The organism is Streptomyces sp. NPDC002776 (assembly GCF_053592195.1).
In genome coordinates this window covers 57,672-113,492 of sequence record NZ_JBSFVG010000015.1, presented here as the reverse complement: position 1 = coordinate 113,492, position 55,821 = coordinate 57,672, and the positions used below count along the sequence as shown (strand labels likewise).

Sequence of the window (55,821 nt, the reverse complement as noted above, 5' to 3'; positions counted from 1 at the left end):
TTCATGACGAATGGACGGCAGCGAATGCCCCAGGTTACCGGCGCGGCCACCCCCGGTATCAAATCGGTCCCGTGACCGGCGTTTGTTGACAACCGTTTCCAAATTTGTTGAAAATGACTGTCATGAACGTACGACGACAGCACATATCCCGGGTGGCCGTGGCGGCCGTCACCGCCCTCGGTCTCGGCACCCTCTCCGCCTGCTCCGGCAGCGCCGCCGCGGGCAACACGGAGAAGTTCGACGTCGTCGCGTCGTTCTACCCGATGGCCTACCTCGCCGAGCAGATCGGCGGGGACCACGTGAACGTCACCAGCCTCACCGAGCCCGGCCAGGAGCCGCACGACCTGGAGATCAGCGCCCAGCAGACCGCGCAGCTCCAGGAGACCGACGCGGCCCTCTACCTCAAGGGCCTCCAGCCCGCCGTCGACGAGGCCATAGCGCAGGCCGGCGTGAAGACCACGATCGACGCCGCCACGCTCACGAAGCTCGAGGACCACGGCAGCCTGGAGGACAGCCACGAGCACGCCGAGGAAGAGGGTCACGCCGAGGAGGAGGGCCACTCCGAGGAAGAGGCGCACTCCGAGGAGGAGGAGCACGCCCTCGACCCGCACATCTGGCTCGACCCCGTGAAGTACGCCGAGGTCGCCAAGGGCGTCGGCGCCGCCTTCGAGAAGGCCGACCCGGACCACGCGGCCGACTACAAGAAGAACACCGAGGCCCTGGTCGAGAAGCTGAACAGCCTCGACACCCGGTTCGAGGACGGCCTGAAGAACACCGGGACGAAGGTGTTCTTCACCAACCACGCCGCCTTCGGCTACCTCGCCGAGCGCTACGGCCTGACCCAGGAGGCCATCTCCGGCCTCGACCCGGAGAGCGAGCCCAGCCCGGCCCGGATCAAGGAACTCCAGGAGGAGGCCAAGGCCGACGGCGTCACCACGGTCTTCTACGAGACACTGGTATCGGACCGGACCGCGAAGACCCTCGCCAAGGACGCCGGCCTCAAGACGGACGTCCTCGACCCGCTCGAGGGCATCACCGACAAGTCCGAGGGCGAGGACTACATCCAGGTCATGGACGCCAACCTCAAGGCCCTGCAGGCCGCGTTGGGCGCCAAGTGACCGTTTCGGAGGACCGTATGAGCGAGCCCGTCATATCCCTGCGCGGCGTACGCGCCGACCTGGGTTCGCGGCCCGTCCTGCGCGGCATCGACCTCACCGTGTCCCGCGGTGAGGTCGTCGCGCTGCTCGGCGCCAACGGTTCGGGCAAGTCCACCGCCGTGCGCAGCGTCATCGGCCAGGTGCCGGTGAGCGCCGGCGAGATCGAGCTGTTCGGCACCCCGCGCCGCCGCTTCGGCGACTGGCACCGGCTCGGTTACGTCCCCCAGCGCACCACCGCCGCGGGCGGCGTCCCGGCCACGGTGACCGAGGTCGTCTCCGCCGGCCGGCTCTCCCGCGCCCGCTTCGGCCTGCTGCGCAAGGCGGACCGGGCGGCGGTGCGCCGGGCCCTGGAGCTGGTCGGCATGGCGGACCGCGCGAAGGACTCCGTGGACGCGCTCTCCGGCGGCCAGCACCAGCGGGTGCTGATCGCCCGGGCACTCGCCGCCGAACCCGAGCTGCTGATCATGGACGAGCCGATGGCGGGCGTCGACCTGGCCAGCCAGGAGGTGCTGGCGCGGACCCTGCGCGAGCAGGTCGCGGCCGGTACGACGGTCCTGCTCGTGCTGCACGAACTGGGCGCCCTGGAGCCGCTGATCGACCGCGCGGTGGTGCTGCGCGACGGCTGCGTCGTCCACGACGGCCCGCCCCCGAAGGCCGTCGGCCAGCACGCGCTGCCCGGCCACGACCATGTCCACCCGCACGCCCCCGCGGGCGCCGAGCCGATCCGCACGGGACTGCTGAGCTGATGGAAATCCTCGACTACGCCTTCATGCAGCGGGCCCTGCTCGCCGCCGTCCTGGTCGGCATCACGGCCCCCGCCGTCGGCATCTACCTGGTCCAGCGCCGCCAGGCCCTGATGGGCGACGGCATCGGCCACGTGGCGATGACCGGCGTCGGCCTGGGCTTCCTGCTCTCCTGGTCCCCGATCTGGATGGCGACCGTCGTCTCCGTCCTCGGCGCGGTCCTCATGGAGCTCATCCGCTGGTACGGCAAAACCCGCGGCGACCTCGCCCTCGCCATGCTCTTCTACGGCGGTATGGCCGGCGGCGTGATGTTCATCAACCTCGCGCCGACGGGCTCCAACGCCAACCTGACCTCGTACCTCTTCGGCTCCCTGTCCACGGTGAGCGAGTCGGACGTCACCGCGATCTGCGTACTGGCCGCCTTCGTGGTGCTGGTCACACTCGGTCTGCGCCGCCAGCTGTTCGCGGTGAGCCAGGACGAGGAGTTCGCCCGGGTCACCGGCCTGCCGGTGCGCGCCCTGAACCTGCTGACGGCGGTCACGGCGGCCGTGACGGTGACCGTCGCGATGCGCGTGGTCGGGCTGCTCCTGGTGTCGGCGCTGATGGTGGTCCCGGTGGCCGCCGCCCAGCAGCTCAGCCGCAGCTTCGCCGCCACCTTCGCCATCGCGGTGGCCATCGGCGTGACCGTCACGATCAGCGGCACGGTCACCTCGTACTACCAGGACGTGCCGCCCGGCGCGACGATCGTGCTGCTGACCATCGGGGCGTTCGTCCTGCTGACCGCGCTGGCCGCGCCGCTCGCCCGGCGCCGCGCGCGGGCCCTGGCCGCCGCGCAGGGCGCCGGGGACCCGGCCGAGTGCGTGATTCCGCCGGGCCGGGGTCCCGGCGGAAAGGTCGGCGTCTGACCGCGCCGACAGCACGGGCTGGCACAATGGCCCGGCAGGCAGACCTGAGGAGGCACCCCGTGACGACCGCTGGACCGCCCGTGAAGGGCCGATCCACCCGGCAGCGGGCCGCCGTGGCGGCGGCCCTCGACGAGGTCGACGAGTTCCGCAGCGCGCAGGAACTGCACGACATGCTCAAGCACAAGGGCGACTCGGTCGGTCTGACGACGGTCTACCGCACGCTCCAGTCGCTCGCCGACGCCGGCGAGGTCGACGTCCTGCGCACCTCCGACGGCGAGTCCGTCTACCGCCGCTGCTCCAGCGGCGAACACCACCACCACCTGGTCTGCCGGGTCTGCGGCAAGGCGGTCGAGGTCGAGGGCCCCGCGGTCGAGAAGTGGGCGGACGCAATCGCGGCCGAGCACGGCTATGTCAACGTGGCCCACACGGTGGAGATCTTCGGCACCTGCGCGGAGTGCGCCGCGCGCTGAGCGGCCCTCAGGCGCCGGAGTCCCCCCGGTCGACGCAGTAGTAGGAGCCGTCGCCCAGGCGGCCCACGCTGTCGTGTGACCAGCAGTGCAGCATCGGCGTCAGCGTCCACATCCGCAGGCCCATGAGGGCCACCAGGCAGACGACGGCGAACCGTCCCGCGTACGACCGCCGGCCGGCCAGCGCGAGCGCGCCGACGGACACCAGGGCGGCGAACACCAGCATGGAGACGACGAGCGGGGCCATGTTCTCCCGCAGCCCCGGGAAGCTCTCCATCTCGACGGTGCCGCCGAAGGAGAACAGCACGAGCAGCGCGGCGAACCCGAACACCAGGCCCGCCGCGCACCCCCGGACGAGCCTCACTCCTGGCGGCCCTCCATGGCCAGCAGTTCCTCGTTCGGGATGGCGCCGCCGAAGCGGCGGTCCCGGGAGGCGAACTCCACGCAGGCCCGCCACAGGTCGCGCCGGTCGAAGTCGGGCCACAGGACGTCCTGGAAGACCATCTCGGCGTAGGCGCTCTGCCAGAGCAGGTAGTTGGACGTGCGCTGCTCCCCGCTCGGCCGCAGGAACAGGTCCACGTCCGGCATGTCCGGGTAGTACAGGTACTTGGCGAAGGTCTTCTCGGTCACCTTGGACGGGTCGAGCCGCCCGGCCCGCACGTCCTGGGCCAGCGCCTGCGCCGCGTCCGCGATCTCGGCGCGCCCGCCGTAGTTCATGCAGAAGTACAGGGTCAGCTTGTCGTTGTCCTTGGTCTGCTCCTGGGAGATCTCCAGCTCCCTGGCGACCGACTTCCACAGCTTGGGCATCCGCCCGACCCACCGCACCCGCACCCCGAGCTCGTCCAGCTGGTCCCGGGTCTTGCGGATGAAGTCGCGGTTGAAGTTCATCAGGAAGCGCACCTCGTCGGGCGAGCGCTTCCAGTTCTCGGTGGAGAAGGCGTACAGCGAGATCGCCCCGACGCCCATCTCGATCGCGCCCTGCAGCACGTCCAGCACCCGCTCGGCGCCGACCTTGTGCCCCTCGGTGCGCGGCAGCCCGCGCTCCTTGGCCCAGCGCCCGTTCCCGTCCATGACGATCGCCACATGCTTCGGGACGAGCTCCCCGGGGAGCTTCGGCGCACGGGCCCCGGACGGATGCGGCTCCGGCGCCCTGTACTCCCGACGCTGCCGCCCCAGGATCCCGCGTACGACCATGTGCCCCTCGTCTCCCTTACTTTTCCACGTACCGGAGCGAACGCAGCCCGCGCTCCAGATGCCAGTGCAGATAGGCCGACACCAGCCCGCTGCCCTCCCGGACGTGCCGCGCCTCGCAGGCGTCGGCGGTGTCCCAGTCTCCCGTGAGCAGCGCACCGAGCAGTTCCAGGGTGGCCGGCGAGGGTACGACGCTACCGGGCACCCGGCAGTCGACGCATACCGAGCCTCCGGAGGCCACCGAGAAGAAACGGTTGGGTCCGGGCATCCCGCACTTCGCGCAGTCGCTGAAGCTCGGGGCGTAGCCGTTGACGGCGAGCGACCGCAGCAGGAAGGCGTCGAGCACGAGGTGCGGGGCGTGCTCACCGCGGGCGAGGGTCCGCAGCGCCCCGACGAGCAGCAGATACTGCTGCACGGCCGGCTCGCCCTCGTGGTCGGTGAACCGCTCGGCGGTCTCCAGCATGGCCGTCCCGGCGGTGTAGCGGGCGTAGTCGCTGACGATGCCGCCGCCGTACGGCGCGATGGTCTCGCTCTGCGTGCACAGCGGCAGCCCGCGCCCGATCAGCTCGCTCCCCCGGGCGAAGAACTGCACGTCCACATGGGAGAACGGCTCCAGCCGGGCCCCGAACTTCGACTTGGTCCGCCGCACCCCCCGAGCCACGGCCCGCACCCGCCCGTGCCCCCGCGTGAGCAAGGTAATGATTCGATCCGCCTCGCCCAGCTTCTGGGTACGCAGGACGACACCGTCATCGCGGAACAGACTCACCGCGCACCCCCACGGGCTCCCGGCCGGGGGTCCGGGGGTTGCCCCCCGGCAAGGCACAGCATGATCCGATCCGCTTCCCCCAGCTTCTGGGTACGCAGGACGACACCGTCATCGCGGAACAGACTCATGGCGCCATTCTCCCGTACGCCGCGGGTCAGCGGGGACGGTCGGGGTGGCTCACCGTGAGCGTGCTCGCGCGGAGGCGTTCGGCGGGGGTGGCGTGGCGCAGGGCGTCCGGCGCCACGTCCCATTCGCGGCCCCCGCCGTACGGTCTGAGCTGGACGTACGGGCCTTCGTGGCCCATGACGATGCCGATCCTCCCGGTGCAGATGTCCACGACGTGCGAACCGACGGCTGGCTTCACCGCTGTCATTCCTTCCCCGCTGCCCCGCTGTCCCTGCCGCCTCAGTCGGCGCTGCTGGCCTCCCACAGAGTGTCGAATCGTTCGATGCGCTCCGCCACATGGCCCGGCGTCATCTTCAGCGTGGTCTTGGTGGGCGCGGCCCGCACATCGGGCTCGATCTCGTAGCAGAGCTCACCGTCGAAGATGATGAAGTCGTTCACCGAGGTCACCGGCGCGTTGTCCAGCTCGGACTGGTCGACGATCCGTGCGTCGATGCCGTACCTGCGCTGCCGCTCGCACAGCTTGCGCAGCGCCTCCGTGATCTCGTCGGGGCCGTCGACGAGGAACAGCCGCCGTATCTCCACGCCCCGCTTCCTGATCGCGTCGCCCTGCGCGACCAGGTACCGCTTGCCGGGGCCGCTGGACCAGAAGTCCCGGTCGACGGAGGTGCTGGTGGCGTAGAGCGTCTTCTTGGTGCACGCGGTCAGGTCGATCAGCCACTCGTGGTTCTCGCCGGGGCAGTCCGCGGTGCCGTTGCTGAGGCTCTCCATCAGCAGCGCGAGACTGGCGATCTCCTCCTGCGCGAACCGCTTCACGATCTCCGAGCCGTGCTCGCCGACCTGGGTGTACTTGCGGGCCAGCCGCGTCACCCCGTCGGAGCGCAGGACCGAGCGGTCGACCTGGCTGAACAGTTCGGTCGCCGCGTTGATCTTGGCGAAGCTCTCGTCGACCGCCGACCGCATCTCCCGGTGATGGTCGGCGAGACTGTCCCGCATCCCCCGGATCCGGCGCGTCTGGGCCTCCTCCACGGCTTCCAGCCGCTCGCCGAAGTCGACCAGGTACTGCATGATCAGCACGGCGCTGCCGACCACCACGGGCATCGTCCACTGCCACTGCTCACTCGCGTCCGGGCTCAGGACGTTGGTCAGGAAGAACGTCCCGGTCGCCAGTAACACGGTGACCAGCGTCTTGCGGAACAGTTTCGACCGGCGTTCTTCCTCGGGCGGTGGTGCCGTCCTCACGTCCCCTGTCGTCGCTCCGTTCATGTCGCTCCCCCGTCGGGTGTGTCGATCGGGCCGCCCCTCAGCGCGTACTCAGCGCCTGGTGCAGCAACGGAATGGTCTGTACGGCCAGTTGGTCGCGGATCCGCTGGACGAGGCTCTGCCACTGGCGGGTGAACCCCGGCTCTCGTTCCAGCTCGTCCCAGAGATGGCCCAGCGCGCGGTCCACATGGGCGCGCGGCATCCACAGGTGCAGCAGATGATCGACGGCCGGCCGCAGCGCGAGCACGGCCGCGGGCCCGTCCGCCGCGCCGAGCCGGCTGCTGTCCAGCAGCCGCACGACGGTCGTCAGCAGCCAGTCGTGCAGCGCGAGGTCCTCGCACAGCCCGGCCGCCGCGCTCGCCGGGGTGTCCGCCGGCAGCCGCAGCTCCATCGTCCGCAGCCCGTCCTCGGCCAGCGTGAAACGGGTCAGCGCCGGGCCCTCGCCGTCCGGTGCCCGCCGTGCGGTCCACCGCAGGTGGGTACGGCGGGACTTGAAGGGCGCCTTGTGGTCGAGCAGGGGGTGGCGGGCCAGCTGGGCCAGCAGCCCCTCGGCGATCGCCCCGAGGTCCAGCTCGCCCCGCCCGGCGCCGCGCAGCACGCCCTCCGCGGTGGCCTGCTCGGGCAGCTTCCCGAACGGCTCGACGAGCCCGGGCCGGACCAGGTACTGCCCCCACGGCCGGCGCAGATCGGGACCGGTGGCCGGGGCGCTGAACCAGGCGGTCGCCTGGAGCACCCGGCCCTCGGTGAGCGCGGCGCGGGCGGCCACCGTGCCGACGGCCCGTACCCGGGCGCCGTTGGAGGTGGGCAGCCGGCAGTCCACGCCGGTCAGCACCTCGGGTGAGCGGACGTACAGATTGGGCCGCTCGGAGACCCGGACGGGTTCGTCGGCGCGCAGCCTGAGCAGCTGTGCCGCGGCCCGGCCGTCCAGTGCCTGGAAGGACGGCAGCAGACCGGTGCGCACCTCGCCGCAGACGAGGACCGGGCGTGCCGACGGTCCGGGGGCCGCCATCTCAGGCCCCTTCGGGGGCGGGCTCGGCGGGCTCCTCGTAGAAGACGTACGAGGCGCGCTGGGCGACCGCGGCGGGGACCTCGACCTGTTCGCCGCGCGAGCGCCGGTCGACCTGTTCCAGCGCCCGGGCGTCGACGTCTGTCTGGTCCAGGACCAGCCGGACGGCGTCCTCGACGGCGAGGAAGCGGTTGGGCATCAGGGTGCAGGTGCGGTAGGCGCTGAACGGGTCGGCGTCCGGGTTCAGCTGGAGCAGCGGCGGCAGCCGGTCCCAGTCGTGCGGGAAGCCGGCGCCGTCCCAGGGCTTCGGGGTCAGCACCGGTTCGCCGAGGTGGCGCAGGAGGCCGAGCCGGGCCAGTTGCCAGACGGCGGCCAGGAAGGGGCAGGACCACAGGCGCCGGCCGTCCTTGTCGGACCACAGCTCGACGTCCATGAAGACGGAGTGGTTGCGGGCGGCCGTCTCCTGGGGCGGCTGCCAGGCGGTGACCTCGGCGAGGGCGGCGCCCCGGCCGGGGCTGCGCTGGCCGTTGGCGAGCCAGCCGGTGCGGCTGACCGGCGGGCGGGACCCGGAGGAGCCGGGCGGCGGCGACTCGACGAGGCGGTGCATCACGGACTCGGCGAGGTCGACGCGGCCGGCGACCGCGCAGCCGGACTCGCGGGCCAGGTAGTCGATGGTGAGCCCGGCCTCCTCGGCCTCCTTGAGGATCAGCGGGAGGAGTTCGGCCGGGGTGGAGAACCGGCTGAAGTAGTCGTCGACGAGGAAGCAGGTGCTGATCCGCGGCCGGTTCGTCCCGGCCCGGCGGGCGGCGGAGGCGCGGGCGGCCTCCACCCAGATCCGCACCTCGGCGAAGTGCTCGCCGAGCCGCTTGGGCCCGGCCTCGAAGTCCTCCATGTAGAGGTGGCCGAGTTCGAGGGAGAGATGGGACAGCGGTACGGCCTGGGTGCGCGGCTCGGCGCTGGTCTCCCGGAAGACGACATCGCTCATGCCTGCTCCCAGTACTTGTCGTCGGTGAGCCGGCCGGCCAGGTCGCTCAGCGCCTGCCAGGTCTCCATGTTGGCGATCTGGCTGTCGAGCACGTCCTCGTCGGTGATCAGCTGCTCCCGCCACTGCAGCACCGGTTCCAGCGGTACGGCGCCCAGGACCTGGCTGTAGCCGATGCCGTGCGAGGAGGCGAGCTGCTTGAGGTCGCGGTCGCACTCGCGCATCCACGCCGACTGGGTCGCCGAGACCTGCGACCACAGCGCCGAGGAGGGATCGGGTACGGCGGCCCGCACGAACCGGATGGAGCCGCGCAGCGCGTCCTCGTCGTGGCCGCGGGCGACCCCGCCGGCGACGATGCCCCGCTTGCCGAAGACCAGTCCCGCGGCGGCCGCCACATGCTGCCGGGTCCACCGGTGGAAGACCAGCCAGCGCGCCTCGACGCCCCGCATCTCGGGCACCGAGGTGGCTTCCAGGGCCATGTCGACGGCGTAGGAGCGGCCCGCGCTGAGGTCGACGACGATCAGGTCGAACTCGGAGTTGAGCCGCAGCAGCAGATCCACGCAGCGCCGGAGGTTGTCGTCGTCGGTGGCGAACTCGCCGCCGCTGAGGTCGCCCGGCATCAGCACCAGCCGGCCCGAGCCGGGCGGCCGGTTGCGCAGCACCCGGTGCTCGGTGTCCGCCCAGACGTCGACCCGGACGGGTTCGCCGACCTCGCCCACCAGGTAGGAGTGCAGTCCGCGGTCCTCGGCGGCCTGGCGGGCGTCGGGCACGTCGAAGACGGCGGAGGCGGTGGGCGAGCCGAAGTCGAAGTCCAGGTAGCAGACGTCGTCCCCGGCCAGCGCCCGGTGGTAGGCGAGGTTGGCGCTGGTCACCGAGCGCCCGGTGCCCCCTTTGTCGGAGGCGGCGAAGATCAGCACCGGGTCACACTCCCTGGGCCGCGGCTTCGCGCGCCCGGCCGAGGGCGTCGAGCTGCCCGAGGACGTCGAGGGCCAGCGAGTAGGCGGTGCCGGGCTGTTCGTCGACGAGGAGCCGGGCGCGGCGCAGCTTGACCTCGATCTGGCGCAGCTGCATGCCGTGCCGGCCGTCGTCCTTGGGGGCGGGCTCCATCTGTTCGTTGCCGAGGAGATGGGCGGCCTCGGAGAGCAGCGCCTTGGCCAGCTCGATCAGTTCGAGGCTGCGGATCGGCGGCTGCTGGTACATCTGGTGGGCCTGCACCATCACTTCGGTGACGCGCTCGGTGATGCTCCAGGACACCGGGACGCGCCGCTTGAGGATGTCGGCCTCGGGGTAGGCGGCGTGGACGTTGTCCCAGAGCCCCGCGCCCTCGCCGTCGCGGATCCGGCGGCGCCACATGTGGTCGAAGATGGCCTCGGCGAGCCCGAGCAGCCGGTCGTGCGCGGTCAGGTTGCGGGAGAGCGTGCACAGTTGGACGGTCCGCTTCAGCAGCTGCGCCGAGAAGTCGCTCATGGACCAGGTCATCAGCGGTCCGAGCCGGTCGCTGCCTTGCAGGGGCAGGGCGACGCCGACGTTGTGCAGGGCGTGGACCATGGGGTCGTCCACCGTCATCCGGCTGGTGATGCGGCCGCGTTCGGCGAGGCGCTCCATGATGGTGACCGTGCGGTTGAGGTCCTCGTCGGTGGCCCGGCGGCGCATCAGGTCGTGCACGAGGATGGCGGCGACGGAGAGGGAGAAGTACTCGGACTCCAGCTTCTGTCCCGTCGTACGCCAGGGGATGTCCTCCAGGGGCCAGCGGTCGGCGTCGAAGCGGGCGATCCGGGACCAGTACTGCTGGGTGAGCTCCCAGCGCAGGCGGAGCGCCTCGGCGAGCCGTTGCTGCTCGGTGTTGAGCAGGCCGAGGGTGAGGGTGCGGTCGGAGAACAGGTCCTGGATGCCGTCGAGGGCGACGACGGTGAAGTACAGGTAGGGCACGGCGTTGGCGGTGCCCTCGGGCTGCGGTCCGATGGGTTCGCCGGTCTCGACCTCGGGGGCGTCCTTCACCAAAGTCCAGGCCCAGCCGCACTCGAAGAGCTGGCTCTCGTCCTTCAGGCCTTCCTGGACGTCGATACCGAGCTGGAGGCTCTCGACGATCGCGGCCCGCAGCGGGCGGAAGCGGTCCTGGAACTTCTTCAGCACCTGGCGCTGCGACATCCGCCCCTGGCCGAGGAGTTCGCACAGGGTCTGGCCCTGGGAGGAGTCGGTGTCGAAGACGTTGACGGTGAAGGAGCGCAGCAGGCTGACCATGGCGGCGGTGAGCCGGCTGCTGGTGGCGGAGCGCAGTTCGGCGATGGTCTCCTTGATGTCGGTGCGCCGGGTCTTGTTCTCGTAGACCTTGAGGAAGCCGAGGGTGGCCAGGCACAGGGTGATGGACATCGAGTAGGAGTCGACGACGCCGAGCCGGCGCTGTTCCTCGGTGAGTTCCTCGGACGGGTCGCGGGCGCCGAAGTAGTAGCCCCCGGCGAACGTGGGCCGCTTGTCCTCGCCGGTGTGGGTGCGCATGAATTCGGCGGCGGCCGTGACGAGGTTGGCGGGGATGTCCAGGCGCCCGCCGGCCTTCTTCAGCACCTGCTGGACGTCGTCCTGGGTGGTGTCCGGGTCGTCCAGCCGGAACGCGGGGATCTCGGTGGCCGGGTAGAAGAGGCAGAGCAGTCGCTCCGCGTCGGCGACGCTGCTCTCACCGCCGTACTCGCCCCAGTTCCACTCCCCCGCTTCGAACGAGTGGCGACCGAGCGCCTGCCAGATGTCCAGCAGATGCTGGCGTGGCTTGATCTGCATCCCATGCCCCTCACACAGGCCGCACTGCCAGGAATGGAGGAAAAACCCCTCCGCTGTTTTCAGTCACCCAGCGGCGGAATCCGGGAATCCGAATTCCTCCGGCCACAGGCGACGATCATTCCGGAATACCCGTCCCGCACCGCGGCCGAGGATTTCAAGCGGACGCTCGTGAAATCGTCGGAGAACCGCTCGAGGCTGGCGGACACCTCCGACTCCCCCACATCGCAGGCGGGGAAGAAATGCGCGCCCGCGTGATAGCCCTTGGAATGCTCCATGAAGGCCGCGGCAAAGGGCGCCCCGGGGGCCAGGGCGCGCAGGAAGCACTCGACGCCCCGGTCGAACTCCTCGTGGGAGGAGGTCATCGACTCGGCGACGAAGAACATCGTCCCCATCGACCACCGGCCCTCGTGCCGCACCAGGTCGAAGAGGTTGCCCTCGGCCACCCGGGCGACGTCCCGGAAGCGGGCCCGCGGGTCCATGTCCAGGGCGCCGTAGGCGTCGTTCTTGCACAGCACGCGCCAGAACTGGTCCCAGTTCCCGTCGTAGGAGTCCACCTGGGACCGGAGGTAGCGGACGTTGGCGGGCGAGCGCTCGAAGAGCGTGATCTCGTCGCACCAGGGCAGCATCGCGAGCGCGGGGTAGAGATTGGCGCCGGCGCCGACGTCGATTCCCGAAACAGGTCGGACACCACGGTTCGGAAAATGATCGCCGAAATGATCCCTGATGATGGAAAGGATCTCCGCGTCTTCCGCCTGCAAGTCGCGGTAGTTGTGATCCACATAGGCGATCGGGTCGAATGCCGCCCAGGACACATCCGCATTCAGCTGGGCATCCCCCGAGGAGCGCAAGGTCATTCATCAACGGTACCAACGGCGGGAGCACCACGGATCCCCCTTGCACCAATCTGACAGAACAACGACCCCGGGCGGGGCGCACGCGGGGCGCATGGGGGCGAATGGATTCCCGCGACCTGATCCGGCCTTGAACGGCCCGATCGTCCCCCGCAAGATGGTCGGAACTCTGCCGAACACACCCGAAAGGCAGACCCCTCGCGTCTCGCTCGTACCACCCGTACGGGTGTCAACGCGCAATTGACCCGGACCCGCAGGGGGGCGGCATGGCGGTTCTTCCAGAGGAACGTTTCCCTTCGCGCGGCGGCCGCACCGGCCATGCGCTCTTCCGCGACCGGGCGTTCATCGACCGGCCCCTGACGATGAGAGGCGTCACCGAGGCCGACCTGCCCGAACTCGTCCGCGTCGACCGCGAGGCGTTCCCCGCGGAGCCCTATCCCTACTTCATCCTGCGGCAGTTGTACGACGTCCACGGCGACCGTCTGCTGGTCCTGGACGACGGCGAGCGGCTGCACGGCTATGTCCTCTTCCCGACCACCTCCGACGGCCGCCGGGGCTGGATCATGAGCCTGGGCGTCACCCGGGACCAGCGCGGCCGGGGGCTCGGCCGGCGGCTGATGCTGGAGGTGCTGCGCCGGCTGCGCACCGAGGGCGTGCGCGAGGTCGGACTGACGGTCGAGCCGACCAACGCCGCCGCGATCATGCTGTACCGGTCGATCGGGTTCTCGTCGCAGGAGGGCGTGCGCGAGGACTACTTCGGGCCCGGCGAGGACCGGCTGGTGATGACGCTGCACCTGTGACCCGGAGGGGTCACCCCGAGCCCGGAGATGGGGGTAATCCCCCCGGAACACAGGGCGTTACCCGGATGTGACGTGCCGTCAAGATCCGCCAGGCTGCTGTGCATGCAGCAGATCACGAGAAGTGCAGCCCTGATCGCCGCGACCGCGGTCGTCCTCGGTCTCGCCGTACCGGCCGGCGCCTTCGACGGCGGCGGCGGCCGTGCCGAGGCCCTCGAGTGGAGCGCGTGCGAGGGGGACGGGCTCGATCCACGGCAGCAGTGCGCGACCGTCCCGGTACCGATGGACTACGCCGACCCCGGCGGCCGCACGATCGACATCGTCATCTCCCGTATCCCCAGCGAGAATCCCGCGGCCCGCCGGGGCGCCCTGCTGTTGATCCCCGGCGGCCCCGGCGGCGACAGCCTCGGCGACCCGTCGGGCAAGGGGCAGCGGCTCCCGCAGAAGGTGCGGGACGCCTACGACCTGATCGGATTCGCCCCGCGCGGGATGGCCCCCTCCACCACCGTCACCTGCGACGTGGAGTACGGCGACCTCGCCGCCTCCAGACTGCGGCCCTGGCCCGCCGTCGACGGCTCCGTCACCGAGAACATGACCACCGCCCGGCGGGTGTCCGCCGCCTGCGCCGAGAACGGCGGCGAGCTGATCCGGCACATCAACACCGCCAACCAGGCCCGCGACCTCGACCGCGTCCGGGCCGCGCTCGGCGAGCGGAAGGTGTCCGCGTGGGGCGTGTCGTACGGCACCTATGTCGGCGCCGTCTACGCCCAGCTGTTCCCGCACCGCACCGACCGGTTCGTGCTGGACAGCAACAACAACCCCGATCCCGACCGGGTGGTGCGGGCCTGGCTGGCCGCGTTCGAGCAGGGCGTGGAGGACGTCTTCCCCGCGTTCGCCAGGTGGGCGTCGCGGCCCGGCAACCCGGACCGGGTGGCCCGTACTCCCGAGGAGGTGCGCGTGCGGTTCCTGGCCCTGGCCGCCCGGCTCGACCGCGAGCCGCTCCCCCGGCCCGGCGCCAACCCGCCGGTGCTGGACGGCAATGAACTGCGCCAGGCCATGCTCTCGGCCATGTACGACCCGGACGACTTCCCCGGCCTCGCGCAGCTGATCCGGGCCGCGGAGAAGGGCGAGGTGCCGCCCGCGCCGCCGTCCCCACCCGAGGAGGTGCTGCAGAACTACCTCGGGGTGGGCGCCGGGAGCATCTGCAACGACTCCGCGTGGCCGACGGACGCCGCCGTGTACCAGAAGGGCGTCACCGAGAGCCGCGCGAAGTACCCGCTGACGGCGGGCATGCCGCGCAACGCCATGCTCTGCGCGGCCTGGCCGTTCCCGCAGAGGGAGCCGGCGGTGCGGATCACCGACCGGGGTCCGTCCAACTTCCTGCTCATACAGAACGAGCGCGACCCGGCCACCCCGCTCAGCGGCGCGAGGAAGCTGCGCGAGGCGCTCGGTGAGCGGGCGGTCATGGTGGTCAACGACGCCACCGGCCACGACGCCTACCTCGCCAACGGCACCGAGTGCGGCGACCGGCTGGTCTCCCGCTTCCTGGCCACCGGTGAGCGGCCCGCCCGGGACGTCCACTGCGACTGAGGCCCCGTCACCGCTCAGCCGAACCGCCGTACGTACCGCCGCTGCCACGGCGTCTCCACCGCCCGCGGGTCGTAGTGGCGGCGGACGTACGCGACCGCCTGCCCGGCCGGTACGCCGTCCAGCACCGCGACACAGGCCAGCGCCGTCCCCGTACGGCCGCGCCCGCCGCCGCAGGCGAGTTCCACCCGCTCGCCCGCGGCCCGCCGCCAGACCTCGGCCAGCACCGCACGGGCCGCCGCACGGTCGGCCGGGAGCCGGAAGTCGGGCCAGCACAGCCAGCGGGACTCCCAGGGGACCTCGGGCGGCCGCCGGCCCAGCAGGTAGACGCCGTACGACGGCGGCGGCGCGTCCGGGGCCGGGGGGCGGCGCAGCGCCCGGCCCCGGATCAGCCGCCCCGAGGGCAGCCGGAGCACTCCGGGGGCCCGCTCGTCCCACTGTTCCTCGCCGGTCATGGAGGTATTCCAACCCGGCCCCGGATCCCGGGCAACCGAATCCGCCCAGGTTCAGTCGTTCCTCGACAAGGGCAAGTGGGCGCTCCCCTTCCGGTGGGGCGTGATCGGTACCGTCGACCCCTCCTCGGTCGCGAAGGTCACCGTCTCCTACGGCGGCGCCACCAGCGAGGCGGCCCTGGACCACGGCTGGTTCGCGGCCTCCGGCGTCCTGAACGAGCAGGTCACGGTCGCGCCCCGGGTCAAGGGCTACGACGCCGACGGCACGCTGGTCCACGACTCCGGCCAGGACACGTCGTACGCCAAGACGCTGCCGTAGCGGCGCACGAGGGGGTGCCGCACAGGGGTCGGCACCCCCTCCCGGCGCCCACCGCCCCACCGGTCCGATTTATCCCGTTCTAGGCCATCCGCGCGGGATGCCTTGACCGTCCCCATCCCCCCTCCTATGGTCGCGGCTGACTGGCAGGACCCAGGACGCCGTATCTCCCCTCCCCCCCACCCCGTCCTCCTGGAGGAACCGTGCGCGACGTGACCCGCGGCGTGGCGGCGCCCGGTCGCCGGACCTTCCTGAAGCAGACCGGCGCGCTGGGCGCGGTCGCCTCCGCGTCCCTGTCGGCCTGTTCGATGGGGCCCGCGTCCACCATCGACACCGGCAGCGGGGCGGGCGGCGCGAACCGGACGCTGACCGCGGTCATCGGCTACGGCAACGACGGCAGCTGGGACCCCACCCAGACCGCGTCGGCGTTCTGCACGGCCGCCAACAACCACATCTACGAGGGTCTGCTGGACACCGACCCCATCTCCCGCGAGCCGTACGCGGCCCTCGCCACCCGGGCGCCGGCCGACCCCGACGCCACCACCTGGCGGTTCACCCTCCGCGAGGGCGCGACCTTCCACGACGGCGAGCCGGTCACCGCCGACGACGTGGTGTTCGTCTTCGACCGGATCCTCGACCCGAGGACCCAGACCCTCGCCAAGGGCTTCTTCGCGAGCTGGCTGAAGGACGTACGCAAGGTCGACGCGCGCAACGTGGAACTGGTGCTCAAGTTCCCGTTCCCGGAGGGGCTTTCGCGGCTCACCCTCGCCAAGATCATGCCGGAGCACGTCTACTCCCGGCCCGGCGGCTGGGACGACGCCATCCGGGGCAAGGCGATCGGTTCGGGCCCCTATCGGCAGACCGCGCACCACCCGAAGTCCCACACCACCTTCGAGGCGTTCGCCGCCTACAACGGCCCGCGCAGGCCCGCCTTCAAGAAGATGAACTGGCTGACCATCGTGGACGCCGCCCCCCGCGTGGCCCGCATCTCGGGCGCCGGCGCCGGCGCGCAGATCTCCGACAACATCCCCTACGCCAACATCGGGCAGCTCCAGAGCAGCGGGCTCACGGTCGGGGGCGGGGCCGGGATGAACAACCTGTTCCTGATGTTCAACACCCGGCACCGCCCCTTCGACGACGTCCGCGTCCGCCAGGCCCTGCACTACGCCATCGACACCGAGAAGCTGGTCGAGGTCGCCCTCAAGGGCCACGGCAAGCCGTCGAGCTCCTTCCTCAACGAGGCCAACCCCGCCTACCGGCGCGCCAGGACCGTCTACGACCACGACCCCGACCGGGCGAGGGCGCTGCTGAAGGAGGCCGGGGTCAGCGGGCTGGAGATCGACATCCTGGCGGTGAACGTCAGCTGGATCGTGGACTGCCTGCCGACCATCAAGTCCTCCTGGGACGCGATCGGCGTGCGGACGACCCTGTCCCCGCAGGAGACGACGGCCGTGTTCACCAAGCTGGACCAGAAGCAGGACTACCAGGTCGTCGCCGCCGCCTCGAACCCCAACCAGTTCGGCCTCGACCCCGACCTGATCATGCGTTACAACTACGGCCCCGACAACCTGTGGATGGGCTACACCCGCTGGGCCACCGACCCGGTCGCCCGGCAGCTCTTCAAGGACATGGACCGGGCCATCCAGGAGCCGGATCCGGAGCGGAAGAAGACGATGATCCAGGAGTACATCGACGTCGTCGCCGAGCAGGCCGTGCTCTACCCGGTCGTGCACAACGAGCTGATGACGGCCTGGAACGCGGGCCTCCTCGCCGGGATAAGGGCACAGCCGTACCCCGGTATCAACGTGCTCCAGGCGAAGTGGGCCTAACGGATGACCGCGGTCCTGCGGATCCTGCTCCGCCGTGTCCTGCTGCTCGTCCCGCTGATGCTCGGCATCGTGCTGTTCGTCTTCGTGGTGATGCGCTTCTCGGACGCCGACCCGGCGTCCGCCTTCTTCCAGGGGGCGAACCCCACCCCCGAGCAACTGCACCGGTTCCGCGAGGACAACGGCCTGCTGGACCCGCTGCCGGTGCGCTACCTCGCCTTCGTGGGCGCCCTGCTCCACGGCGACCTGGGCATCAGCGCGCTCACCCGCGGCGAGGTGATCGACCAAGTGCTGACCGCCCTGCCGCTCACCATGCAGCTCACCTTCCTCGGCCTCGGCATCGCCATGGTGCTGGCGCTGTTCGGCGGCGTCACCGCGGCCGTCTACCGGGACCGGCTGCCGGACCAGATCATCCGGGTCGTCTCGCTGACCGGCGTGGCCGCGCCCGGCTTCTGGCTGGCGCTGCTGATGATCCAGTACCTGGCGGTCGACCTCGGCTGGTTCCCGGCGGGCGGCTACATCAACCCGGCGGACTCCTTCACCGGCTGGCTGAAGACGATGACGCTGCCCGCGCTCGCCCTGTCCCTGCCGGTGGCGGCCCAGCTCACCCGGATCGTGCGGACCTCGGTGGTGGAGGAACTGGACAAGGACTACGTCCGTACGGCGATCGGCAGCGGGCTGCCGCCCCGGGTGGTGGTGGGCCGGAACGTGCTCAGGAACGCCCTCGTCAATCCGCTGACCGTGCTGGGACTGCGGGTCGGTTATCTGCTGGGCGGCGCGGTCGTCATCGAGACGATCTTCTCGCTGCCCGGCATGGGCAAGCTGATGATCGACGCGGTGAAGAACGGCGACCCCGCGGTCGTCCAGGGCGTGGTGCTGACCACGGCGTTCGGCTTCGTGATCGTCAACCTCGTGATCGACGTGCTCTACCTGCTGGTCAACCCGCGACTGAGGGATGCGACCGCATGATCATGACGCGCAGGAGCCTCACCGAGGCCCTCTCCCGCCCCGGCATCCGGCTGCGCGGCCGGCGGCGGCTGCCCCTGATGTCGAAGCTGGCGCTCTGCTTCCTGGTGCTGGTGGTCGTCGTCGCCGTGTTCGCGCCGCTGCTGGCCCCGCACGATCCGCTGGACCAGCAGCCGCCCGTCGACGGCACCGGGCATCCCTCCACCGCGTACTGGATGGGCCAGGACAGCCTGGGCCGGGACATCCTCAGCCGGCTGATGTACGGGGCCCGCTGGTCCCTGGCCATCGGCCTCGGCGCCACCGGGCTCGCCCTGGTGGCGGGCGCGCTGATCGGGGCGGTCGCGGCGACCTCCCGCAAGGCGGTCGACGAGACGCTGATGCGCTGCCTGGACGTGGTGATGGCGTTCCCCGGGATCGCCCTCGCGGCCGTCCTGGTGGCCGTGTTCGGCGGCGGGATCATCGTCCTGATCTGTGCCATCGCCTTCCTGTTCACCCCGCCGGTGGCCCGTGTGGTGCGCGCCAACGTCGTCGACCAGTACGGCGAGGACTACGTCACCGCGGAACGGGTGATCGGCGCTCGCACCCCCCACATCGTGTGGCGGCACGTGGCCGTCAACTGCGCGGCCCCCGTGCTGGTCTTCTGCACCGTGCAGGTCGCCGAGGCCATCGTGTTCGAGGCGTCGTTGTCCTTCATCGGCGCGGGGGTGCGGCCGCCCGACCCGTCCTGGGGCAGTGTCATCGCGGACGGCAAGAACATGGTGCTGACCGGGGGCTGGTGGGCGACGGTCTTCCCGGGCCTGGTGATCCTGTTCACCGTGCTCTCGCTGAACATCCTGTCCGAGGGCGTCTCGGACGCGTGGGCGGCACCGGCGGCCCGCGAGGTGGAGGTCCCCGAGGAGGCGGACCCGGTCGAGGCGCCCGAGCCGGGCGGCGGCACGGTGGTCGCCCTGCCCGGCCTGGCCGAGGCGGCCCGCCGGCTGCGGACGCGGGCCCGGCCGCTGCCCACGGGGGCCCAGCCGGTGCTGGCGGTGGAGAACCTCGCCATCGGCTTCGAGGGGCGCCACCGGGGCGTGGACATCGTCGACGGCATCAGCTTCGAGGTGCAGCCCGGCGAGGTGCTGGGCCTGGTCGGCGAGTCGGGCTGCGGCAAGTCGCTCACCGCGCTGACCGTCATGGGGCTCCAGCCCAGGGGCGCCCGGGTCAGCGGTCAGGTCCGCTTCCACCACCGGGACCTGCTGGCCGAGCCGATGCGGGCGCGGCGCAGACTGCTCGGCCACGAGATGGCGATGATCTACCAGGACGCCCTGTCCTCCCTGAACCCGGCGATGACCATCCGCGCCCAGCTCAAGCAGGTCGTACGGCGCGGTGGCCGGCGCAGCCCCGGGGAGCTGCTCACCCTGGTCGGCCTCGACCCGGAGCGCACCCTGCGCAGCTACCCGCACGAGCTCTCCGGCGGCCAGCGCCAGCGCGTGCTGATCGCCATGGCCCTGTCCCGGGACCCGAAACTGATCGTCGCCGACGAGCCGACGACCGCGCTGGACGTCACCGTGCAGGCGCAGATCATGGCGCTGCTGCTACGGCTGCGCGAGGAGCTGGGCTTCGCGCTGATCCTGGTCTCGCACGACCTGGCCCTGATCGCGGACGTCACCGACCGGGTGGTGGTGATGTACGGCGGACAGGTCGTCGAGACCGGGGTGACCGCGGACCTGGTGGAGGCACCGGCCCACCACTACACGCGCGGGCTGCTCGGCAGCGTGCTGTCGTTGGAGGGGGCCGCCGAGCGGATGACGCAGATCAAGGGCGTCGTCCCGTCCCCCGCGGACTTCCCCGCCGGTTGCCGCTTCACCGACCGCTGCCCCCGGGCGACGGAACACTGCCGCACCACCCCGCCCGACCTGCTGGGCACCCCCACCCACACGGCCGCCTGCCACCACCCGGCGGTCACCCTGGCGCCGACGGAGGCCGTGCAGTGAGCACACCCGACGGAAACCGTGACATGAGCGCGATCGTCGAACTCTCCGGCACCGACGTCGTCCACAAGGCCCGCAGCGGCGGGCTGTTCGCGCGGACCGAGGGCTACCCCGCTGACCGGCACCGACCCGACCATGGCCGCCCCCGGAAAGACGGTCGGCGTGACGGGCGCCCCGCCCACCCCGCGGACAACCCCACGACGACGGAGGCCGTGACATGAGCGCGATCGTCGAACTCTCCGGCACCGACGTCGTCCACAAGGCCCGCAGCGGCGGGCTGTTCGCGCGGGACCGGGTGTACGCGTTGACCGGTGCCGATCTCGCCGTGGCGCCCGGTGAGACCGTCGGGGTCGTGGGCGAGTCGGGGTGCGGGAAGTCGACGCTGGCGAAGGTGCTGGTGGGGGTGGAGCGGCCGACCGCCGGGACGGTGGCCTTCCGGGGGCGTGACCTGTGGAGCATGTCGGCGGACGAGCGGCGCCGGACCGTGGGCCGCAGCACCGGCATGATCTTCCAGGACCCTTCGACGGCCCTGAACCGGCGCCTGCCCATCCGGCGGATCCTGCGCGACCCGATGGACGTCCACGAGGAGGGCACCCGCCGCGAACGGGAGGAAAAGGTAACGGAGTTGATGGCCCTGGTGGGTCTGCCCCGGGCCCTCGCCGACGCTCTCCCCGGCCAGCTCTCCGGCGGTCAGCGGCAGCGCGTCGCCATCGCCCGCGCCCTGGCGCTCGACCCGGACCTGGTGGTGGCGGACGAACCGACCAGCGCGCTGGACGTGTCGGTCCGCGCCCAGATCCTCAACCTCCTGCTCGACCTCAAGGAGCGCCTGGGCCTGTCCCTGGTCTTCGTCTCGCACGACATCCAGACGGTCCGCCGGATGAGCGACCGCGTGATCACCATGTACCTGGGCCGGATCGTGGAGGAGACCCCGGCCGACCGGGTGACCGACCGCTCCTGTCACCCGTACACCCGCGCACTGTTCTCCGCCACCCCCGGCCTGCTGGACCCGGTCGACCCGATCCCGCTGACCGGACCGGTCCCCTCGGCCACCCGGCCGCCCAGCGGCTGCCCCTTCCGGACGAGGTGCTGGAAGGCGACGGAGCTGTGCGCACAGCAGATGCCCGCCTTCTCCGACGCGTCCACCCCGGGGCACCGGTACCGCTGCCACCATCCTGTCGAGGAGGACCGGTCGACCCGCGACCTGGCACAGCCCGCAACGGAGCCCTCATGAACACGCTCACCGGTGTCGTCCCACCCGTCTGCACCCCCCTGACACCGGACCGCGAGGTCGACGTCCCCTCACTGCTCAGGCTGGTCGACCATCTGATGGACGGCGGAGTGCACGGCCTGTTCGTGCTCGGCTCGACCTCCGAGGCGGCCTACCTGACGGACCGGCAGCGGCGGCTCGTGGTGGAGACGGTGGCCCGGCACGTGGGCGGCCGGCTGCCGGTGCTGGCCGGGGTGATCGACATGACGACCCCCCGGGTGCTGGACCACGTGGGCGAGGTGGTCGCGGCCGGGGCGGACGCGGTGGTGGCGACGGCCCCGTTCTACACCGCGACCCACCCCGCCGAGATCGCCCGGCACTACCGGCTGATCGCCGCCGGGAGCCCGGTCCCCGTCCTCGCCTACGACATCCCGGCCGCCGTGCACACCAAGCTCCCCGCCGAGCTGGTCCTGGAGCTGGCCGCCGAGGGCGTGCTGGCCGGGCTCAAGGACTCCAGCGGCGACCTGGCCGGCTTCCGCGCGATCGTCACCGGCGCCCGCGCCCGCCCCGGCCTCACCGGCTTCACCCTGCTGACCGGCTCCGAGCTGCTCGTCGACGCCGCGCTCGCGCTGGGCGCGGACGGCGCGGTGCCCGGCCTCGCCAACGTCGACCCGGACGGCTACGTCCGGCTGGACCGCCTGTGCCGGGCCGGCGACCTGCACCGGGCCCGGGCCGAACAGGAGCGGCTGTGCGCCCTGTTCGGCATGGTCCGGGCCGGCGACCCCACCCGGATGGGCGGCAGCTCCTCGGCGCTCGGCGCCTTCAAGGCGGCCCTGCATCTGCGCGGGATCATCGACTGCCCGGCGACCGCGGAGCCCCAGGTGCCGCTCGGCGCCGAGGAGACCGAACGGGTCGGCAAGTTCCTCGCCGCGGCGGGGCTGCTCTAGAGCGCGTTCACCGGCAGCCGGCGGAACTCGATGGTCTCGTAGGGGCTCTTCGCCCCCGTCTCGTACAGGACCCCGACCGTCGCCGGGTCGACCTGGACCAGGTCGGAATAGGCGGCCCGCTGCTGGGACAGGGTCACCGCCTTGGTGAACGTCACCCCGCCGTTGGTGCTGCGCCACACCGCCATGGACTGCCGCGAGGTGGGCACCGAGGGCCCGGCGAACAGCAGGGGTGCCCCGAGGCCGGGGAGTTGGAGGACGCTCGCCTGCACCACCGGCACCTCGTTGAGGGTGGGCTGGATCGCGTACGGGCGGACCAGGGTCCGCGCCCCGTCCGCCGACCAGCTGTCGATCCGGTGGCCGATGTCGGCGCCGTGCTGGTCGCGGGCGTTGAAGTAGATCCTGCCGTCGGGCAGTTCGGCGGCCGCGGTCTCGTTGGCGTTGTGGCTGTTGTCGTAGACGTCGTCCATGAAACCCATGTGCCAGGTGGTGCCGCCGTCGTCACTGTAGATGGCGTGGCCGCCGTAGTACTTGGGCTCCTGGCCGGAGTCGGCGGAACCGGGCGGCGGGGCGGCCGAGTGGTTGGACGGGACCACCAGCCTGCCCGGGTGCGCGCCGTGGCGGAGGGCGACGGCGTGTCCGGGGCCGGTGGCGTACCAGCGCCAGTTCGTCCGCTTCACCTGGTCGGTGATGTCCCGCGGCGCGCTGAAGCGCATGCCGTCGTCCCAGCTCTTCTGGACGAAGACCCGGCGGCTCTGCTCCGGTGTCACCTCGCCCCGCATGATCTGGCCCTCGGTCACCGTGCCGCCGTTGTAGGAGGTGACCAGGACGATCGCGCCCGTACGGGGGTCCACCACCGGCGACGGGTTGCCCCGGGTGTCGCCGTTCCCGGTGGCCACCACTCTCAGGGGGCCCCAGGTGCAGCCGCCGTCGGAGGAGCGTCTGACGACGACGTCGATGTTCCCGGTGTCGCCCGCGCCGTCGTGCCGGCCCTCGGCGAAGGCCAGCAGGGTGCCGAGGCGGGTGGTGATCGTCGCCGGGATGCGGTACGTGTGGTAGCCGCCCTGCCCCGAGACGTACGGGACGGAGGACGTGCAGTCGGCGGCCGCCGAGGCCCGGCCGGTCGCGGTGAGCGGGGTGAGAAGTACTGCGGTGACGAGGAGTGTGCGGGTCAGGAGGGTCATCGAGCTCCCTTGACGGAATGTCAGGTATTGACCTTTCCGTCACATGGTTCCCGGAGTCACCAGCCCCGACTCGTAGGCGACGATCACCAGCTGCGCCCGGTCACGCGTCCCGAGCTTGCCCATGATGCGGCTCACATGGGTCTTCGCGGTGAGCGGGCTGAGCCCCAACGCCTCGGCGATCTCAGTGTTGTTGAGGCCGCGCGCGACCAGCGTGAGCACCCCGCGCTCCCGCTCGGAGAGGCACTCGGGACCGCCCACGGCCGGGGTCGAGGGACTGCGCAGAAATCGCGCGATCAGCCGTGCCGTGGGGCCCGGCGACAGCAGTGCCTCACCGGCGGCGACCGTGCGGATCGCGTCCAGGAGTTCCGCCGGACGGGTGTCCTTGACCATGAAGCCGGAGGCCCCGGCCCGCAGCGCCTCCACGATGTGCTCGTCGGTGTCGTACGTCGTCAGCACCAGCACCCGCACCCCGGCCAGGTCCTCGTCGGCCGCGATCAGCCGGGTGGCCTCGATGCCGTCGAGGTCGGGCATGCGGATGTCCATCACCACCAGGTCGGCCCGCTCGGTGCGGGCCAGCTCCAGCGCCTCCCGACCGGTGCCGGCCTGTGCGACGACCTCCATGTCCGGCGCGGACTCGACGAGCATGGCGAACGCGGCCCGGACGAGGGTCTGGTCGTCGGCGAGCAGGACGCGGATGGTCACGTGGCTCCTCCCAGCGGTAGTGCGGCGGTCACGGGGGTTCCGCCGAGCGGCAGTACGGCGGTCACCCGGAAGCCGCCCCCCGGGCACGGCCCGGCGTCGAGGGTGCCGCCCACGCTGCGGGCGCGCTCGCGCATGCCGACCAGCCCGAAGCCCGGCGCTTTCCCGGGGGCCGCCCCGGTGCCGTCGTCGCTGACCGCGAGGTGCAGGGCGCCGTCCTCCTCGTGCAGGTCGACGAGGACGGCCGGTTCGGGTCCGGCGTGCCGTACGGCGTTGGTGAGCGCCTCCTGCACGATGCGGTAGGCGGCGGCGCCGACGGCGGGGGGCGCCTGCCGGATCCGTACCGTCTGCCGTACCTTCGCGCCCGCGAGCCGGGCCGCCTCCACCAGGTCGGGCAGTCCGTCGAGGCCGGGCAGCGGGCCGCGCCCGTCCGTGCCGGGCTCGCGCAGCACCTCCAGGGTGGTGCGCAGTTCGCCGCGCGCGCTGCGGCAGGTCTCGGCGATGTCGTCGAGGGCCTTGGCGACCGTCTCCCGGTCCAGGCGCCCGGGGTCGGCGGCCAGTACATGGGCGGCGACCGAGGTCTGCACCCCGATGAGGGTGATGCTGTGGGCGAGCAGGTCGTGCAGGTCGCGGGCGATGCGCAGGCGTTCCTCGGCGACCCGGCGGCGGGCCTCCTCCTCGCGGGTGCGCTCCGCGCGGTCGGCGCGTTCGACGATGGCGGCGATGTACTGGCGGTAGTAGCGCACGTCGATGCCGACGAAGACGACGGCGAGGACCCAGCCGTAGATACGCAGCAGTTCGGCGGCCTGCTTGTGCTCGCCGAAGGTGAGCATCGCGGCCAGGGAGAGGCTGAGGCCGGCGGTGGTCACCAGGAGGGTGCGGGCGGGGCGTTGGGTGACGGTGACCGTGTACAGCGCGATGAAGGAGGCGGGGACGGGCGCGCTGTGGTTGTTGTCGAGGGCGTGGTACGGCAGGACGAGCGCGACCACCGCCGCGAACACGAGCAGCGGCCCGCGCCGCCGCCACACCAGCGGCACATGGGCGGCGATCAGGAGTGTCCAGCCGAGGGCGTCGGGCCGGCGGGCGTCGTCGCTGACCAGCGCCAGGCAGACGGCCGCACCGGCCGCCACCGCGGCGAGCAGCGTGTCGTTGCGGGTGCCGTGCGGGGCGGTGGTCGGGTCGCGGTTGATCGCGGCCATGATCCGCTCGCCGATCCGGGGACGCGCCGCTGGGGTGTTTGGCTGCACGAGGTCATCTTCCGCTGCGAGGGCGCCCCTCCGGGAGGGAGGGGCGCCTGGTCGGTCAATGAGCGGCTGCGGTGATCCGCTCCGGTTCCTTCGGGGGTACGGGGTTCTCCGGCTCCTTGGACAGGGCGCCCGGCCACCACAGCTTGCGGCGCAGGGCGACGCTGGCGCTGGTCACCAGGTAGGTGCGGACCAGGAAGGTGTCGAGGAGCACGCCGACGGCGATGACGAAGCCCAGCTCGACGAGCTGCACCATCGGCATGCTGGTGAGCACCGCGAAGGTGGCGGCGAGGACCAGGCCCGCGGAGGCGATGACCCCGCCCGTGGTGCGCAGCGCGGTCAGCGCGGCCGGGACGGGTTCGGCGCCGTTCAGGGACTCCTCGCGCATCCGGTGCATCAGGAAGATGCCGTAGTCGACGCCGAGGGCGACCAGGAAGACGAAGGAGAGCAGTCCGAGCCCCGGATCCGTGCCCTCGAACCCGAACACCGGCCCGAAGACCAGCCCGCCGATGCCGAGGGCGGCGGCCCACACGGCGACCACGGCCGCCACCAGGATCAGCGGCGCCACGATCGAGCGCAGCAGCGCGACCAGGATGAGGAACACGGACACCAGCACGATCGGCACGACGATCATCCGGTCGCGGGCGTTGGTGTCCTTCAGGTCGATCTGCTCGGCGCTCGGTCCGCCCACATAGGAGCCGTCGAGCCGGTCGCGCAGGTCGTCGATGGTCGCGGTCTCCCCCGCGGACTGCGGTGCCGCGGCGGCGAGCACGGAGATCTCGGTCCAGCCCTCTCCGGTACGTCCGGGCGCGGCGCTGTCGACGCCCTCGGTGCCGCGGACGGCGTCGAGGGTGGCCTCGGCGCGGTCGGCCGGGGTGATGACGGTGATGGCCTGGGTGGAGCGCTCGGGGTAGGCCGCCGCGAGCGTCTCCATGGCGGCGACCGCGTCGGGCTTGCTGGTGAAGGAGTCCTCCTGCTTGAGATTGCCGGGCAGGTTGAACGTGCCGAGCGCGAGCGCTCCGAGCAGCAGGGCACCGCCGACGAGCACGGTCACCGGCCGGCGCCCGGCGGAGCTGCCCATCGCGGCGAACAGCGACCGGCGGACCTTGGGGGTGCTGCCGTAGCGCGGGATCAGCGGCCAGAACACGCGCCGGCCGAGCAGCACCAGGACGACGGGCAGCAGCGTCAGCATGGCGACGAGCGCGCACAGCACCCCGACGGTGCCGAGCGGACCCATGCCCCGGCTGGAGTTGAGATCGGCGGCGAGCAGACAGAGCAGTCCGGCGGCGACGGTCCCGGAGGAGGCGAGCACGGCGGGCCCGCAGCCCTTGAGCGCGGCGGTCATGGCGTCGTACGGCCGCTCGACGCGGCGCAGTTCCTCGCGGTAGCGGGCGACGAGCAGCAGGGCGTAGTCGGTGCCCGCGCCGAAGACGAGGATCGTCATGATCCCGGAGCTCTGGCCGGACACGGATGTGCCGAACCACTGGTTGAGCCCGTAGGCGACGGCCATGGACAGGTAGTTGGCGACCCCGGCGACGACGAGCGGCACCAGCCAGAGGAACGGGCTGCGGTAGATGACGATCAGCAGCAGCGCCACCACGGCGACGGTGGTGTAGAGCAGGGGCCCGTCGAGCGAGTTGTAGACCTCGGCGGCATCGGTGGCGAGGGCGCCCTCGCCTCCCACCTCCACGTTCAGCCCGTCGCCGCCCAGGGCGACGTCCCGCACGTCGTTGACGAGTTCGTCCCGGGCCTTCTCGTCGGTGCCGGGCTCGTTGCTGGCGACGGGGTACATCAGGGTGGTGCCGTCCTTCGACGGCACCCCGGCGGGCTCACCGGTCAGCCGGTGTGCCCCGGCGATCTCGGCGATCTGATCGGCGGCGGTGGCCTTGTCGGCCTCGGTGAGCCCGCCGTCCCGGTGGTAGACCACGATCATCTGCGTGGTCTCGCCGCCGGGCAGCCGCTCCTGGATCCTGGCGACCTGCGTGGAGTCCGCGCCGGCCGGCAGATAGTCGACGGCCCGGTCCCGCTGCACGTCGGCGAGTTTCGAGGCGAACGGCGAGGCGATCGCCAGCACGACGATCCACAGCCCGAGCACGAGCCAGGGAATGCCCCGCCGTCGTCGTACGGATGTTCTTACGGCCCCCATCAGACGGGCCCCCTCCGGTGCGGTGTCTGGGTCGTCTCCAGACTCCCGGCGCGAAGGGCCGTGTTCGTCGGGCGCGAGGGCGAGGTGGACGCTACTTCCGGGGGTGGCGGAAAGCCGCTGTTACTCCCCGGGGAGTACTAGGACGGAGTACGGGCCGCCGCCAGCAGCCGGGTCACGTCGTCCCCGCAGATCGTCAGCGCCGCGCCCACGGTGCTCAGGACTTCCCGCTCGGCGGGGGTGTACGGGCCGTCCGCGAGGGCGATGCGGGCGCCCTGGAGGAGGATCGACTCGCGGCCTGCGGGGGCCAGGTGCGGAGCGAGGGGGTCCAGGGCCTCGTGCAGCTCTATGGCCAGGCCCGCTCCGCAGGGTTCGCCCAGGACGCGCCCGGTGTCGGCGGCCAGGGCCTCGACCAGGGCGTCCAGCTGCTCCTCGGTGCAGTCGTCGAAACCGGCCGCGCGGACCGCGCAGGCGGCGGTCTCCAGGGCCGTACGGGCACAGGAGCCGCCCGCGGCGAGGACGGCGAGGGCGACGGTGTGGACGGCGTCGCGGAGCATCGCGGAGAAGCGGGTGGTGGTGGGGTGGTCCAGGACGTCGGTGCCGAAGTGCCGGCGGCAGGCCGCGCACTCCACCACGGGCCCGGTCTCACCGCGCGGCAGCACCGGTACGCCCAGCAGGGTGAACCGGCGCCGGCCGGTCAGCCGCTGGTAGTTGCGGTCGCCTCCGCAGCCGGGACAGAAGAACTCGCCGTCGCCGACGGCCGTCCACGCGGTCCGGTTGCCCAGGATGCGCGCAGGCCTCGCGGCACGGCCGTTTCGTCCCCGTCCTGGCAGCACGTCGCACCTCCGCGTGACCTCGCGGCAACATCGCCGCGCTTGCGTGATGTTAGCCACATCCCGCCGACCTAGTCAGCACCTTGGACGAGACCTTTCCGTGACCTGCACAGGGATTGGCTTGTATACGCCGGGCCAGGGACACCTGCCCAGGGGCGCGGGGAACTGCGCGCCAAGCCACGACGAGCTCGCAGCCGACACGCAACCCCCCGCGGCACCCCAGTAGTCGCTGGTTACCGCGCAGCCCTGTTCACGGCGGAGACGACCGCCTTCAGCGAGGCCCGCGTCGTGTTCGCGTCGATCCCGATCCCCCACAGCACCTTGCCGTCGATCGCACACTCGATGTACGACGCGGCCTGCGCGGACGCGCCCTCGCTCATCGTGTGCTCCTGGTAGTCCAGCAGCCGCACATCGATGCCGATGGACTGCAGGGCGTCGAAGAAGGCCGAGATCGGACCGTTGCCGGTACCCGTCAGCACGGTGTCCGCACCGTCGACGGTCGCCTCCACGCGCAGCACGTCCACACCGTCGGTGTCGGTCGTCGACTGCCCGTTCCTGACCTGGATCCGGCCCCACGGGTTCTCGGGGTTGGGCAGGTACTCGTCCTGGAACACCGACCAGATCGCGGCACCGGTCACCTCGCCGCCCTCGGCGTCCGTCTTGGCCTGGATGAGCCGGGAGAACTCGATCTGCATCCGGCGCGGCAGGTCCAGCTTGTGGTCGTTCTTCAGGACGTACGCGATACCGCCCTTGCCGGACTGCGAGTTGACCCGGATGACCGCCTCGTAGGAGCGGCCGACGTCCTTGGGGTCGATCGGCAGGTAGGGGACCGCCCACTCGATGTCGTCGACGGTGACGCCCTTCGCGGCCGCCTCGGCCTCCATGGCGTCGAAGCCCTTCTTGATGGCGTCCTGGTGGGAGCCGGAGAAGGACGTGTAGACCAGGTCGCCCACGTACGGGTGGCGCGGGTGGACCTCCATCTGGTTGCAGTACTCCCACGTACGACGGATCTCGTCGATGTCGGAGAAGTCGATCTGCGGGTCGACGCCCTGGGAGAAGAGGTTCATGCCCAGGGTGACCAGGTCGACGTTGCCGGTGCGCTCGCCCTGGCCGAACAGGCAGCCCTCGACGCGGTCGGCGCCGGCCATCAGCGCCAGCTCGGCGGCGGCGACGGCGGTGCCGCGGTCGTTGTGCGGGTGGATCGACAGGCAGACGTACTCGCGGCGGGACAGGTTGCGGCCCATCCACTCGAAGCGGTCGGCGTGCGTCGAGGGGGTCGAACGCTCGACCGTGGCGGGCAGGTTGAGGATGATCTCGCGGCCCGGGCCGGGCTGGTAGACGTCCATCACCGCCTCGCAGACCTCCAGCGCGAAGTCCAGCTCGGTGTCGGTGAAGATCTCGGGGCTGTACTGGTAGCCGAACTCCGTCTCCGGGCCCAGCAGCTTCTCGGCGTACTCCATGACCAGGCGGGTGCCGTCGACGGCGATCTGCTTGATGTCGTCCCGGGAGCCGCGGAACACCACCCGGCGGAAGACCGGCGCGGTGGCGTTGTACAGGTGGACGGTGGCCCGCTTGGCGCCCTTCAGGGACTCCACGGTGCGCTCGATCAGGTCCTCGCGGGCCTGGGTCAGTACGGAGATCGTGACGTCGTCGGGGATGGCCCCGGGCTCCTCGATGATCGACCGCACGAAGTCGAAGTCGGTCTGGCCGGAGGCGGGGAAGCCGACCTCGATCTCCTTGTAGCCCATCTTGACCAGCTGGTCGAACATCCGGCGCTTGCGCTCGGGCGACATCGGGTCGATCAGGGCCTGGTTGCCGTCGCGCAGGTCGGTGGAGAGCCAGCGGGGGGCGGTGGTGATGCGCTGCTCCGGCCAGGTGCGGTCCGGGATGTCGACCTGCTCGTACCGGCCGTACTTGTGGATCGGCATGGAACTGGGCTGCTGGCGGTTCGCCATGATTGCGGGGCTCCTCAGGATGTCCGGAAGGACGGCCGACGACGCAACGCGAAGCTCCGCGGGGAGGGAGTCGACCTGGACTACAGGCCCTCGCCGCGGCAGCTAAGAAGGAGCAGCCCGAAAAGCATGATGCGCAGCATGCTAGCCGAGCCGCCCGCGATGCGGCGGTGCGTATCAGTATGCGGGACCGTCGGGACGAACGGGACAAAAAGTGTGCCATACCACTGCGTGACCGCTCGCCGGGCGCCTTGTCGGACATTTCACCAATCATGGTGGCGGCTAGTGACAGAGTCGTCACGCAGTGCAATGGTGCCGGGCATGACGACCAACGGGGGCCATGAGCCCGTCTTCTGCACCGTCGTACCGCCCCATGTCCTCGACAAGCTCGCCCGGGCCGAGGACCCCGTGCTCGCCGGCCCGGCCCGCAGGACCCTCCAGCGCGACGCCTACGAGCGCACCCACCGCCGGCTGACCACCGTGCTCGGCGCCCCCGCCGTCCCCGCGCCCCCCGGCGCCCGGCCCGGCACCCCGCGGCGCACGGTGTACGACGCACGGCACGGCACCGACCTGCCCGGCAGCAAGGTCCGCGCGGAGGGCGAGGAGCCCGGCAAGGACGCCACCGTCAACCGCGCCTACGCGGGCCTCGGCGCCACCTTCGAGCTCTTCCTCCAGGCCTTCCAGCGCGACTCCATCGACGGCGGCGGGCTGCCGCTGGACGCGACCGTGCACTACGACAAGGACTACAACAACGCCTTCTGGAACGGCGAGCAGATGGTGTTCGGCGACGGGGACGGGGAGATCTTCCTCGACTTCACCATCCCCATCGACGTCATCGGGCACGAACTCGCCCACGGCGTCACGCAGTACACCGCGAACCTGACCTACTTCGGCCAGCCCGGCGCCCTGAACGAGTCGGTGTCGGACGTCTTCGGCGCGCTCATCAAGCAGTACACGCTCGGCCAGACCGCCGCCGAGGCCGACTGGCTGATCGGCGCCGGGCTGCTCGCCCCGCGGGTGACCGGCAAGGCGCTGCGCTCCATGAAGGAGCCGGGCACGGCCTACGACGACGACGTCCTCGGCAAGGACCCGCAGCCCGCGACGATGGACGACTACGTCCGCACCGGCCGCGACAACGGCGGCGTGCACATCAACTCCGGCATCCCCAACCGCGCGTTCTACCTCGCGGCCACCGCCCTCGGCGGCCACGCCTGGGAGCGCGCCGGGCAGATCTGGTACGACGTGCTGACCGGCGGCGAGCTCACGACGCAGGCCCTGTTCGCCGACTTCGCCACGCTGACCGCCGCCGCCGCGCAGGCACGGTACGGCGACGGCAGCGAGGAGGTGCAGGCCGTGCGCAAGGCGTGGGAACAGGTCGGGGTGCGCACCCGCTGATTCCGTACTAGACAGGTCCCATGCGTATTCAGGTGAGGCGCACGGGCGGATTCGCGGGCATCGAGCGGCACGCCGAGGTGGACACCTCGGGCCGGCCCGACGCACTCGAGTGGCACGCCCTGGCCGAGCAGGCGGTCGCCGCGGGCCGGGGCACGCCGCCGGTCGGGGTGCCCGACGGGTTCAGCTACCAGATCACGGTGGACGGAAGGACCGTGTACTGCTCCGATCCCCGGCTGACGGGGGAACAGCGCACGCTGATCACCAGAGTCCTCAAGGAAGGCGCGTAACCGCCCGTCTCCGCCGGGCCGTTGACACCCCGTCTCCCGGGTGCCGATGATCCCGCGCATGGCGACTCAAGAGCATCCGGTACCCCGGTTCCCGGCGGGCTTCCTGTGGGGCGTGTCGACGTCCGCGCACCAGATCGAGGGCGCGGCCGAGCTGCGCGAGCCGTCCGTGTGGGACGCGTTCACGCAGGTGCCGGGCCGGGTGAAGGACGGCTCGACGGCGGCGGTGGCCTGCGACCATTACCACCGCTACCGCGAGGACGTGGCGCTGCTGGCCGGGCTCGGCGTGGACGCCTACCGCTTCTCCGTCTCCTGGCCGCGGGTGAACTCCCCCGGCGGGCTGGACTTCTACGACCGGCTGGTGGACGAGCTGTGCGCGGCGGGCGTCCGTCCGGTGCCCACGCTCTTCCACTGGGATCTGCCGGTCGGCCGGGACTGGCTGGAGCGGGACACGGCCGCCCGGTTCGCCGAGTACGTGTCGGTGGTGGCCGAGCGGCTCGGGGACCGCGTGCACAAGTGGATCACCCTCAACGAGCCCGCCGAGCACACCCTGCTGGGCCACGCCCTCGGCACCCATGCCCCGGGCCGGCGGCTCCTGTTCGACGCGCTCCCGGTCGCCCACCACCAGTTGCTCGCCCACGGTCTGGCCGTACGGGCGCTGCGCGCGGCCGGGGTCAGGGACGTCGGGATCGCCAACTCCCACGCGCCGACCTGGTCGGCGTCGCGGGAGCCCGCCGATGTGGAGGCGGCCGAGTTCTACGACGTCCTGCTCAACCGCCTGTTCGCGGACCCGGTGCTGCTCGGCGCATACCCGGCCGGGGTCGGCGAGTTGATGCCGGGCGACGTCGAGGCGGATCTGAAGGTCATCGGGGAGCCGGTCGACTGGTACGGCATCAACTACTACGCGCCGACCAGGGTGGGCGCCCCGCAGGGCACCGAGATCGAGTTCGGCGGGATCACCATGCCCGCCGAACTCCCCTTCTCGGTGCGGGAGATCGAGGGCGTCCCGGTCACCGACTTCGGCTGGCCGGTGGTCCCGGAGGCGCTCACGGAGCTGCTCACCGGCTTCCACGAGCGCTACGGCAACCGGCTCCCGCCCGTCGTCATCACCGAGAACGGCTGCTCGTACGACGGCCTCGACGACCGGGACCGGATCGCCTACCTCGACGGCCACATCCGCGCCCTGCACCGGGCGACGGAGGCGGGTGTGGACGTCCGCGGCTACTTCGTCTGGTCGCTGCTGGACAACTTCGAGTGGGCCGAGGGGTACGCGCGCCGCTTTGGTCTGGTGCACGTCGACCACAACACCCTGGAGCGAACCCCGAAGGCGTCGTACCACTGGTACCGGGACGTGCTCCGAACCCAGGGCTGACGCCCCCTCAGAACCCCAGCTTGCGCAACTGCTTGGGGTCTCTCTGCCAGTCCTTCGCGACCTTCACGTGCAGGTCCAGGAAGACCGGTGTGCCCAGCAGCGCCTCGATCTGTTTGCGGGACTTGATGCCGACCTCCTTCAGGCGCTTGCCCTTGGGGCCGATGATGATGCCCTTCTGGCTGGGGCGCTCGATGTAGACGAAGGCGTGGATGTCCAGCAGCGGCTTGTCGGCGGGGCGGTCCTCGCGGGGGAGCATCTCCTCCACCACCACGGCGATGGAGTGCGGCAGCTCGTCGCGGACGCCCTCCAGGGCCGCCTCGCGGATCAGCTCCGCGATCATGACCTGCTCGGGCTCGTCGGTGAGGTCACCCTCGGGGTACAGGGGCGGGCCCTCGGGCAGCAGCGGGACCAGCAGGTCCGCCAACAGGTCGACCTGCTTGTTCGCGGTCGCCGACACCGGGACGATCTCGGCCCACTCGATGCCCAGCTCCTTGCCGAGCTGGTCGATCGCGATCAGCTGCTCGGCGAGCGTCTTGGAGTCGACCAGGTCCGTCTTGGTGACGATGGCGACCTTCGGGGACTTCTTGATCGCCGCCAGCTCCTTGGCGATGAAGCGGTCACCGGGGCCGACCTTCTCGTTCGCCGGCAGGCAGAAGCCGATCACGTCGACCTCGGCCCACGTCGTGCGGACCACGTCGTTCAGCCGCTCGCCGAGCAGGGTGCGCGGCTTGTGCAGGCCGGGGGTGTCCACCAGGATCAGCTGGGCGTCCGGGCGGTGCACGATCCCGCGGACGGTGTGCCGGGTCGTCTGCGGCTGGTCGGCGGTGATGGCCACCTTCTGCCCGACCAAAGCGTTCGTGAGGGTGGACTTGCCCGCGTTGGGGCGGCCGACGAAGCAGGCGAAGCCGGCCCTGTGGCGGGCCTCGGCCGGCTCTTCGGAAGACTGGGTACGAACGCTCATGCCGCCCATTCTCCCTGATCCACGGAGCCCCGCCGCACAGACGTCCGTCTCCCGTCCGGCAACGGGTCCCCCGGGGCCTTACGGAGCGTGCCGGGAGCGCATACGATCACGGCGTCCCGGGGCGAGGCGCCCCGGCCGGCTGCTCCGCTCTCTTCCCCCCAGAAGGCCACGGCATGAAGCTCATCACCGCGATCGTCAAGCCCTACCGCCTCGACGAGGTGAAGTCGGCGCTCCAGGAGCTCGGTGTGCACGGTCTGACCGTGACCGAGGCGAGCGGCTACGGCCGGCAGCGCGGCCACACCGAGGTGTATCGCGGCGCCGAGTACCAGGTCGACCTGGTGCCCAAGGTGCGGATCGAGGTGGTCGTGGAGGACGCCGACTCCGACGCCGTGATCGACGCGATCGTGAAGGCCGCGCACACCGGCAAGATCGGCGACGGCAAGGTGTGGGCGCTGCCCGTCGAGACCGTCGTACGGGTCCGGACGGGCGAGCGCGGCCCCGACGCGCTCTGAGGAGCCACGCCCGCCCACCGGCTCAGAACACGAACGGGCCCGGCGACTGCGGCGCCGTCGCCGTGCAGGTGATGGTGATGCGGACCGTCATCGTCAGCGAACCGCCATACGCCTCCAGGCTGTCGCCCAGGGCCACGGTGCCGGGCAGCGGGCCGGCCCGGACCGGGTCACCGGCGGCCATCGCCGGGTTCTCGGTGGCCGTGAAGACGGTCGTGCCGCCGCCGAAGCCGGCCGCGAGTGTCGCACCGGTGCCCAGGCGTGTGCCTCTCATGGGGTTCTGCGCGCGGAGCGGATCTGACGGCCCGTCGGAACGTACGGTCCCCTTGATGCGCGAGAGACGGACCCCGGCAAGGATGAATTCCGGACTGCTCCGGACTACTCCGCGGGCACGGTCCGCCGCACCGCGCCGTCGGTCCCGGCGAGCAGCACCGGCGTACCGGCCCCGCCCAGGTCCCGTACGGCCGCGAGATCCTCGGCCGCCGCGCTCTGCGCCTCCGTCACCACGGCCGCCGCCTCCAGCGACTCCGCCCCGGACGCCACGGCCATCGCCACCGCCGTCCTGAGCGCGCTCAGCTGCAGCGAGTCCAGCTCCACGGTCCCGGCGACGTACGTACGTCCCGTCTCGTCGCGTACGGCGGCACCCTCGGCCACGCCGTTGCGGGCCCGCGCGGAACGGGCCAGGGTGACGATCTTGCGGTCCTCGGGGTCAAGCGCGTTGCTCTCGGTCATGCCCCGAGCATACGAAGTGCCCGTCAGGGCCGGTCCAGGCGGAGCCGCTCGGCGCGCGGCAGTCCGGCGACGACGAGGTCGTAGGAGTCCTCGACGAGTTCGCGGACCAGGCGGTCGGGCAGGCTGCCGTCGACGGTGACGGTGTTCCAGTGGCGCTTGTTCATGTGGTAGCCGGGGAGGACGAGCCCCGGATGCTCCTCGCGCAGCCGGACCGCGTCCTCGGGGTCGCACTTGAGGTTGACCGTCAGGGGCCGCGCGTCCAGGTTCGTCAGCGCGAACAGCTTGCCGAGGACCTTGAAGACGGAGGTCTCCGGGTTGAACGGGAAGTCCTCCACCACGGCGTTGAAGGACAGGCACAGGGCGCGCAGCTCCTGGGGGGTCACTCGTCCTCCTCGCCTTCCTTCGCGGCGCCCACCGGCTCCACCAGCACGGTCACGATCTTGTTCCGGCGGCCTGCCGCGGCCTCCGCCGTCAGCCGCAGCTCCCGGTCGTCGGGGAGCTTGACGACGGCCGAGGCACCGGCGATCGGGACCCGGCCCAGCGCCTTGGCGAGGAGTCCGCCGACGGTCTCCACGTCCTCGTCGTCGTATTCGTCGAGGCCGTACAGCTCGCCGAGGTCGGTGATGTCCAGGCGGGCGGTGACCCGGTAGCGGTCCTCGCCCAGGTCCTCCACCGGCGGGAGCTCCCGGTCGTACTCGTCGGTGATCTCGCCGACGATCTCCTCCAGGATGTCCTCGATGGTGACGATGCCCGCGGTGCCGCCGTACTCGTCGATGACGACGGCGACGTGGTTGCGGTCCTGCTGCATCTCGCGCAGCAGGTCACCGGCGTTCTTGGTGTCGGGCACGAAGGCGGCGGGCCGCATCGCGGTCGACACCAGCTCGCTCTCCGCGTCCCGGCTGATGTGCGTCTTGCGGGCGAGGTCCTTGAGGTACACCATCCCGACGATGTCGTCCTCGCTCTCCCCGGTGACCGGGATGCGCGAGAAGCCGGACCTGAGCGCGAGGGTCAGGGCCTGGCGGATGGTCTTGTAGCGCTCGATGACGATGAGGTCGGTGCGCGGCACCATGACCTCGCGCACGAGGGTGTCGCCGAGCTCGAAGACGGAGTGCACCATCCGGCGCTCGTCGTCCTCGATCAGGGACTCCTTCTCGGCGAGGTCGACCAGCGCGCGCAGCTCGGCCTCGGAGGCGAAGGGGCCGCGGCGGAAGCCCTTGCCGGGGGTGAGGGCGTTGCCGAGGAGGATCAGCAGGGACGGGATCGGGCCCATGATCCGGGCGAGCGGCAGCAGTACGTACGCCGCCGCCGTCGCGGTGTTCAGCGGGTGCTGGCGGCCGATGGTCCGGGGGGAGACGCCGACGGCGACGTACGACACCAGGACCATGACCGCTATCGCCACCAGAAGGGCCTCGGTGGTGCTGGAGAACTCCTGGAGGCAGGCGTAGGTGACCAGCGCCGCCGCGGCCATCTCGCAGGCCACGCGGACCAGCAGCGCCACGTTCAGATAGCGCGTCGGGTCGGCGGCGATCTGCGCGAGCTTGGCGCTGCCGCGCCGTCCCGAGCGGGCGGCCTCCTCGGCGCGGAAGCTGGAGACGCGCGCCAGGCCGGCCTCCGCGCAGGCGGCGAGCCAGGCGACCACGACGAGCGCGATCGCGCCGAGGACCAGTTGCGGACTCATGAGACGGTCGGAGCCGGGGAGGGACCGGTCAGGCCCTTCTCCGCACGCCAGCCGTCCACGATCGCCGCCTGGAGTCCGAACATCTCGGCCTTCTCGTCGGGTTCCTCGTGGTCGTAGCCGAGCAGGTGCAGCACGCCATGGACGGTGAGCAACTGGAGCTCCTCGTCCATGGAGTGCTGCGTCGGCGCTTCCTCGCCCTGCCGCTTGGCGACCTCGGGGCAGAGCACGATGTCGCCCAGCAGGCCCTGCGGGGGCTCGTCGTCGTCCTTGGACGGCGGCCGCAGCTCGTCCATCGGGAAGGACATGACATCCGTCGGCCCGGGCAGGTCCATCCACTGGATGTGCAGCTGCTCCATGGCGTCGGCGTCCACGACGATCACCGAGAGCTCGGAGAGCGGGTGGATGCGCATCCGAGCGAGCGCGTAGCGGGCGATGTCGAGGATCGCCTGCTCGTCGACCTCGGTTCCGGACTCGTTGTTGACGTCGATCGACATGGTCGTGCTGGTCTACTTCCCCTTGGAGCCCTTGGCAGCCGTCTTCGACCGGCCCTTGTGCGTGCCGTTCTCGGTGCCGTGCTTGCTGTCGTACACCTCGTACGCGTCGACGATACGGCCGACCAGCTTGTGCCGGACGACGTCGTGGGACGAAAGCCGGGCGAAGTGGACGTCGTCGACGCCCTCCAGGATGTCCTGCACCTGCCGCAGACCGGACTTGGTGCCGGACGGCAGGTCGACCTGGGTCACGTCACCGGTGATGACGATCTTCGAGTCGAAGCCGAGGCGGGTGAGGAACATCTTCATCTGCTCGGGGCTCGTGTTCTGGGCCTCGTCCAGGATGATGAAGGCGTCGTTGAGGGTACGGCCGCGCATGTAGGCCAGCGGCGCGACCTCGATGGTCCCGGCGGCCATGAGCCGCGGGATGGAGTCGGGGTCGAGCATGTCGTGCAGCGCGTCGTACAGCGGGCGCAGGTAGGGGTCGATCTTCTCGTACAGGGTGCCCGGCAGGAAGCCGAGCCGCTCGCCCGCCTCGACCGCGGGGCGGGTCAGGATGATGCGGTTGACCTGCTTGGACTGCAGCGCCTGCACCGCCTTGGCCATGGCGAGGTAGGTCTTGCCGGTACCGGCGGGGCCGATGCCGAAGACGATCGTGTGCTTGTCGATCGCGTCGACGTACCGCTTCTGGTTGAGGGTCTTCGGGCGGATCGTGCGTCCGCGCGAGGAGAGGATGTTCTGGGTGAGCACCTCGGCCGGGGTCTCGGGGGTCCCCTCGCCGCTCTCGCTCGCCCGGAGCATGGCGATCGAGCGTTCCACTGCGTCCTCCGTCATCGGCTGTCCGGTGCGGAGCACCAGCATCATCTCGTCGAACAGGCGCTGGACAAGGGCGACTTCACGGGCCGCGCCGACCGCGCTGATCTCATTGCCCCGGACATGGATGTCGACCGCCGGGAAGGCCTTCTCGATCACGCGCAGGAGGGAGTCACCGGATCCCAGCACGGTCACCATGGGGTGCTGGGCGGGGACGGTGAACTGTGCTCTCGCCTGCTCCTGCGCGGATGTGTGAGCTGTGGGTGTCTGAGTCATGGGCCGGCTCTGTAGGCCTTGCTCGTCCTCCTCGAAACGGTGCGTCCGCCACAGGGGCGGCCTGGCGATTCCAGGGTACGCCGCACGACTGACAAGCCCGTAGGCCTTTTCCGCTCAGGCGGAGCGGCCGAAGCCGATCGTCGGGACCGCGCGGCGCAGCGGCCAGGGGCGGGCCGGGTCCGTGGGGACCAGGTCGGCGAGGAAGGCGTAACGGCGCAGCGCCGCCGGGTCCTGGTCGTCGTAGGACTGGATCCTGCGCCACCAGGCGCCGATCTCGGCCCAGCCGGGGGCCGAGAGGGAGCCGCCGAACTCCTGGACGGAGAGGGCCGCCGTCAGGCCCGCGAAGGCGAGGCGGTCGGCGAGCGGCCAGCCGGCGAGGGTGCCGGCGACGAAGCCGGCCACGAAGACGTCCCCGGCGCCGGTGGGGTCGAGGGCCTCCACGGCGATGGCCGGGACCTCGGCGCTCTCGCCGGTGCGCCGGTCCACGGCGTAGGCGCCCTCGGCGCCGAGGGTGACCACGGCGAGCGGTACGTGCGCGGTGAGGGCGTGGGCGGCGGCGCGCGGGCAGGTGGCGCCGGTGTAGCGCATGGCCTCCTCGGCGTTCGGCAGGAACGCCTCGCAGTGCGCGAGGTCGGTGAGCCCGGCGAGGTCCCAGGCGCCGGTCTCGTCCCAGCCGACGTCGGCGAAGATCCGGGTGCCCTTGGCGGCGGCCTGGGCGATCCAGGGGGCGCTCCTTCCCGGTTCCAGGGAGGCGACAGCGGCACGCGCGCGTGGGGGGCAGTCGGGGGCGGGCTCCTCCGGGGGCGGTTCGTGGCCGTGGGAGACCATCGTGCGTTCGCCCTCGTAGGCCATGGAGACGGTCACCGGGGAGTGCCAGCCGGGGACCGAGCGCGAGGAGGTGAGGTCGATGCCCTCGCCCTGCTCCAAGGCGTCCCAGCAGTACTCGCCGTAGTGGTCGTCGCCGAAGGCCGCGGCGAGGGAGGTGCGCAGGCCGAGGCGGGCCAGGGCGGTGGCCATGTTGGCGACGCCGCCGGGGCTCGACCCCATGCCGCGGGCCCAGGACTCGGTTCCGCGCACCGGGGCGGAGTCGAGCCCGGTGAAGATGATGTCCAGGAAGACGGTGCCCGTGAGATACACGTCCCAGGGCGGATCGGCGGGGGTGCGCAGCGCGGCCAGGGGGTCGACCTGGGCCGGGCACTGCGGCCTCCCGGCGATGGGGGCGGAGGGTCCCTTTCCGGTGGACGCGGCGGACGCGATCACGGTGCGCTCCCTGACGTGGTGCGGTTCAGGCCAGTGTGCACCACCCCACTGACAACGCGCCGCCGCGCGCACCGGCCCCACCGGTCGCGCCGGGCCCGGTGCCGCCCCGGCGGGCCGGCACCGGGCGCCACCTCCCCGGGAGGCCGCGAGCTACCAGCGCGGGACGGCCGGTGTGACCCAGTCGGGGTCGGCGACGCGCATCGCCGCCGTGTCGTCGCGCTCCCGCAGGGTGCCGTCGTCATCCAGCCACCGCTGATGCAGGAACCGCAGCTTGTCGCGGTCGAGTTCGACGCCGAGGCCGGGCCGGTCACAGACGGCGACCTTGCCGTCCTCGAAGCGCAGCCGCTCGGTGAGCACGTCCTCGGTCTGCCAGGGGTAGTGGGAGTCGCAGGCGTGCTGCAGGTTCGGGACGGTGGCCGCGACGTGGGTCATCGCGGCCAGGGAGATCCCCAGGTGGGTGTTGGAGTGCATGGACACCCCGATCCCGAAGGTCCGGCAGATCGCGGCCAGTTGCTGGGTGTTGCGCAGCCCGCCCCAGTAGTGGTGGTCGGAGAGGACGACCTGCACGGCGTCCCGGACGAACGCCTCCTCGATCTCGGCGAACGTCGTCACGCACATGTTGGTGGCGAGCGGCACCTCGGTCCCGGCGGCCACCTCGGCCATGGCCGGGGTGCCGAGCGCGGGGTCCTCCAGGTACTCCAGGACGTCCGCCAGTTCCTTCGCCACCTTCAGCGAGGTCTCCACCGACCAGGCGCCGTTGGGGTCGAGCCGCAGCGGATGCCCCGGGAAGGCGTCCGCGAGCGCCCGTACGGCGGCGATCTCCTCGTCCGGTGGGAACACCCCGCCCTTGAGCTTGAACGACGTGAATCCGTACCGCTCCGTGAACGTCCGCGCCTGGGCGACGATGCCAGCCGGGTCCACGGCGGCGCCCCAGTCGTCCCGCTCCGCCGTCAGGCTCGCCGGGTGTTCGGCCCACCGGTAGAACAGGTACGCGCTGTACTCGACCGCGTCGCGCACCTTGCCGCCGAGCAGGGCGTGCACCGGCAGCCCGAGTGCTGTGCCGAGCGCGTCCAGACACGCCACCTCGAAGGCGGAGACCACGGACAGCCGCAGCTTGTCGGCGGTCTGGACGCCGCGCAGTCCGCCCACGTCGACCTGGTCCGAGACCCGGGAGCCGTCGACCGCGACGTCCTCGGCGAGGGCGAACAGACCGTTCAGCTCGCTGACTCGTCGGCCGATCAGCCGCGCGGCGAAGGGCCGTGCCAGTTCCAGGTACTTCGTGTCGCCGTAGGTCTCCCCTACCCCGGTGATCCCGTCGGCGGTCACGACCTCCACGATCAGCCGGGGCGTGTAGGGCTGGTGGACGCCCTGGGTGTTGAGCAGGGGCGGGTCGGCGACGAGGATCGGCGTCAGCCGGACATCGGTGACGGTGAGGTTCACAGCGCGGCTCCTACGAGGTCCAGGCCGGTGGTGAGCAGGGCTTTCAGGTCGGCGAGGTCGGTGTCCGACGGATCCGTCAGCGGAGCGCGCACCGGTCCCACCGGGCAGCCCCGCAGTCGCGCCGCCGCCTTCACCAGGGACACGGCATAGCCGGGCACCCGGTCGCGGAGTTCGACGAACGGGACGTAGAAGTCGCGCAGCAGCCGGTCCACCGTCTTGTCGTCGCCGTCGCGCAGGGCGGCGAAGAAGCGGTTCGCGATCTCGGGCGCGAAGGCGTGCACGGCGGAGGAGTAGGCGGGGACGCCGACGGCGGCGTAGGCGCGGGCCTGGATCTCGGCGGTGGCGGCGCCGTTGAAGAACAGGAAGCCCTCGGGGGCGGCGAGCGTGAGGCGCTGGAGCCGGTCGAGGTCGCTGCGGCCGTCCTTGAGCCCGACGACGTTCGGCAGGGCCGCGATCCGCCGCAGCGAGCCGGCGCTGAAGGCGACCTGTCCGCGCTGGTAGGCGATGAGCGGCAGCCGGGTGGCCGAGGCGATCCGCGCCAGCTGCCGCACCAGCCCTTCCTGCGGGGCGGCGACCAGGTAGTGCGGCAGGACGAGGAGGGCGTCGGCGCCCGCCTGTTCCGCGATGCGCGCGAACCGTACGGCCTGCGCCCAGCCGTAGCCGATGCCCGCGACGACGGGCAGCCTCCCGGCCGCCTCCTCGACCGTGACGGTGACGACCGTGCGGTACTCGTCCTCGTCCAGCGAGAAGAACTCACCGGTGCCGCAGGCGGGGAAGACCGCGCCGGGCCGGGCGGCGATGCGCTCGGCGACATGGGCGCGGAAGCCGTCGGGGTCGAGGCTGCCGTCGTCGTGGAAGCTGGTCAGCGGGAACGACAGCACCCCGCCCGCCATCCCGTCGCGCAGCCGCCGTACGGCCGTGTCGGTGTCGAGGGCCACGGTCATTCCATCTCCCCACGCAGACGGTATCCATATATGTAGATGGAGGCTAAGGATGCGAACGGCCGGGCGTCAATGGCCGTGCCCCCGTCACCGGCGGCCGACCAGCAGGAAGGCGCGTGTTTACCCGCCCTTGCCCCGGCGAAACAGAATGTGCCCCGGATCACACCACCCGCCCTTCTTCACCCCTCCCCCCGCTTGATACAAATTGCCCGCGCGTTCCTGTCCGTCGACGGTCGTCGCCCTCCCCCTTCCGAGCCGCTCCTTTCGCATGCCCTGGGAACGCCCGTGTCCGCCCGCACCACCCCGCCCTGGCCCCTCGTCGCCCTTTTCACGGCCGGGTACCTGGCTCCGTATCTCCTGCCGACCACCGTCGGCCGCCTCGATACGGGACTTGACCTCTCCGCCACTCAGGCCGGCGCCATCGGCAGTGCCCTGCTCCTCGGTTCGGCCGCCGCGGGGTTCCTGCTCGCCTCGCGCGTCGACCGGATCGGCCCCCGCACCCTGGCCCGCCTCGGCCTCACGCTCGCCGTCCTCGGCTACGGCGGGGCCGCGCTGACCCACTCCGTCCCGGCCGTCGTCGCGGGCGCCGTGATCGGCGGATGCGGCTCCGGTACGGTCACCGCGGTCGCCGCCACCGGGATCGCCGCCCGTCCGGACCCGCACCGGGTCACCACCCGCGGCCTGCTCGGCGTCTCCGCCCTCGCGGGCGCCGTGTACCTGACGGTCCCGCACCTCGGCCCCGGCCACGGCCTTCCGCTCGCCGCCATCGCGCTCACCGCGCTGGCCGTGTGGCCGCTGACCGGCCGCCTCCCGGCTCCGGACCCCGGGGCCCGGAGCCGGCAGGAGACCGGGCCGCTCCCCCATCCGCGCTCCGGACTCGTCCTCGCCGCCGCCCTGATGTGCTGGTCGCTGGCCCAGAACTCCCTGTGGGGCGTCAGCGGCCGGATCGGTCTGACGCAGGCACACCTGAGCGAGGTCACGGTCGGCCTGGTGTTCGCCGTGGCGCTCGGCGCGGGCCTGCTCGGCGTGGTCGCGGCGAGTGCGATCGGCCCCCGGCTCGGTCACGCGCTGCCCATCGGCGCGGGTACGGCCGTCATCGCGGTCTGCATCGCGGTCAGCGCGTCCGCACGGGACCTGACGACCTTCGCGGCCGGCGAGATCGCCTGGAACGCCCTCTACCCGATCGTCCTGTCCTACGTCATCGGCCTCGCCGCGTCCCTCGACGGCCGGGGGCGCTGGGCGGTCCTGGTCGGCTCGGCGTCCTCGCTGGGCACGGCGGCGGGCCCGCTGGCAGGCAGCTTGCTGTCGGCGCAGGCGGGCTTCCCGGTGATGGGGGCGGTGCTGGCCGCGGGGCTGCTGGTCGTCGGGGTACCCATGACGATGGTGGCAAGGGGCGCCGGCCGGCGATCGCTGCCGGTGGTGGAGATCCCGGTGGAAACCCCCGCGTACGACCGGGCGACGGCGGCCTGAGCGCCGCTCTCAGGGGCGCGGGGAACTGCGCGGCAAGCCTCCACGCAGCCGCAGCCGACCGGCGACCCCGCGCTGCGCCCGCTAGAACTCGTACGCCTCCACCTCGGCCAGATACCGTGCCCGCCGCTCCTCGTCGTGCTCCAGGAAGCTCGCCAGGAAGGAGTTGCGGGCCAGTTCGCGCAGCCGGTCGTCGGTCAGGCCCAGCGCCTCGCGCACCGCGCCGAAGTTGTCGCCCGCGTACCCCCCGAAGTACGCCGGGTCGTCGGAGTTGACCGTGCACAGCAGGCCCGCGTCGAGCATCGCGGGCAGCGGGTGGTCCGCCAGGGTGTCCACGGTGCGCAGGCGGACGTTGGAGAGCGGGCAGAGCGTCAGCGGGACCCGGTCCCGGACCAGCCGCTCCACCAGCGCCGGGGACTCCATGCACCGCAGCCCGTGGTCCACGCGCTCCACGCCCAGCACGTCCAGCGCCTCGGTGATGTACTCCGGCGGCCCCTCCTCACCGGCGTGCGCCACCCGGCGCAGGCCGAGGGCGGCGGCGGCCTCGTACACCTCGCGGAACTTCACCGGCGGATGCCCGACCTCGGCGGAGTCCAGGCCGACGCCGACGATCCGGTCGAGGTACGGCTTCGCGGCGTCCAGGGTCGCCATGGCCGACTCGGCGGACTCGTCGCGCAGGAAGCACAGGATGAGCTGCGTCGAGACGCCGTGGTCGGCCTCGCTGCGGTCCAGCGCGCGGGAGAGCCCCTCGACGACCGTGCCCATGGACAGCCCCCGCGCCAGATGGGCCTGCGGGTCGAAGAAGATCTCCGCGTGCCGCACGCCCTGCGCGGCGGCGCGGGCGAGATAGGCGTGCGCGAGATCCTCGAAGTCCCGCTCGGTGCGCAGCACCGCCATGAGCTCGTAGTACAGGTTCAGGAAGGACTGCAGATCCTCGAACCGGTACGCCTCGCGGAGCGCCTCGGTGTCCGCGTACGGCAGCTCGACAGCGTTGCGGGCGGCCAGCTCGAAAGCCAGCTCGGGCTCCAGGGTGCCTTCGATGTGAAGGTGCAGTTCTGCTTTCGGGAGAGGCATCAAAGCATGGTACGGGCCTCTCACCGACGTTTCGGAACCGGCACCCGTAGCAGATCGTGCGCCACCGTCAACTCCCCCTCGAACCCGGCGGCCCGCGCCTGCCGCTCGAACTCGTCGGGCTCGGAGTAGCGCTGGCTGAAGTGCGTCAGCACCAGATGCCGTACGCCCGCCTCCCGCGCCACGCGGGCCGCCTGGCCCGCGGTGAGGTGGCCGTGCTCCACGGCGAGGTCGGTGTCCTCGTCGAGGAAGGTCGACTCGATGACGAGCAGATCGCAGCCGTCGGCGAGCGCGTGCACCCCGTCACACAGCCGGGTGTCCATGACGAACGCGAACCGCTGGCCGCGGCGCACCTCGCTGACGTCGTCGAGCCGCACGTCACCGAGCGCGCCCTCCCGCTGGATCCGCCCCACGTCGGGGCCCTTGATGCCGTGCGCGGCGAGCCGGCCGGGCAGCATGCGGCGGCCGTCCGGCTCGATGAGCCGGTAGCCGTACGACTCGACGGGATGGGAGAGCTTGCGGGCCTCCAGCGTGTAGCCGGGGGTGGTGGCGAGTGTCCCGTCCTCGCTCACGGGTGCCTGGACGATCTCGACGGTCTCCCGGTACGCGGTCGCGTACCGCAGCCGGTCGAAGAAGCGCTGGCCCGACTTGGGGTAGTGCGCGGTCACCTCGTGCGGGACCTTGTCGAGGTTGATCCGCTGGATGACCCCGGCGAGGCCGAGCGAGTGGTCGCCGTGGAAGTGCGTGACGCAGATCCGGTTCAGGTCATGGGCGGCGACCCCGGCGCGCAGCATCTGGCGCTGCGTGCCCTCGCCGGGATCGAAGAGGATGCCCTCCCCGTCCCAGCGCAGCAGGTAGCCGTTGTGGTTGCGGTGCCTGGTCGGCACCTGGCTCGCGGTGCCGAGGACCACGAGTTCGCGCACGGACATGGCTCGTTACCCGGGGGGCCACTGCATGCCACGGCCGCCGAGGACGTGGGCGTGGACGTGGAAGACGGTCTGGCCGACGCCGGCGCCGGTGTTGAAGACGACGCGGTAGGAGTCGAGCTTCTGCTCGTCGGCCACCTCCTTGGTCTCCCGCAGTACGTCGGCGGCCAGTTCCGGCGCGGCGGCGGCGAGGTCGGCGGCGTTCGCGTGGTGCGCCTTGGGGATCACCAGGACGTGCACCGGGGCCTGGGGGTTGATGTCCTGGAAGGCGACGGTGGTCTCGGTCTCCCGGACGATGGTGGCGGGGATCTGGCCTGCGACGATCTTGCAGAACAGGCAGTCGTCCTGGGGTTCTCCTGGCATTCGGGTTCCTCCGGAGGGTGCGCCCAATGATTCGGGGGCATCGTATCGTCGGCGCGTGCGCGTCTTTTGGGGCCGGTCGTGCCGTTACGTGGGCATCCCCGGCGGAGTGCGTGCCGGACTGCCTTCCAGCGCCTCCAGCGCCATCCGTACCGCCTCGTCCAACTGGGCGTCGCGGCCCGCCGCGTAGTCCTGCGGGCGCTGTACCACCTCCACGTCCGGGTCCACCCCGTGGTTCTCCACCCCCCAGCCGGAACCCTCCAGCCAGATCGCGTACTTCGGCTGGGTGATCAGGGTGCCGTCGACCAGGCGGTAGCGGCTGTCGATGCCGACCACTCCGCCCCACGTGCGGGTGCCCACCACGGGGCCGATGCCCAGGGCCTTGATCGCGGCGTTGACGATGTCGCCGTCCGAGCCGGAGAACTCGTCGGCCACCGCCACCACGGGGCCGCGCGGGGCGTCCTCGGGGTAGCTGGCGGGGCGCATGCCCCGGGGGACGCTCCAGCCGACGATCCGGCGGGCCAGCTTCTCCACGACCAGTTGGGAGGTGTGGCCGCCCCGGTTCTCCCGGATGTCGACGATCAGGCCCTCGCGGGCGACCTCCACCCGCAGGTCCCGGTGGATCTGGGCCCAGCCCGGCGCCTGCATGTCGGGGACGTGGAGGTAGCCGAGGCGGCCGCCGGAGCGCTCGTGGACGTAGGCCCGCCGGTCGGCCACCCAGTCGTGGTAGCGCAGGGGCTCCTCGTCGGCCACGGGGACCACCACCGCGTGCCGCAGCTCGCCGCCGCCCGCCGGGGACACGGTCAGTTCGACGGGCCGGCCCGCCGTGCCCACCAGCAGGGGGCCGGGGCCGGTCACCGGATCGACCGGCACTCCGCCCACCGCGACGATCGCGTCCCCCGCCCGGACCGCCACCCCGGGTGCCGCGAGCGGGGCGCGGGCGTGCGGGTCGGAGGTCTCCGACGGCAGGACGCGGTCGATGCGCCAGGTGCCGTCCGCGCGGCGGGAGATGTCCGCGCCGAGCAGACCCTGGCGGGGTCCGGTGCCGGAGCCGCCGCGCGGGATGACGTAGGCGTGGGAGGTGCCCAGTTCGCCCTGGACCTCGTAGAGCAGGTCGACCAGGTCGTCGTGGGTGGCCAGCCGGTCCAGGACCGGGCGGTAGCGGTCGAGCACCGCCGCCCAGTCCACTCCGCTCATGTCGGGGCGCCAGAAGTGGTCCCGCATGATGCGGCCGGTCTCCTCGTACATCTGCCGCCACTCGGCGGCCGGGTCGATCACCTGCCGCACCCGGCCGAGGTCGACGGTGAGGTGGGAGTCGCCGTCCTCGTCGCCCGAGACCCGCCGGTCGCTGGGGACGACCTTGAGCCGGCCCTCGGTCCACAGCAGCACCCGCTTGCCGTCGCCGCTGACCTCGAAGTGGTCGGCGTCGGCGGCCAGGTGCTCCACGCGCTGCTGGACGAGGTCGTAGCGCTCCAGCTCGGACTTGGGGTCCGGGTCGTCCGGAGCGGCCCGGGACGAGCCGAGTTCGCCGGTGACCGGGTGGCGCAGCCAGAGCAGGCCGTCCCTGGCGGCGCGCAGGTCGGTGTAGCGGGCGGCCTCGACCGGGAACGGCACGATCCGGTCGGCGAGCCCTTCGAGGTCGATCCGGGTGGCCGGGGTGCCCTCGCTGTCCGGTGTCTCGTCCTTGTCGGGCGCGTCGAAGGGGCGTCCGTGCCGCTGCGGTCCGAACGGCGACGGCGTCGTCGCGGCCAGCGTGATCAGGTAGGGGCGGGAACCGGCCACGAAGGCCAGGTCGAAGACGTGCTCGTCGTAGACCGGGTCGAAGGAGCGCGCCGAGAGGAACGCCAGGTGCTTGCCGTCCTGGGTGAACGCGGGCGCGTAGTCCTGGAAGCGCAGCGGTGTGGCCTCGGTGACCGAGAGGTCGGTGGTGTTGGCGAGGCGCAGTTGGCTCAGCGGGCTGGGGCCGGGGTGCGACCAGGCCAGCCAGGCGGAGTCCGGGGAGAAGACGAGCCCGGAGACATCGCCGTCCTCGCTGCGGTCGACCTCGCGGACCTCGCCGGTCTCCCGTTCGACGAGGAGCACCCGTCCGTCGTGCGAGGCGACGGCGGCCCGGCTGCCGTCGGGGGCCACCGCGAGGCCCAGGACGCGGCCGAGCCGTCCGGCGGCGAGCCTGCGCGGGGTCGCGCCGGGGGCGAGTCCGGTGGCCGGGGCGAACTCCAGCGCGTCGTCGCCCTCGGCGTCGGTCACCCACACCACCCACTCCTCGCCGTCCACGCGGAAGGTGCGGGGCTTGCGGGCGCGTACGCCGGGTTCGGCGGCGAGCACACGGGCCGGTCCGGAGCGGTGGGTGACCCAGTGGATCGCGCCGCGCACCAGGACGGCGCTGCCGCGCCCGGTGTGGTCGGGGGCCGCGGCGCCGAACCAGCGGGCGGCGCTGACCGGATGCGGGCGGCGATCGGTGCGCTGGCCGCCGAGCCGGATGTCGAGGCGGCGCGGCTCGGCGCCGTCCAGGTCGTCCAGCAGCCAGAGTTCACCGGCCGAGGCGTAGACGACGCGGGTACCGTCACCGGCGGCGTGGCGGGCGTAGAAGCCTCCCCCACTCTCGGCTTCGCTCGACCGGGAGGTGCCCCCATGGGGGGTGTGGCGGCGCAGGTCGGTGCCGTCGGCGAGGGAGGAGTAGAGCGCGCCGACGCCTTCGTGGTCGCTGAGGAAGGCGATGCGGTCACCGGCCCAGACGGGGTGCTCGATGTTCCCGTCCAGGTCCTCGTGCAGCCGGACGAACTCGCCCTGCCCCTCCCGGTCGATCCACAACTTGCCCATCCGGCCGCCCCGGTAGCGCTTCCAGTGGGCCGCCTCGAGACTCATGGTCGCGGACAGCAGCACGGTGTGCGGCCCGAGGGCCACATCCCCGACGACGCCGTACGGCAGGGTCGTCGACGGTCCGCCGTCGAGCGGGACGGCGTGCGCCCAGGTGCGGTCGCGGCTCGCCCGGCCCCGGTTGCTGGTCACGAGGACGTCGCCGTCGGGGGTCCAGCCGCGCACCCGGGTGCGGGCGCCCCAGTGCGTCAGGCGGGTGGAGGGGCCGCCGGCCACGGGGGCGGTGTGCACCTCGGGGGCGCCGTCGCGGCTGGAGGTCCAGGCGACGGTGGCGCCGTCGGGCGAGATGCGCGGCAGCGAGACCGGCATGTTGTCGGCGCTGACCCGCCAGGCCCGGCCGCCGTCCAAGGGGGCGAGCCAGACGTCGTCCTCGGCGGTGAAGGCGACCAACTCGCCGTGCGGATGCGGGTAGCGGAGATAGGCGGCGGCAGGCTGAGTCACCCGATCACCCTACGCACCCGCGTGACCTCGGGTAAGGGGTTTGCGATCACTCCCTCACTTGCCCTCGGGCCAGCACTGCGGATCCTCCTTGCAGTACAGCGTCTTGGTGACGGTCACCGTGACGGTGGGTCCGGGCTGCCCCGGTCCGTCGCTGCTGGGCGGGGCCACCGGGGAGGGGGTTCCCTCGCAGTCGCCGAGCCCGTCGACCTCGAACCAGACCTTGCCGGCCACCTTCGCGGTGAGGTGACCGCGCACGCACTTGCCGTCGGTCGCCCGGGTGACGAGACCGTCGACGGTGATGTCCTTGCCGTCCTTGGTCTTGCCGGTGCACTCCACCTCGGCGACGGCCTGTTCGGCCGCGTCCGGAGTCGAACCGCCGCCGTCGTCGCCGTAGGAGGCGGTGCAGGTGAGCCACTGGACCTCCGCCTTCCGGCGCTCCAGTTCCCGGGTCACCGTCTGGTCGGTGGTCCACGCGATGGACGCGGTGCTCAAGCCGCCGCCCTCGCACGCGGCCGTCCCGACGACGGCGAGGACGACCAGTCCGGCCGCACCCGCCACGCGCGCCCCGCGCGGGCGTCCCCAAATCCGCCTCAATGCCCCCATGGAGGGCAGCCTGCCACTGTCCGGCCCGTGGCGGTAGAGCGCATACGGACACTCAGCACTCCCGCACGTCACAATCGAGTACCGACCAACTGCCCCGCTACCGGAGGACCGTTGACACCCCCGCGGATCCGCTCGCCCCGACTCCTGCCGGGACCGCGCGTCCCCGGCGAACCGCAGCAGAGCCCGGAGCCCGCGGCCGACCCGGCCGCCGGACCGCCCGCGCCGCCGCACCGGCGCCGGGTGCGGATGCTCGTCGACGTGGTCGACCAGCCGGACGAAGTGGCCTATGTGACCGCCCTGTTCGAGGAGCGGGGCTGGGCCGTGCGTCCCGCGGAGGGCGAGGAGGCGGCGCTCGCCCCGGCGCACCGGACCACCCTCGTCGTCGAGGTCCGGCTGCACGGGGCCCGCCTGGGCGCGCTGCGCACCGCCACCATGGAGGTCGAACGGCTCACCCGGCAGGCCGAGTTGGGCGCCTGGGCGCGGGACGCGGCGCTGGTCGAGCACGAGCGGCCCGCCCGGACGACGTACTGCCTGCACCGGGCGCTGCCGACGCTCGGGCGGGTGTGGATCTGGCTCGGCGGGGCCGACGAGCAGCGGGCGGTGACCGTCCCGGCGGGGCCGCGGTCCCGGGAGGCGGCCGAGGCCGAACTGGCCGCGCGCGCCCTGGGCGGCCGTCCCTTCGACCCGGCGGCGCACGCCCTGCGGGTGCCGGGCCACTCGGACGCGGACCCGCCGCGCGACGAGACCCCGCACGAGCGCCGGGTCCGCCTGGTGTGGCTGTGGGCGGCGATGGCGGGCCTGCTGCTCGCGATGGTCTGCGGGATGTACGTCGTCTGGGCGGAGGGCGCCTGGAAGCTGCTGGCGGCGCTGCTCAGCCCGGCGGGGGCGCTGCCGCTGGGGCGGACCTCCAAGGAGACGCGGACCCGGGGCCGCGGGGTGCAGTGGGCAGCGGGAATCGCGGGCACCACGGCGCTGGCCGCGTTCGGGGCGCTGGTCGGTCGGGGCAGCAGTCCCGGTCAGCTGTGGGCGGGGCTGCTGCTGCTCGCGCTGGGCCTGTTCACGGGCGCCGGAGTGGTACTGGCCGTCCGCCGTACCTTCTTCACCCGGCACGCGGCCTGGCTGGTGCCGCTGTCGGTGCCGGTGCTGTGGTCGATGGTGGGCTGGCTGGGCGGGCAGATGCACGCGGCGTACCTGGACCGGTTCGACATCCGCGCGGACACGGTGCCGGTGTCCACCCTCGGCCGGTACCTGGCGGCGGCCGAGCCCATGGGACTCGCCCTGGGCAGCGCGGTGTTCTTCGTGGCCGTCATCGGCTGGCTGCGCCACTTCCACCTGGGCCGGGACGGCAGCAACCGTCTCTTCGCCGCGGTCCTGGCCACCCTGCTGGGCGTGGTCTTCGCCCTGACCGCGATCGGCATCGGCACCCGCGACGCGGCGAGCGCGGCGGGCCGGGCCGCGGAGAACGTCGCCCACGACGGCAGGCGCCCGCCCGACTACTTCGGCGTCTACGCCCACTTCGTCTGCGTCCGCCCGGTGGACCCGGCCAAGCCCCTGCCCGTGGACAACGGCCCGGCCCCCACCGACCACCCCGTCCTGTCCTTCGGCACCGCGACCGACTGGATCTGGCTCTGGGACCCGTCCCGCCACGAGGGCCCCCGCCAGGAGTCCTTCGCGGTCCGCAGGGAGGACGTACAACTCCTGCCCGCGACGTACTGCTAGGCCGGTCGGCGGCGGGCCCCCTGAGTGGTCAGCCCCAGCGGCCGGTGCGGGTGAGGAGCAGGGCCGCCGCCGCTGTTCCGGCGGTGGAGGTGCGCAGGACGGTCGGGCCGAGCACGTACGGCCGTGCCCCGGCCTCCTCGAACAGCGCCAACTCCTCCGGCGACACGCCCCCTTCGGGCCCGACGACCAACACGATCTCGCCCTCCGCGGGCAGTTCGGCGGCGGCCAGCGGCACCGTCCCGCTCTCATGGAGTACGGCGGCGAAGTCGGCCTTCGCCAGAAGTGCCGCGACCTGCTTGCTCGTTGCCGCGTCCGCGACCTCGGGGAAGCGGACCCGCCGGGACTGCTTGCCGGCCTCCCGCGCGGTGGCCCGCCACTTGCCGAGCGCCTTCGGTCCCCGCTCGCCCTTCCACTGCGTGATGCAGCGGGACGCCGACCACGGCACGATCCCGTCGACCCCGACCTCGGTCATCGTCTCGACGGCCAGCTCACCCCGGTCACCCTTGGGCAGGGCCTGCACGACGGTGATGCGGGGCCGCGGCCGGGGTTCCTCGGCGACCGAGTCCACCCGGACGGTCAGCCGGTCCTTGCCCTCGGTCTCCAGCACCGCGCACTCCGCCCAGCGCCCGGTGCCGTCGGTGAGGACGACGTCCTCGCCGGGGCGCAGCCGTTTCACCGAGACCGCGTGGCGGCCCTCGGGCCCGTCCAGGACGTACCGTCCGCCGGGGGCCGCGTCGAGGCGCTCGACCACGAACACCGGAGCCGTCATCGTCCGGCACCGCCTTCCTGGAAGGCCGACAACGCTGTCCTGGCGGCGGCGAGTTCGGCCGCGAGGACCTCGACCAGCTGCCCGGCGGGCAGTTCCCGTGCCATCCGGTGGCCCTGCCCCGCCCACAGCGCCATGCCCTGCGCGTCGCCCGCCTTGGCGGCGGCCTTGCGCAGCGGCGAGGTGAGGTGGTGGATCTCGGGGTAGGCGGCGGGGGCATAGGGGCCGTGCTCGCGCAGGAAGCGGTTGACGAGCCCGCGCGCGGGGCGGCCGGAGAACGCCCGCGTCAGCTCCGTACGGACGAACAGGGGGTTGGTCAGCGCCTGCTTGTGGACCGCGTGCGCGCCGGACTCGGGAGTCGCGAGGAACGCGGTGCCGAGCTGGGCGGCGCTCGCGCCCGCGGCGAGCACGGCGGCGATCTGGCTGCCGCGCATGATGCCGCCGGCGGCGACCACGGGGAGGGCGACGGTCTCGCGGATCTGGGCGAGGAGCGACAGCAGGCCGATGCCGGCGCCGTCGGTCTCGGGGTTGTCGCGGTGCGTGCCCTGGTGGCCGCCGGCTTCGACGCCCTGCGCGATCACCGCGTCGGCACCGGCCCGCTCGACGGCGAGGGCCTCCTCGGCGGTGGTGGCGGTGACGAGGGTGAAGGTTCCGGCCCGGCGGAGGGAGTCGAGCACGTCACTGCTCGGCACGCCGAAGTGGAAGGAGACCACCGGCACCGGGTTGTCGAGCAGGACGGCGAGCTTGGCCTCGTAGCCGTCGTCCCGCCCGCTGTCGCGGTCCCCCAGCTCGGTCTCGTACCAGCCGGCCTCTCCGGCGAGCTGATGGGCGTACACGTCGACGGCCGCCGCGTCCGCGTACTCCGGCTGCGGCATGAAGAGGTTCACACCGAACGGGCGGCCGGTGAGCCCCCGCAACTGCTTGATCTCCTGGTACATGCCGTCGGCGGTCTTGTACCCGGCGGCGAGGAACCCCAGCCCGCCGGCCTCGGCCACGGCAGCGGCGAGGGCCGGCACGGAGACGCCGCCCGCCATGGGGGCCTGCACGATCGGAAGGGGAAAAAGATCGGTCAGTGCGGAGGACATGACGGCATGTTGTCACGTCCTCCGAACAACTCCGAATCCACCCGTCCGGACGGCACGGACCGGAGGCGGCACCAGACGTCAGCGTCCGTTGAAGGCGTCCTTCAACCGCGAGAACAACCCCTGCTGCCCCGGCTGGCTGTGTCTCCCCGGGGGCCAACCCCCGGACCCCCGGCAGTCGGCCCAGCCCGCGTCAGCGGCCGTTGAACGCATCCTTCAACCGCGAGAACAGCCCTTGCTGCCCCGGCTGGAACTGGCCCTGGGGCCGTTCCTCGCCGCGCAGTTTGGCCAGTTCGCGGAGCAGGCGTTCCTGTTCCGGGTCGAGCTTGTTCGGGGTCTGGACCTCGACGTGGACGATCAGGTCGCCCCGGCCGCCGCCGCGCAGATGCGTGACGCCCCGGTCGTGCAGCGGGATCGACTGGCCGGACTGGGTGCCCGGGCGGATGTCGACCTCCTCCAGGCCGTCGAGGGTCTCCAGCGGCACCTTGGTGCCGAGGGACGCCGCCGTCATCGGGATCGTCACCGTGCAGTGCAGATCGTCGCCGCGGCGCTGGAACTGCGCATGCGGCAGCTCGTGGATCTCGACGTAGAGGTCACCGGCCGGTCCGCCGCCCGGGCCCACCTCGCCCTCACCGGCGAGCTGGATCCGCGTGCCGTTGTCGACACCGGCCGGGATCTTGACCGTGAGCGTACGGCGGGACCGCACCCGGCCGTCACCGGCGCACTCCGGGCACGGCGTCGGCACCACGGTGCCGAAGCCCTGGCACTGCGGACACGGCCGCGAGGTCATGACCTGGCCCAGGAAGGACCGCGTCACCTGCGACACCTCACCGCGCCCGCGGCACATGTCGCACGTCTGCGCGGAGGTCCCCGGCGCGGCGCCCTCGCCGCTACAGGTGTTGCAGACGACCGCCGTGTCGACCTGGATGTCCTTCGTCGTGCCGAAGGCGGCCTCGTCGAGCTCGATCTCCAGCCGGATCATGGCGTCCTGGCCCCGGCGGGTGCGCGAACGCGGCCCGCGCTGCGACGCCGTACCGAAGAACGCGTCCATGATGTCCGAGAAGTTCCCGAAGCCGCCCGCGCCGAAGCCGCCGGCGCCCGCGCCGCCCGCCTGGGACAGCGGGTCGCCGCCGAGGTCGTAGACCTGCTTCTTCTGCGGGTCCGAGAGCACCTCGTAGGCGGCGTTGATCTCCTTGAACCGCTCCTGGGTCTTCGGATCGGGGTTGACGTCCGGGTGCAGCTCGCGGGCGAGCCGCCGGAAGGCCTTCTTGATCTCTTCCTGCGACGCGTCGCGGCGCACGCCGAGAACGGCGTAGTAGTCCGTGGCCACTTACGACTCCGCCAGGATCTGTCCGACGTACCGTGCCACTGCGCGTACCGCTCCCATCGTTCCCGGGTAATCCATGCGGGTCGGTCCGACCACGCCGAGCTTGGCGACTGCCTCGCCGCCCGAACCGTAGCCGACCGAGACCACGGACGTGGAGTTGAGTCCCTCGTAGGCGTTCTCGTGACCGATGCGTACGGTCATGCCCGAATCCCCGGCCTCGCCAAGGAGCTTGAGGAGCACGACCTGCTCCTCCAGTGCCTCCAGGACGGGCCGGATGGTGAGGGGGAAGTCATGTCCGAAGCGGGTGAGATTGGCGGTGCCGCCGATCATCAGCCGCTCCTCGTTCTCCTCGACCAGCGTCTCCAGCAGCGCGGAGAGGACGGCCGAGACCGTGCCGCGGTCCTCCAGGTCGAAGCCCTCGGGGAGGTCCTCGACGAGGGTCGGCACATCGGTGAAGCGCCGGCCCGCGATCCGGCTGTTCAGCCGGGCCCGCAGATCGGCCAGGGACGCCTCGCCGAACGGCGCGGGGCAGTCGACCATCCGCTGCTCGACCCGCCCGGTGTCCGTGATCAGCACGAGCATCACGCGCGCGGGGGCGAGCGAGAGCAGCTCGACATGGCGCACGGTGGACCGGGTGAGCGACGGATACTGCACGACGGCGACCTGCCGGGTGAGCTGCGCGAG

The 55,821-nt window shown here is 72.0% G+C and carries 54 protein-coding genes and 1 pseudogene (1 of these 55 cut by a window edge); 19 read left to right on the top strand and 36 right to left on the bottom strand.

The features are described 5' to 3' along the window. Window positions 1-122: 122 nt before the first annotated feature. From ACWD11_RS27235 to ACWD11_RS27220, 4 genes are read left to right on the top strand one after another with little or no spacing between them, the layout of a single operon-like run. The gene (locus ACWD11_RS27235) at window positions 123-1,118 is read left to right on the top strand and encodes a metal ABC transporter substrate-binding protein (protein WP_389416137.1); all 996 of its coding nucleotides are present in this window, start codon (window positions 123-125) and stop codon (window positions 1,116-1,118) included. A gap of 17 nt (window positions 1,119-1,135) precedes the next feature. Continuing rightward, window positions 1,136-1,903: a metal ABC transporter ATP-binding protein gene (locus ACWD11_RS27230; protein WP_451286118.1), complete on the top strand. Its 768-nt coding sequence runs from the start codon at window positions 1,136-1,138 to the stop codon at window positions 1,901-1,903. Then, complete coding sequence (locus ACWD11_RS27225) at window positions 1,903-2,805, top strand: metal ABC transporter permease (protein WP_389416135.1); 903 nt, start codon at window positions 1,903-1,905, stop codon at window positions 2,803-2,805. The genes ACWD11_RS27230 and ACWD11_RS27225 overlap by 1 nt, the downstream gene beginning before the upstream one ends. A 59-nt stretch (window positions 2,806-2,864) precedes the next feature. Further along, window positions 2,865-3,275, top strand: coding sequence for a Fur family transcriptional regulator (locus ACWD11_RS27220; protein ID WP_389416134.1), 411 nt, complete (start codon window positions 2,865-2,867; stop codon window positions 3,273-3,275). A gap of 7 nt (window positions 3,276-3,282) precedes the next feature. Here the strand turns inward: ACWD11_RS27220 and ACWD11_RS27215 are convergent, their stop codons facing one another. From ACWD11_RS27215 to ACWD11_RS27170, 10 genes are all read right to left on the bottom strand, one after another. Beyond that, window positions 3,283-3,636, bottom strand: coding sequence for a hypothetical protein (locus tag ACWD11_RS27215; RefSeq protein ID WP_451286116.1), 354 nt, complete (start codon window positions 3,634-3,636; stop codon window positions 3,283-3,285). After that, window positions 3,633-4,466: an isoprenyl transferase gene (locus ACWD11_RS27210; RefSeq protein WP_389416132.1), complete on the bottom strand. Its 834-nt coding sequence runs from the start codon at window positions 4,464-4,466 to the stop codon at window positions 3,633-3,635. Before ACWD11_RS27210 ends, ACWD11_RS27215 begins: the two co-directional genes overlap by 4 nt. Before the next feature lie 16 nt (window positions 4,467-4,482). Next, window positions 4,483-5,229: a DNA repair protein RecO gene (gene recO / locus ACWD11_RS27205; protein ID WP_389416131.1), complete on the bottom strand. Its 747-nt coding sequence runs from the start codon at window positions 5,227-5,229 to the stop codon at window positions 4,483-4,485. Between the two features lie 154 nt (window positions 5,230-5,383). Then, the gene (locus ACWD11_RS27200) at window positions 5,384-5,593 is read right to left on the bottom strand and encodes a hypothetical protein (protein ID WP_389416130.1); all 210 of its coding nucleotides are present in this window, start codon (window positions 5,591-5,593) and stop codon (window positions 5,384-5,386) included. A 41-nt stretch (window positions 5,594-5,634) separates the two neighbouring features. Then, window positions 5,635-6,594, bottom strand: a complete 960-nt coding sequence (locus ACWD11_RS27195) for a DUF6879 family protein (RefSeq protein ID WP_389416129.1) — start codon at window positions 6,592-6,594, stop codon at window positions 5,635-5,637. A gap of 61 nt (window positions 6,595-6,655) precedes the next feature. Next, window positions 6,656-7,624, bottom strand: a complete 969-nt coding sequence (locus ACWD11_RS27190) for an SCO2521 family protein (protein ID WP_389416128.1) — start codon at window positions 7,622-7,624, stop codon at window positions 6,656-6,658. 1 nt (window position 7,625) lies between these two features. Next, complete coding sequence (locus ACWD11_RS27185; RefSeq protein WP_451286113.1) at window positions 7,626-8,606, bottom strand: SCO2522 family protein; 981 nt, start codon at window positions 8,604-8,606, stop codon at window positions 7,626-7,628. Further along, entirely contained in the window at window positions 8,603-9,520 is a 918-nt protein-coding gene (locus tag ACWD11_RS27180) for an SCO2523 family variant P-loop protein (protein WP_389416126.1), read from the bottom strand. Before ACWD11_RS27180 ends, ACWD11_RS27185 begins: the two co-directional genes overlap by 4 nt. Window positions 9,521-9,524: 4 nt before the next feature. Further along, window positions 9,525-11,375, bottom strand: a complete 1,851-nt coding sequence (locus ACWD11_RS27175; protein ID WP_451286111.1) for an SCO2524 family protein — start codon at window positions 11,373-11,375, stop codon at window positions 9,525-9,527. A 59-nt stretch (window positions 11,376-11,434) separates the two neighbouring features. Beyond that, a complete protein-coding gene (locus ACWD11_RS27170; RefSeq protein WP_451286109.1) occupies window positions 11,435-12,229 on the bottom strand; it encodes an SCO2525 family SAM-dependent methyltransferase in 795 nt (264 codons plus the stop codon). A 263-nt stretch (window positions 12,230-12,492) separates the two neighbouring features. Here ACWD11_RS27170 and ACWD11_RS27165 point away from each other — a divergent pair, with 263 nt between their 5' ends. Then, window positions 12,493-13,026 (top strand): GNAT family N-acetyltransferase, encoded by a 534-nt coding sequence (locus tag ACWD11_RS27165; protein ID WP_389416123.1) that lies wholly within the window; start codon window positions 12,493-12,495, stop codon window positions 13,024-13,026. Window positions 13,027-13,128: 102 nt separating this feature from the next. Continuing rightward, complete coding sequence (locus tag ACWD11_RS27160; protein ID WP_451286107.1) at window positions 13,129-14,613, top strand: alpha/beta hydrolase; 1,485 nt, start codon at window positions 13,129-13,131, stop codon at window positions 14,611-14,613. Window positions 14,614-14,627: 14 nt separating this feature from the next. Here the strand turns inward: ACWD11_RS27160 and ACWD11_RS27155 are convergent, their stop codons facing one another. Beyond that, window positions 14,628-15,065, bottom strand: coding sequence for a protein-tyrosine phosphatase family protein (locus ACWD11_RS27155; protein WP_451286105.1), 438 nt, complete (start codon window positions 15,063-15,065; stop codon window positions 14,628-14,630). Here ACWD11_RS27155 and ACWD11_RS27150 point away from each other — a divergent pair. The 7 genes from ACWD11_RS27150 (at window position 15,064) to ACWD11_RS27120 (ending at window position 22,294) form a co-directional block, all read left to right on the top strand. Next, entirely contained in the window at window positions 15,064-15,381 is a 318-nt protein-coding gene (locus ACWD11_RS27150) for a hypothetical protein (protein ID WP_451286103.1), read from the top strand. The genes ACWD11_RS27155 and ACWD11_RS27150 overlap by 2 nt on opposite strands. 200 nt (window positions 15,382-15,581) lie before the next feature. Continuing rightward, window positions 15,582-17,207 (top strand): ABC transporter substrate-binding protein, encoded by a 1,626-nt coding sequence (locus tag ACWD11_RS27145; RefSeq protein WP_451286101.1) that lies wholly within the window; start codon window positions 15,582-15,584, stop codon window positions 17,205-17,207. Between the two features lie 3 nt (window positions 17,208-17,210). Next, on the top strand, window positions 17,211-18,173 hold the full coding sequence (locus ACWD11_RS27140; RefSeq protein ID WP_389416119.1) for an ABC transporter permease: 963 nt from the start codon (window positions 17,211-17,213) through the stop codon (window positions 18,171-18,173). Then, window positions 18,170-20,143, top strand: a complete 1,974-nt coding sequence (locus tag ACWD11_RS27135) for a dipeptide/oligopeptide/nickel ABC transporter permease/ATP-binding protein (RefSeq protein ID WP_451286099.1) — start codon at window positions 18,170-18,172, stop codon at window positions 20,141-20,143. Before ACWD11_RS27140 ends, ACWD11_RS27135 begins: the two co-directional genes overlap by 4 nt. Window positions 20,144-20,166: 23 nt before the next feature. Continuing rightward, entirely contained in the window at window positions 20,167-20,361 is a 195-nt protein-coding gene (locus tag ACWD11_RS27130) for a hypothetical protein (protein ID WP_451286097.1), read from the top strand. Then, window positions 20,358-21,371, top strand: coding sequence for an oligopeptide/dipeptide ABC transporter ATP-binding protein (locus ACWD11_RS27125; protein ID WP_389416116.1), 1,014 nt, complete (start codon window positions 20,358-20,360; stop codon window positions 21,369-21,371). The genes ACWD11_RS27130 and ACWD11_RS27125 overlap by 4 nt, the downstream gene beginning before the upstream one ends. Then, window positions 21,368-22,294 carry a dihydrodipicolinate synthase family protein gene (locus ACWD11_RS27120; protein WP_451286095.1) on the top strand — a complete coding sequence of 309 codons (927 nt, stop codon included), beginning with the start codon at window positions 21,368-21,370 and terminating at the stop codon, window positions 22,292-22,294. The genes ACWD11_RS27125 and ACWD11_RS27120 overlap by 4 nt, the downstream gene beginning before the upstream one ends. On the opposite strand, the gene ACWD11_RS27115 is transcribed toward ACWD11_RS27120, so the two are convergent. The 6 genes from ACWD11_RS27115 to leuA all read right to left on the bottom strand — a co-directional run bounded on the left by ACWD11_RS27115 (window position 22,291) and on the right by leuA (window position 30,349). Then, window positions 22,291-23,475: a sialidase family protein gene (locus tag ACWD11_RS27115; RefSeq protein ID WP_389416114.1), complete on the bottom strand. Its 1,185-nt coding sequence runs from the start codon at window positions 23,473-23,475 to the stop codon at window positions 22,291-22,293. The two genes, ACWD11_RS27120 and ACWD11_RS27115, sit on opposite strands and share 4 nt — an antisense overlap. A gap of 39 nt (window positions 23,476-23,514) precedes the next feature. Then, window positions 23,515-24,177: a response regulator gene (locus ACWD11_RS27110; RefSeq protein WP_451286093.1), complete on the bottom strand. Its 663-nt coding sequence runs from the start codon at window positions 24,175-24,177 to the stop codon at window positions 23,515-23,517. Continuing rightward, window positions 24,174-25,373, bottom strand: a complete 1,200-nt coding sequence (locus ACWD11_RS27105; protein WP_451286187.1) for a sensor histidine kinase — start codon at window positions 25,371-25,373, stop codon at window positions 24,174-24,176. Before ACWD11_RS27105 ends, ACWD11_RS27110 begins: the two co-directional genes overlap by 4 nt. Window positions 25,374-25,476: 103 nt before the next feature. Continuing rightward, complete coding sequence (locus tag ACWD11_RS27100) at window positions 25,477-27,564, bottom strand: MMPL family transporter (RefSeq protein ID WP_451286091.1); 2,088 nt, start codon at window positions 27,562-27,564, stop codon at window positions 25,477-25,479. A gap of 137 nt (window positions 27,565-27,701) precedes the next feature. Beyond that, window positions 27,702-28,397, bottom strand: a complete 696-nt coding sequence (locus ACWD11_RS27095; protein ID WP_389416111.1) for a tellurite resistance TerB family protein — start codon at window positions 28,395-28,397, stop codon at window positions 27,702-27,704. Between the two features lie 230 nt (window positions 28,398-28,627). Beyond that, window positions 28,628-30,349 (bottom strand): 2-isopropylmalate synthase, encoded by a 1,722-nt coding sequence (gene leuA / locus ACWD11_RS27090; protein ID WP_389416110.1) that lies wholly within the window; start codon window positions 30,347-30,349, stop codon window positions 28,628-28,630. A 318-nt stretch (window positions 30,350-30,667) separates the two neighbouring features. On the opposite strand from leuA, the gene ACWD11_RS27085 reads away from it, so the two are divergent. Genes ACWD11_RS27085 through ACWD11_RS27075 form a run of 3 tightly spaced genes read left to right on the top strand, consistent with a single transcriptional unit; the run spans window position 30,668 to window position 33,397 of the window. Beyond that, the gene (locus tag ACWD11_RS27085) at window positions 30,668-31,741 is read left to right on the top strand and encodes a M4 family metallopeptidase (RefSeq protein ID WP_451286088.1); all 1,074 of its coding nucleotides are present in this window, start codon (window positions 30,668-30,670) and stop codon (window positions 31,739-31,741) included. Window positions 31,742-31,761: 20 nt separating this feature from the next. Then, entirely contained in the window at window positions 31,762-32,028 is a 267-nt protein-coding gene (locus ACWD11_RS27080) for a protealysin inhibitor emfourin (RefSeq protein ID WP_389416108.1), read from the top strand. A 46-nt stretch (window positions 32,029-32,074) separates the two neighbouring features. Then, complete coding sequence (locus ACWD11_RS27075) at window positions 32,075-33,397, top strand: GH1 family beta-glucosidase (RefSeq protein ID WP_451286185.1); 1,323 nt, start codon at window positions 32,075-32,077, stop codon at window positions 33,395-33,397. 7 nt (window positions 33,398-33,404) lie between these two features. Here ACWD11_RS27075 and era read toward each other — a convergent pair whose 3' ends face one another. Then, on the bottom strand, window positions 33,405-34,358 hold the full coding sequence (era, locus tag ACWD11_RS27070) for a GTPase Era (RefSeq protein ID WP_389416107.1): 954 nt from the start codon (window positions 34,356-34,358) through the stop codon (window positions 33,405-33,407). Window positions 34,359-34,531: 173 nt separating this feature from the next. Here era and ACWD11_RS27065 point away from each other — a divergent pair, with 173 nt between their 5' ends. After that, on the top strand, window positions 34,532-34,870 hold the full coding sequence (locus ACWD11_RS27065) for a P-II family nitrogen regulator (RefSeq protein WP_315888081.1): 339 nt from the start codon (window positions 34,532-34,534) through the stop codon (window positions 34,868-34,870). 22 nt (window positions 34,871-34,892) lie between these two features. Here the strand turns inward: ACWD11_RS27065 and ACWD11_RS27060 are convergent. The 9 genes and pseudogenes from ACWD11_RS27060 to ACWD11_RS27020 form a co-directional block, all read right to left on the bottom strand. Then, window positions 34,893-35,093, bottom strand: a pseudogene (locus ACWD11_RS27060) (hypothetical protein); the annotation flags it as partial. Between the two features lie 152 nt (window positions 35,094-35,245). Further along, window positions 35,246-35,599 (bottom strand): cytidine deaminase, encoded by a 354-nt coding sequence (locus ACWD11_RS27055; protein WP_451286086.1) that lies wholly within the window; start codon window positions 35,597-35,599, stop codon window positions 35,246-35,248. 23 nt (window positions 35,600-35,622) lie between these two features. After that, entirely contained in the window at window positions 35,623-35,982 is a 360-nt protein-coding gene (locus tag ACWD11_RS27050) for an MmcQ/YjbR family DNA-binding protein (protein ID WP_389416105.1), read from the bottom strand. Beyond that, on the bottom strand, window positions 35,979-37,277 hold the full coding sequence (locus tag ACWD11_RS27045; RefSeq protein WP_389416104.1) for a hemolysin family protein: 1,299 nt from the start codon (window positions 37,275-37,277) through the stop codon (window positions 35,979-35,981). Before ACWD11_RS27045 ends, ACWD11_RS27050 begins: the two co-directional genes overlap by 4 nt. Continuing rightward, a complete protein-coding gene (ybeY, locus tag ACWD11_RS27040) occupies window positions 37,274-37,771 on the bottom strand; it encodes an rRNA maturation RNase YbeY (protein ID WP_186287118.1) in 498 nt (165 codons plus the stop codon). The genes ACWD11_RS27045 and ybeY overlap by 4 nt, the downstream gene beginning before the upstream one ends. Before the next feature lie 12 nt (window positions 37,772-37,783). Next, complete coding sequence (locus ACWD11_RS27035) at window positions 37,784-38,857, bottom strand: PhoH family protein (protein ID WP_389416103.1); 1,074 nt, start codon at window positions 38,855-38,857, stop codon at window positions 37,784-37,786. Between the two features lie 114 nt (window positions 38,858-38,971). Next, entirely contained in the window at window positions 38,972-40,117 is a 1,146-nt protein-coding gene (locus ACWD11_RS27030; RefSeq protein ID WP_451286083.1) for a carbohydrate kinase family protein, read from the bottom strand. A gap of 150 nt (window positions 40,118-40,267) precedes the next feature. Further along, a complete protein-coding gene (locus tag ACWD11_RS27025) occupies window positions 40,268-41,557 on the bottom strand; it encodes a glucarate dehydratase family protein (protein WP_451286081.1) in 1,290 nt (429 codons plus the stop codon). Then, a complete protein-coding gene (locus ACWD11_RS27020) occupies window positions 41,554-42,501 on the bottom strand; it encodes a 5-dehydro-4-deoxyglucarate dehydratase (RefSeq protein ID WP_451286079.1) in 948 nt (315 codons plus the stop codon). Before ACWD11_RS27020 ends, ACWD11_RS27025 begins: the two co-directional genes overlap by 4 nt. Window positions 42,502-42,783: 282 nt before the next feature. Between ACWD11_RS27020 and ACWD11_RS27015 the strand changes: the two genes are divergently transcribed. Then, entirely contained in the window at window positions 42,784-43,968 is a 1,185-nt protein-coding gene (locus ACWD11_RS27015) for an MFS transporter (RefSeq protein WP_451286077.1), read from the top strand. Window positions 43,969-44,049: 81 nt separating this feature from the next. On the opposite strand, the gene ACWD11_RS27010 is transcribed toward ACWD11_RS27015, so the two are convergent. The 5 genes from ACWD11_RS27010 to ACWD11_RS26990 all read right to left on the bottom strand — a co-directional run bounded on the left by ACWD11_RS27010 (window position 44,050) and on the right by ACWD11_RS26990 (window position 50,243). After that, entirely contained in the window at window positions 44,050-45,039 is a 990-nt protein-coding gene (locus ACWD11_RS27010) for an adenosine deaminase (protein ID WP_389416098.1), read from the bottom strand. 20 nt (window positions 45,040-45,059) lie between these two features. Then, window positions 45,060-45,965: a ribonuclease Z gene (locus tag ACWD11_RS27005; RefSeq protein ID WP_451286075.1), complete on the bottom strand. Its 906-nt coding sequence runs from the start codon at window positions 45,963-45,965 to the stop codon at window positions 45,060-45,062. A gap of 6 nt (window positions 45,966-45,971) precedes the next feature. Then, window positions 45,972-46,325: a histidine triad nucleotide-binding protein gene (locus ACWD11_RS27000; RefSeq protein WP_389416096.1), complete on the bottom strand. Its 354-nt coding sequence runs from the start codon at window positions 46,323-46,325 to the stop codon at window positions 45,972-45,974. Window positions 46,326-46,409: 84 nt separating this feature from the next. Continuing rightward, window positions 46,410-49,640: a S41 family peptidase gene (locus ACWD11_RS26995; protein ID WP_451286073.1), complete on the bottom strand. Its 3,231-nt coding sequence runs from the start codon at window positions 49,638-49,640 to the stop codon at window positions 46,410-46,412. Window positions 49,641-49,694: 54 nt separating this feature from the next. Further along, window positions 49,695-50,243, bottom strand: coding sequence for a hypothetical protein (locus ACWD11_RS26990; RefSeq protein ID WP_451286071.1), 549 nt, complete (start codon window positions 50,241-50,243; stop codon window positions 49,695-49,697). A gap of 111 nt (window positions 50,244-50,354) precedes the next feature. On the opposite strand from ACWD11_RS26990, the gene ACWD11_RS26985 reads away from it, so the two are divergent. Continuing rightward, on the top strand, window positions 50,355-51,962 hold the full coding sequence (locus tag ACWD11_RS26985) for a hypothetical protein (protein WP_451286069.1): 1,608 nt from the start codon (window positions 50,355-50,357) through the stop codon (window positions 51,960-51,962). Window positions 51,963-51,990: 28 nt separating this feature from the next. Here ACWD11_RS26985 and ACWD11_RS26980 read toward each other — a convergent pair whose 3' ends face one another. The 4 genes from ACWD11_RS26980 to hrcA all read right to left on the bottom strand — a co-directional run. Next, on the bottom strand, window positions 51,991-52,731 hold the full coding sequence (locus ACWD11_RS26980; protein ID WP_451286067.1) for a 16S rRNA (uracil(1498)-N(3))-methyltransferase: 741 nt from the start codon (window positions 52,729-52,731) through the stop codon (window positions 51,991-51,993). Beyond that, window positions 52,728-53,813, bottom strand: a complete 1,086-nt coding sequence (locus ACWD11_RS26975) for a nitronate monooxygenase (protein ID WP_389416091.1) — start codon at window positions 53,811-53,813, stop codon at window positions 52,728-52,730. Before ACWD11_RS26975 ends, ACWD11_RS26980 begins: the two co-directional genes overlap by 4 nt. A 190-nt stretch (window positions 53,814-54,003) precedes the next feature. After that, on the bottom strand, window positions 54,004-55,140 hold the full coding sequence (dnaJ, locus tag ACWD11_RS26970) for a molecular chaperone DnaJ (protein ID WP_389416090.1): 1,137 nt from the start codon (window positions 55,138-55,140) through the stop codon (window positions 54,004-54,006). Further along, on the bottom strand, window positions 55,141-55,821 hold the 3' portion of the coding sequence (hrcA, locus tag ACWD11_RS26965) for a heat-inducible transcriptional repressor HrcA (RefSeq protein ID WP_451286065.1). It continues 336 nt past the right edge of the window; the window shows 681 of its 1,017 coding nt (coding positions 337-1,017); its start codon lies off the right edge, out of view; the stop codon is at window positions 55,141-55,143.

What these genes read in the sequence shown, in the direction of transcription:
- ACWD11_RS27165 (WP_389416123.1), top strand. Translation starts at nt 12,493, where the DNA reads ATGGCGGTTCTTCCAGAGGAACGTTTCCCTTCGCGCGGCGGCCGCACC.
- ACWD11_RS26980 (WP_451286067.1), bottom strand. Translation starts at nt 52,731, where the DNA reads ATGACGGCTCCGGTGTTCGTGGTCGAGCGCCTCGACGCGGCCCCCGGC.
- ACWD11_RS27230 (WP_451286118.1), top strand. Translation starts at nt 1,136, where the DNA reads ATGAGCGAGCCCGTCATATCCCTGCGCGGCGTACGCGCCGACCTGGGT.
- ACWD11_RS27020 (WP_451286079.1), bottom strand. Translation starts at nt 42,501, where the DNA reads ATGACCGTGGCCCTCGACACCGACACGGCCGTACGGCGGCTGCGCGAC.
- ACWD11_RS27170 (WP_451286109.1), bottom strand. Translation starts at nt 12,229, where the DNA reads ATGACCTTGCGCTCCTCGGGGGATGCCCAGCTGAATGCGGATGTGTCC.
- era (WP_389416107.1), bottom strand. Translation starts at nt 34,358, where the DNA reads ATGAGCGTTCGTACCCAGTCTTCCGAAGAGCCGGCCGAGGCCCGCCAC.
- ACWD11_RS27085 (WP_451286088.1), top strand. Translation starts at nt 30,668, where the DNA reads ATGACGACCAACGGGGGCCATGAGCCCGTCTTCTGCACCGTCGTACCG.
- ACWD11_RS27005 (WP_451286075.1), bottom strand. Translation starts at nt 45,965, where the DNA reads ATGTCCGTGCGCGAACTCGTGGTCCTCGGCACCGCGAGCCAGGTGCCG.
- ACWD11_RS27100 (WP_451286091.1), bottom strand. Translation starts at nt 27,564, where the DNA reads ATGGGGGCCGTAAGAACATCCGTACGACGACGGCGGGGCATTCCCTGG.
- ACWD11_RS26990 (WP_451286071.1), bottom strand. Translation starts at nt 50,243, where the DNA reads ATGGGGGCATTGAGGCGGATTTGGGGACGCCCGCGCGGGGCGCGCGTG.
- ACWD11_RS27125 (WP_389416116.1), top strand. Translation starts at nt 20,358, where the DNA reads ATGAGCGCGATCGTCGAACTCTCCGGCACCGACGTCGTCCACAAGGCC.
- ACWD11_RS27130 (WP_451286097.1), top strand. Translation starts at nt 20,167, where the DNA reads ATGAGCGCGATCGTCGAACTCTCCGGCACCGACGTCGTCCACAAGGCC.
- ACWD11_RS27045 (WP_389416104.1), bottom strand. Translation starts at nt 37,277, where the DNA reads ATGAGTCCGCAACTGGTCCTCGGCGCGATCGCGCTCGTCGTGGTCGCC.
- ACWD11_RS27000 (WP_389416096.1), bottom strand. Translation starts at nt 46,325, where the DNA reads ATGCCAGGAGAACCCCAGGACGACTGCCTGTTCTGCAAGATCGTCGCA.
- ACWD11_RS26975 (WP_389416091.1), bottom strand. Translation starts at nt 53,813, where the DNA reads ATGTCCTCCGCACTGACCGATCTTTTTCCCCTTCCGATCGTGCAGGCC.
- ACWD11_RS27185 (WP_451286113.1), bottom strand. Translation starts at nt 8,606, where the DNA reads ATGAGCGATGTCGTCTTCCGGGAGACCAGCGCCGAGCCGCGCACCCAG.
- ACWD11_RS27140 (WP_389416119.1), top strand. Translation starts at nt 17,211, where the DNA reads ATGACCGCGGTCCTGCGGATCCTGCTCCGCCGTGTCCTGCTGCTCGTC.
- ACWD11_RS27055 (WP_451286086.1), bottom strand. Translation starts at nt 35,599, where the DNA reads ATGACCGAGAGCAACGCGCTTGACCCCGAGGACCGCAAGATCGTCACC.
- ybeY (WP_186287118.1), bottom strand. Translation starts at nt 37,771, where the DNA reads ATGTCGATCGACGTCAACAACGAGTCCGGAACCGAGGTCGACGAGCAG.
- ACWD11_RS27080 (WP_389416108.1), top strand. Translation starts at nt 31,762, where the DNA reads ATGCGTATTCAGGTGAGGCGCACGGGCGGATTCGCGGGCATCGAGCGG.
- ACWD11_RS27105 (WP_451286187.1), bottom strand. Translation starts at nt 25,373, where the DNA reads ATGGCCGCGATCAACCGCGACCCGACCACCGCCCCGCACGGCACCCGC.
- ACWD11_RS27120 (WP_451286095.1), top strand. Translation starts at nt 21,368, where the DNA reads ATGAACACGCTCACCGGTGTCGTCCCACCCGTCTGCACCCCCCTGACA.
- ACWD11_RS27235 (WP_389416137.1), top strand. Translation starts at nt 123, where the DNA reads ATGAACGTACGACGACAGCACATATCCCGGGTGGCCGTGGCGGCCGTC.
- ACWD11_RS27210 (WP_389416132.1), bottom strand. Translation starts at nt 4,466, where the DNA reads ATGGTCGTACGCGGGATCCTGGGGCGGCAGCGTCGGGAGTACAGGGCG.
- ACWD11_RS27175 (WP_451286111.1), bottom strand. Translation starts at nt 11,375, where the DNA reads ATGCAGATCAAGCCACGCCAGCATCTGCTGGACATCTGGCAGGCGCTC.
- leuA (WP_389416110.1), bottom strand. Translation starts at nt 30,349, where the DNA reads ATGGCGAACCGCCAGCAGCCCAGTTCCATGCCGATCCACAAGTACGGC.
- ACWD11_RS27155 (WP_451286105.1), bottom strand. Translation starts at nt 15,065, where the DNA reads ATGACCGGCGAGGAACAGTGGGACGAGCGGGCCCCCGGAGTGCTCCGG.
- ACWD11_RS27225 (WP_389416135.1), top strand. Translation starts at nt 1,903, where the DNA reads ATGGAAATCCTCGACTACGCCTTCATGCAGCGGGCCCTGCTCGCCGCC.
- ACWD11_RS27135 (WP_451286099.1), top strand. Translation starts at nt 18,170, where the DNA reads ATGATCATGACGCGCAGGAGCCTCACCGAGGCCCTCTCCCGCCCCGGC.
- ACWD11_RS27010 (WP_389416098.1), bottom strand. Translation starts at nt 45,039, where the DNA reads ATGCCTCTCCCGAAAGCAGAACTGCACCTTCACATCGAAGGCACCCTG.
- ACWD11_RS27115 (WP_389416114.1), bottom strand. Translation starts at nt 23,475, where the DNA reads ATGACCCTCCTGACCCGCACACTCCTCGTCACCGCAGTACTTCTCACC.
- ACWD11_RS27190 (WP_389416128.1), bottom strand. Translation starts at nt 7,624, where the DNA reads ATGGCGGCCCCCGGACCGTCGGCACGCCCGGTCCTCGTCTGCGGCGAG.
- ACWD11_RS27065 (WP_315888081.1), top strand. Translation starts at nt 34,532, where the DNA reads ATGAAGCTCATCACCGCGATCGTCAAGCCCTACCGCCTCGACGAGGTG.
- ACWD11_RS27150 (WP_451286103.1), top strand. Translation starts at nt 15,064, where the DNA reads ATGGAGGTATTCCAACCCGGCCCCGGATCCCGGGCAACCGAATCCGCC.
- ACWD11_RS27160 (WP_451286107.1), top strand. Translation starts at nt 13,129, where the DNA reads ATGCAGCAGATCACGAGAAGTGCAGCCCTGATCGCCGCGACCGCGGTC.
- ACWD11_RS27035 (WP_389416103.1), bottom strand. Translation starts at nt 38,857, where the DNA reads ATGACTCAGACACCCACAGCTCACACATCCGCGCAGGAGCAGGCGAGA.
- ACWD11_RS27075 (WP_451286185.1), top strand. Translation starts at nt 32,075, where the DNA reads ATGATCCCGCGCATGGCGACTCAAGAGCATCCGGTACCCCGGTTCCCG.